The sequence below is a fragment of the Epilithonimonas zeae genome (assembly GCF_023278365.1).
Lineage (GTDB): Bacteria > Bacteroidota > Bacteroidia > Flavobacteriales > Weeksellaceae > Epilithonimonas > Epilithonimonas zeae_A.
Genome location: NZ_CP075338.1, coordinates 3,747,735 through 3,805,405 on the forward strand (window position 1 = coordinate 3,747,735; position 57,671 = coordinate 3,805,405).

Annotated in this window: 31 protein-coding genes, 2 tRNA genes and 3 rRNA genes (2 of these 36 cut by a window edge); 20 read left to right on the plus strand and 16 right to left on the minus strand. The window is 36.8% G+C overall.

Annotation, left to right across the window (positions count from 1 at the left end):
- Positions 1-428: the 3' portion of a phosphatase PAP2 family protein gene (locus KI430_RS17175; RefSeq protein ID WP_248876107.1), read on the plus strand. The gene continues 142 nt to the left of window position 1, outside the view; the window shows 428 of its 570 coding nt (coding positions 143-570); the start codon falls outside the window, past its left edge; the stop codon is at positions 426-428.
- A 70-nt stretch (positions 429-498) separates the two neighbouring features.
- Here KI430_RS17175 and rlmH read toward each other — a convergent pair whose 3' ends face one another.
- Positions 499-972, minus strand: coding sequence for a 23S rRNA (pseudouridine(1915)-N(3))-methyltransferase RlmH (rlmH, locus tag KI430_RS17180; RefSeq protein ID WP_248876108.1), 474 nt, complete (start codon positions 970-972; stop codon positions 499-501).
- A 30-nt stretch (positions 973-1,002) separates the two neighbouring features.
- Between rlmH and KI430_RS17185 the strand changes: the two genes are divergently transcribed.
- Positions 1,003-1,926: a YihY/virulence factor BrkB family protein gene (locus KI430_RS17185; protein ID WP_248876109.1), complete on the plus strand. Its 924-nt coding sequence runs from the start codon at positions 1,003-1,005 to the stop codon at positions 1,924-1,926.
- A gap of 202 nt (positions 1,927-2,128) precedes the next feature.
- Here the strand turns inward: KI430_RS17185 and nhaA are convergent, their stop codons facing one another.
- Positions 2,129-3,292: a Na+/H+ antiporter NhaA gene (gene nhaA, locus KI430_RS17190; RefSeq protein WP_248876110.1), complete on the minus strand. Its 1,164-nt coding sequence runs from the start codon at positions 3,290-3,292 to the stop codon at positions 2,129-2,131.
- A complete protein-coding gene (locus KI430_RS17195; RefSeq protein ID WP_248876111.1) occupies positions 3,292-5,493 on the minus strand; it encodes a RelA/SpoT family protein in 2,202 nt (733 codons plus the stop codon). The genes nhaA and KI430_RS17195 overlap by 1 nt, the downstream gene beginning before the upstream one ends.
- An 88-nt stretch (positions 5,494-5,581) precedes the next feature.
- On the opposite strand from KI430_RS17195, the gene KI430_RS17200 reads away from it, so the two are divergent.
- A complete protein-coding gene (locus KI430_RS17200) occupies positions 5,582-6,004 on the plus strand; it encodes a VanZ family protein (RefSeq protein WP_248876112.1) in 423 nt (140 codons plus the stop codon).
- A gap of 93 nt (positions 6,005-6,097) precedes the next feature.
- Here the strand turns inward: KI430_RS17200 and KI430_RS17205 are convergent, their stop codons facing one another.
- From KI430_RS17205 to KI430_RS17230, 6 genes are read right to left on the minus strand one after another with little or no spacing between them, the layout of a single operon-like run.
- Positions 6,098-6,529, minus strand: coding sequence for a GNAT family N-acetyltransferase (locus tag KI430_RS17205; RefSeq protein ID WP_248876113.1), 432 nt, complete (start codon positions 6,527-6,529; stop codon positions 6,098-6,100).
- Between the two features lie 2 nt (positions 6,530-6,531).
- Positions 6,532-7,335 carry a pyrroline-5-carboxylate reductase gene (gene proC, locus KI430_RS17210; protein WP_248876114.1) on the minus strand — a complete coding sequence of 268 codons (804 nt, stop codon included), beginning with the start codon at positions 7,333-7,335 and terminating at the stop codon, positions 6,532-6,534.
- Between the two features lie 20 nt (positions 7,336-7,355).
- Positions 7,356-8,051 (minus strand): DsbA family protein, encoded by a 696-nt coding sequence (locus KI430_RS17215; RefSeq protein WP_248876115.1) that lies wholly within the window; start codon positions 8,049-8,051, stop codon positions 7,356-7,358.
- Positions 8,052-8,061: 10 nt separating this feature from the next.
- Entirely contained in the window at positions 8,062-9,081 is a 1,020-nt protein-coding gene (gene murB, locus KI430_RS17220) for a UDP-N-acetylmuramate dehydrogenase (protein ID WP_248876116.1), read from the minus strand.
- Positions 9,081-9,524, minus strand: coding sequence for a hypothetical protein (locus KI430_RS17225; protein WP_248876117.1), 444 nt, complete (start codon positions 9,522-9,524; stop codon positions 9,081-9,083). The genes murB and KI430_RS17225 overlap by 1 nt, the downstream gene beginning before the upstream one ends.
- A 13-nt stretch (positions 9,525-9,537) precedes the next feature.
- Positions 9,538-10,740 (minus strand): pyridoxal phosphate-dependent aminotransferase, encoded by a 1,203-nt coding sequence (locus KI430_RS17230; RefSeq protein WP_248876118.1) that lies wholly within the window; start codon positions 10,738-10,740, stop codon positions 9,538-9,540.
- A 197-nt stretch (positions 10,741-10,937) separates the two neighbouring features.
- Here KI430_RS17230 and KI430_RS17235 point away from each other — a divergent pair, with 197 nt between their 5' ends.
- A complete protein-coding gene (locus KI430_RS17235; RefSeq protein ID WP_248876119.1) occupies positions 10,938-11,393 on the plus strand; it encodes a DUF1801 domain-containing protein in 456 nt (151 codons plus the stop codon).
- Complete coding sequence (locus KI430_RS17240) at positions 11,371-12,015, plus strand: YiiX/YebB-like N1pC/P60 family cysteine hydrolase (protein ID WP_248876120.1); 645 nt, start codon at positions 11,371-11,373, stop codon at positions 12,013-12,015. The genes KI430_RS17235 and KI430_RS17240 overlap by 23 nt, the downstream gene beginning before the upstream one ends.
- A gap of 5 nt (positions 12,016-12,020) precedes the next feature.
- On the opposite strand, the gene KI430_RS17245 is transcribed toward KI430_RS17240, so the two are convergent.
- On the minus strand, positions 12,021-15,272 hold the full coding sequence (locus KI430_RS17245; RefSeq protein ID WP_248876121.1) for an AsmA-like C-terminal region-containing protein: 3,252 nt from the start codon (positions 15,270-15,272) through the stop codon (positions 12,021-12,023).
- 244 nt (positions 15,273-15,516) lie between these two features.
- Here KI430_RS17245 and KI430_RS17250 point away from each other — a divergent pair, with 244 nt between their 5' ends.
- The 3 genes from KI430_RS17250 to KI430_RS17260 all read left to right on the plus strand — a co-directional run bounded on the left by KI430_RS17250 (position 15,517) and on the right by KI430_RS17260 (position 17,707).
- Complete coding sequence (locus tag KI430_RS17250; RefSeq protein ID WP_248876122.1) at positions 15,517-16,755, plus strand: aminotransferase class I/II-fold pyridoxal phosphate-dependent enzyme; 1,239 nt, start codon at positions 15,517-15,519, stop codon at positions 16,753-16,755.
- A gap of 187 nt (positions 16,756-16,942) precedes the next feature.
- The gene (locus KI430_RS17255) at positions 16,943-17,374 is read left to right on the plus strand and encodes a DUF4395 family protein (protein WP_248876123.1); all 432 of its coding nucleotides are present in this window, start codon (positions 16,943-16,945) and stop codon (positions 17,372-17,374) included.
- Between the two features lie 24 nt (positions 17,375-17,398).
- Complete coding sequence (locus KI430_RS17260; protein ID WP_074236542.1) at positions 17,399-17,707, plus strand: NIL domain-containing protein; 309 nt, start codon at positions 17,399-17,401, stop codon at positions 17,705-17,707.
- A gap of 62 nt (positions 17,708-17,769) precedes the next feature.
- Here KI430_RS17260 and murA read toward each other — a convergent pair whose 3' ends face one another.
- The 4 genes from murA to KI430_RS17280 form a co-directional block, all read right to left on the minus strand.
- Positions 17,770-19,077 (minus strand): UDP-N-acetylglucosamine 1-carboxyvinyltransferase, encoded by a 1,308-nt coding sequence (gene murA, locus KI430_RS17265; protein ID WP_248876124.1) that lies wholly within the window; start codon positions 19,075-19,077, stop codon positions 17,770-17,772.
- Entirely contained in the window at positions 19,078-19,749 is a 672-nt protein-coding gene (locus KI430_RS17270) for a DUF4290 domain-containing protein (protein WP_248876125.1), read from the minus strand.
- Positions 19,750-19,868: 119 nt separating this feature from the next.
- Positions 19,869-20,294, minus strand: coding sequence for a thiol-disulfide oxidoreductase DCC family protein (locus tag KI430_RS17275; RefSeq protein WP_248876126.1), 426 nt, complete (start codon positions 20,292-20,294; stop codon positions 19,869-19,871).
- Positions 20,291-20,749: a heme-binding domain-containing protein gene (locus tag KI430_RS17280; RefSeq protein ID WP_248876127.1), complete on the minus strand. Its 459-nt coding sequence runs from the start codon at positions 20,747-20,749 to the stop codon at positions 20,291-20,293. The genes KI430_RS17275 and KI430_RS17280 overlap by 4 nt, the downstream gene beginning before the upstream one ends.
- Before the next feature lie 384 nt (positions 20,750-21,133).
- Here KI430_RS17280 and der point away from each other — a divergent pair, with 384 nt between their 5' ends.
- Together der and upp are read left to right on the plus strand one after the other, a co-directional pair.
- Positions 21,134-22,441, plus strand: coding sequence for a ribosome biogenesis GTPase Der (gene der, locus KI430_RS17285; protein ID WP_248876128.1), 1,308 nt, complete (start codon positions 21,134-21,136; stop codon positions 22,439-22,441).
- 80 nt (positions 22,442-22,521) lie between these two features.
- On the plus strand, positions 22,522-23,172 hold the full coding sequence (gene upp / locus KI430_RS17290) for a uracil phosphoribosyltransferase (protein ID WP_074236535.1): 651 nt from the start codon (positions 22,522-22,524) through the stop codon (positions 23,170-23,172).
- 65 nt (positions 23,173-23,237) lie between these two features.
- On the opposite strand, the gene KI430_RS17295 is transcribed toward upp, so the two are convergent.
- Both KI430_RS17295 and glgP read right to left on the minus strand, forming a co-directional pair.
- On the minus strand, positions 23,238-23,759 hold the full coding sequence (locus KI430_RS17295; protein WP_248876129.1) for a ComF family protein: 522 nt from the start codon (positions 23,757-23,759) through the stop codon (positions 23,238-23,240).
- A 264-nt stretch (positions 23,760-24,023) separates the two neighbouring features.
- Positions 24,024-25,676, minus strand: a complete 1,653-nt coding sequence (gene glgP / locus KI430_RS17300) for an alpha-glucan family phosphorylase (protein WP_248876130.1) — start codon at positions 25,674-25,676, stop codon at positions 24,024-24,026.
- 286 nt (positions 25,677-25,962) lie between these two features.
- Here glgP and KI430_RS17305 point away from each other — a divergent pair, with 286 nt between their 5' ends.
- From KI430_RS17305 to KI430_RS17350, 10 genes are all read left to right on the plus strand, one after another.
- Positions 25,963-26,742, plus strand: coding sequence for a hypothetical protein (locus KI430_RS17305; protein WP_248876131.1), 780 nt, complete (start codon positions 25,963-25,965; stop codon positions 26,740-26,742).
- Positions 26,743-26,968: 226 nt separating this feature from the next.
- Positions 26,969-32,779: an InlB B-repeat-containing protein gene (locus KI430_RS17310; protein ID WP_248876132.1), complete on the plus strand. Its 5,811-nt coding sequence runs from the start codon at positions 26,969-26,971 to the stop codon at positions 32,777-32,779.
- 706 nt (positions 32,780-33,485) lie between these two features.
- Positions 33,486-35,002: ribosomal RNA gene (locus KI430_RS17315) — 16S ribosomal RNA — on the plus strand.
- 152 nt (positions 35,003-35,154) lie between these two features.
- A tRNA-Ile gene (locus KI430_RS17320) sits at positions 35,155-35,228 on the plus strand.
- Positions 35,229-35,308: 80 nt separating this feature from the next.
- Positions 35,309-35,382 (plus strand) — tRNA-Ala (locus tag KI430_RS17325).
- Positions 35,383-35,539: 157 nt separating this feature from the next.
- Positions 35,540-38,298: ribosomal RNA gene (locus KI430_RS17330) — 23S ribosomal RNA — on the plus strand.
- 159 nt (positions 38,299-38,457) lie between these two features.
- A 5S ribosomal RNA gene (gene rrf, locus KI430_RS17335) occupies positions 38,458-38,565 on the plus strand.
- Together the 16S, 23S and 5S rRNA genes with 2 tRNA genes alongside form the textbook arrangement of a ribosomal RNA operon.
- Before the next feature lie 954 nt (positions 38,566-39,519).
- Positions 39,520-44,352, plus strand: coding sequence for a glycine-rich protein (locus KI430_RS17340; RefSeq protein ID WP_248876133.1), 4,833 nt, complete (start codon positions 39,520-39,522; stop codon positions 44,350-44,352).
- 154 nt (positions 44,353-44,506) lie between these two features.
- Entirely contained in the window at positions 44,507-50,230 is a 5,724-nt protein-coding gene (locus KI430_RS17345; RefSeq protein ID WP_248876134.1) for a GEVED domain-containing protein, read from the plus strand.
- 212 nt (positions 50,231-50,442) lie between these two features.
- On the plus strand, positions 50,443-57,671 hold the 5' portion of the coding sequence (locus tag KI430_RS17350) for a T9SS type A sorting domain-containing protein (RefSeq protein WP_248876135.1). It continues 61 nt past the right edge of the window; the window shows 7,229 of its 7,290 coding nt (coding positions 1-7,229); its start codon is at positions 50,443-50,445; its stop codon lies beyond the right edge, outside the window.

A 57,671-nucleotide genomic window follows, 5' to 3' on the forward strand; every position in this document is an offset into this window, starting at 1 on the left:
ACAAAGCAGTTCCGCGCAAGAAATTGATTTTCGTATTGATTTTTATCGCTATTGGCGTTACTATTTCCGATCAATTGGCGAGTGTTTTCAAACACGGCGTCGAAAGATTACGACCTTGTCAAGATCCTATAGTTTTGGAAAAAATGAGGTTCGTGATTTGTGGTGGGAAATATGGTTTCTATTCTGCGCACGCATCCAGTGTGTTTTTCCTGTTTAGCTTTCTGTCTATTTTGATTGGCAAACAGTATAAATATCTGACCGTTATTTTACTGTTTTGGGCGATTTTGGTTTCTTACAGCAGGATTTACGTTGGTGTACATTACCCGATGGATGTAGCTTTTGGTGCGGTAGTCGGCTTTTTGCTCGGCGGTTTTTTAGCGAATCTTACGAAGAAGGTTATTAATAAGAAATTAGAAATTAGAAATTAGAAATTAATTTTGCTAACATCTAACATCTAACATCTAACATCTAACATCTAACATCTAACATCTCTAACCTCTAATCATTATGATAAGGTTTCCCTTGCAAAATCGTAGCTGCGCGATAAATCTGCTCCACAAAAAATAAGCGAATCATCTGATGTGTAAAAGTCATTTTGGATAACGAGATTTTCTCATTAGAACGCTGATAGATTTCCTCTGAAAAACCATAAGCACCGCCAATCAGGATATTCACTTTTTTCACGGAACTTCCCATCCAGAAATCAATCTTTTCAGAAAATTCCCGACTTGTGAATTGTTTCCCTTTTTCGTCCAGAAGAATGACCAAATCAGAAGAATCAATTTGGTTTTGGAACAATTTGGCTTCTTCTTTTTTCAGTTGATCAGGACTCAAGTTTTTAGCATTCTTCACATCCGGAATTTCCACTAATTCGAAGTTCCAATGTTTCGGGATTCTGGGCAGATAATATTTGATAAGAGACACAATTTCTTTATCATCCGTTTTCCCGATGCAGAGTAAATTAATACGCATTTAGTATATTTGTGGTGCAAAGATAAATGAATGGTTAAAAAATTACAGCGTTTTTTCCTCAAAATCAAGAACTTTTTCGATGGGATTCATATTCCGGTTTTAGGGATTTCTCTTTGGAAAATGTTGACAATTTACACAGATGCGATTTTCAAAAACCCTTTGGGAAGACAAGCTGCCAGCATTTCGTGGAATTTTTTCCTCAGTCTTTTCCCAATGATTCTCTTTTTTTTGTCTGTGCTGCCATTTATGCCACATTACGACAAGCTTCAGTTTTATATTTTTGAGGTTTTGATGCCACGGGTTTTCCCTTCTCATATGCAGAGTGATGTGACAGGTTACATTCAGGAGAACATCATCCCGAATATGAAATCCATTAGTAATTTGACGATTTTATTGTCTTTCGTTTTTGCTACGAACGGCTGTTTTACCTTGATTGGAGGATTCAATAGAAATACAGAATTGCAACGAGGTTTTGTAAAAGAATATGCTTTGGCGATGTTGGTTACGATTTGTTTTTTGACATTAGTCTGTCTTTCAATTTTCGGAATCTATTACAGCGAGGTTGTTCTGAAGCTTTATACACCTACTTATGATATTGGTTGGTTTACTAAAAACTTAACCAAGATTATAGGATTTATATCTTTTCCATTATTTTATTTTATTCTGCTCACACTCTTTTATTGGGTTGGATGTCTTAAAATTACAAGATTAAGAGAAGCTGTTCCTGGTGCTATTTTAACGACGATTCTTTTCGTATTATTGACTTATTTCTTCGCCATTTATGTATCGAATATTGCAAGATATAACGTCCTTTACGGTTCCATTGGTTCCATTATTTTGGTAATGGTTTGGGTGAATGTCAACGTGTTTCTTGTCTTGATGGGCAATGAGCTTAATCTAGCTATCAAAAAAGTTAAATTAGAAAAATTGGTTCGGGAAGAAATGTATTTGTAATCAGTTTATTGAATTGGATATTTAATTATATTTACAATAAGTAATTTACCAACACCAAAATACATAAACAATGGCAAAAGGTCAAGACGCTAAAAAAGCCGTAAAAAAAGAACCGCAGAAAACGGCAAAAGAAAAGAAGGAAGCTAAAAGAGAAAAGAAAAATGCTTCTAAAAAAGATTGAAAACTACAATCTCTCAATTAATCATTGAGAGATTTTTTTATTGAGTTTCAATATAAAATATCCCGTAATTCCAGACAAAACCGAAGCAATTAAAATACTGATTTTGGAAATATCCTGAATTTCGATTTCACTTGGGAATGCTAAAAGCGAGACAAAAATCGACATTGTAAAACCTATTCCGGCCAAAAATCCAACACCAATCATTTCTTTCCAGGCAGAAAAAGCAGGAAGTTCTGCCCATTTTAATTTGATAGCTATAAAGGAAAATAAATTAATTCCTAAAACCTTTCCGATAAACAATCCTCCAATAATTCCCAAACTCAAAGGATTGATGAAACCTTCAAATATTTCTTTCTGAAAAGTAATATTTGTGTTAGCCAAAGCAAACAATGGCATTATAACAAAACTTACAGGAATGTGAAGCTTTTGTTCCAATTTCTCTAATGGAGAAATCTCAGTTTCAGAAAGATTAGTCGGAATTGTAAATGCCAGGATAACACCTGCAATTGTTGCGTGAATCCCGGAATGGTGCATAAAGTACCAAAGAAATAACCCCGGAATGATGTAAAAGAAAAGTCTATTCACTCCACTTTTATTTAGAATAATCAGTAAGGCAGTAATGCCACCGCAAATTCCCAATGAAATCCAATCAATAGAATCTGTGTAAAATAAAGCAATTACGATAATTGCTCCCAAATCATCTACAATCGCCAATGCACTCAGAAAAATTTTCAGAGAATTGGGAACGCTTTTTCCAAGCAGAGAAATGATGGCTAAAGAAAACGCAATGTCTGTCGCCATCGGGATTGCCCAACCATTTTTGTAATCTGTATTATGATTAAAACCAAAATAAATAATTGCCGGAATCAACATTCCGCCAAGTGCAGCGAAAATGGGAAGACTTGCTTTTTTGATGTCAGATAATTCGCCTTCCAGCAACTCTCTTTTGATTTCCAAACCAACCAAAAGAAAGAAAATAGCCATCAAGCCATCATTAACCCAAACAGAAACCGAATAATCCAAATGAAATAATTCTGTTCCGATTTTACTGTCCAAAACATTCTGAAAATCTGCTGATAATGAACTATTAGCAATCAACAAAGAAATCAATACAAAAATAATCAGGACGATTCCCGAACTTTTGCTGTTGTGAAAAAACTGTTGAAAATATTTGGTTAAAATCATTAAACACGCTTCACTTTAGAGACACCTTTGATGCCTTTCAGTTGTTTGAAAGTCTCTTCCAATTGGCTTTTGTTCTTCACTTCCAGATTGATGTTTCCGGTAAAAATGCCGTCGTTGGACGAGATGCTCAAACTCTTCATATCCATATTCATCGAACCACTAATAACCGCTGTGATATCGTTGATCATTCCCATTCTGTCCAAACCTTCGATTTCGATTTTAATTCTGTTTTTGAAGCTTTCTGCATTCACCCATTTCGCTTGGAGAACACGATAATCGTAGTTGGCCCTCAGGTTAATGGCGTTTGGACAGTTTTCGCTGTGTACTTTGATTCCGTCTGAAATAGTAATGAATCCGAAAATCTTATCCCCAGGAATCACCGTACAACATTTGGCGAAAGAATAATTCAGTTTTTCTTCATCTTTCCCGAAGACAATCATATCCAGATTAGAATCAACTTTCTCTACAAATTGTTCTTTGTTGGAAGTCTTTCTGAAACGTTGGAATAGATTGCTTAGAATACTTTTTCCATCAGCATATTTCTTGATGTCGCCAATATCAAAAGTCCCATTTTGGAAGCCTAGGAATAAATCCTGAGACGTTTTAAGATTCAGATGTTTCTGTAAGCCGTTGATTTCTTCGTCATTGAAATTCAGTTTTGCGTGACGCATTTTTCTTTGAAGAATCTCTTTTCCTTCAGCCGTATGTTGATTTTTTTCAGAATTAAGAATGTTCTTAATCTTCGATTTGGCTTTAGAGGTTACAACAAATTCCAGCCAGTCTGCTTTCGGCTTTTGGTTTTGAGAAGAAAGAATATCTATCTGATCGCCGTTTTGAAGAACATAACTGATTGGAACTAATTTTCCATTGATCTTCGCACCAAGACATTTTGTTCCCAAATCCGAGTGCACAGAAAATGCGAAATCCAAAGCTGTTGCGCCAGTGGGAAGAATCTTAATTTCTCCTTTTGGCGTGAAAACGAAAACTTCTTTAGAATAGAGATTTAATTTAATATTATCAAGAAGCTCTGATGTAGAAAGATTTTGCTGTTGTTCCAAAACATCACGAATCTCAGAAACCCAATTTTCGAATCGTTGGTCATCTGTGTTTTTTCTGTAACCTTCTTTGTATTTGTAATGCGCAGCAACTCCTTTTTCAGCGATTTCGTTCATTCTTTCCGAACGGATTTGAACTTCGATCCATTTCTTATCCGGACCCATTACCGTAAGATGGAGACTTTCATAACCTGTTGATCTCGGTTGTGAAATCCAGTCACGCATTCGCGAAGGATTACTTTGGTAAAGGTCTGTTACGATAGAGTAGATTTTCCAAGCCAGAAATTTCTCATTTCTAGGATCGGATTTATAAATAATTCTGATGGCATAATTATCATAAACTTCCTCAAAAGTCACATTCTGCTTCTGCATTTTACGATAAATGGAGCTTATTGCTTTTGCGCGCCCTTTTATCGTGAAATTCAGGTTTTCTTCTTTCAGTTGTTCAGAAACTTCTTTGGTGAACTCTTCTACATATTTTTCACGGCCTTCCTTTGCCGTTTCCAATTTGGCAAGAATCTCATTGTAAACGTCTGGATTATTGTATTTTAAAGACAAGTCTTCCAACTCAGATTTGATGGAATAAAGCCCAAATCTGTGAGCCAAAGGCGCATAAATATAAGACGTTTCTGCAGCAATTTTTTTCTGTTTGATAGGATGCATACTTTCCAGCGTTCTCATATTGTGCAATCTATCTGCAATTTTGATGAGAATCACACGGAAATCTTCCGAAAGTGTCAATAATAATTTTCTGTAATTTTCTGATTGAACCGAGATATTCTGCTGATTCATTACAGAAATCTTAGTCAAACCATTTACGATGTCCGCAATAGTTTCTCCGAAGATTTTTTTCAAATCTTCATAAGTATATTCTGAATCCTCAATCACATCGTGAAGCAATGCACAGGCGATACTGGTTGCTCCTAAACCAACTTCATTAGCAACAATTTTCGCCACTTCTATCGGATGATAGATGTAAGGCTCACCTGTTTTTCTCCGCTGATCTTTGTGCGCATCCAAAGCGAGATCAAATGCTTTCCTGATAAGCTTGTTGTTTTCCTCATCCAACGTTCTGTAGGTGTTGGAAATGAGGTCTTTATATCGAGCAAGGATTTCCTTGTTTTCTTTCTCTAAGTCGTAGTTCATCATACAATGTTAACTATAACGAATATAAGAAAATTAATACAAATTATCAAGTTATCTTTGCTGTGGTTTTTTATAAAAGGTTGATTTTATGAAGGAAAAATATCAACAGATATTTATAACATTTTACAGATATTTGATTCCGTTTTATACTGTTTTTTTACTGTATCTGATGTTTTTCGGATTTGGAAGAAGTCAATATGACATTAATATTGTAAGATTGTTGCCAATGGTTTCGACCTTTAATTTTGTCAAAGAAACTATTATATGGAAAACGATTATCATCAATGTTTTTGGAAATATTTTGATGTTTGTTCCGTTTGGTTTTCTCGGAACTGTTTTTCCAAAACTTAATAATTTCCGACTATTAATTTTAGATTTCCTCTTTGTGATTATTCTTATAGAAAGTCTTCAATACTTCACAAGATTAGGTGTTTTTGATATTGATGATGTGATTCTCAATACAGTTGGTGTTGCAATCGGTTTTTGGATATATCAGTTGTTTTACAAATAATTTAATTCTCGCTGATTTTTTTTGATTTAACTGATTATAAAATTAAATCTGCTTTGTCTGAAAAATCTGCAGGAAAACTTATTAGCACAAAACTTATTGGTAAGGATTTTTAGTATGAACTTCCATCCATCTCGCTGGTTCTTTGATGTTATTCCAGCCAAATTTTTTATAAAGTTCGTGCGCATCGGCAGTTAAAAGCATCCACCTTCTCAAGCCTTGTAATTCCGGATGAGTCATAATGTTTTCCATTAATAATTTTGACAAACCCAACCCACGAAATTCATCCAAAATAAACACATCGCCCAAATAAGCAATCGTGGTAAAATCTGTAATCACTTTTGCAAATCCGACTTGTTTATCATTATAAAAAACACCAAAACAAAAAGAATTGGCAACAGATTTTTCAACAATCTCTTTGGGAATGCCTTTTGCCCAATAGGATTCTTCGGATAAATATTGGTGAATGGTTTCTATGTCCATTTTGGATTTATCAGTAGAAATATAGAAGTCTTGTTGGTTGTACATTGTTATGAATTTAATTCTTTAGCTCTATTTTCAGCAGCTAAAATTCCTTTTTGTAAGATGGATTTTAATTGGTTTTCTTCGAAAGTTTTAAGTGCAGCTTCCGTTGTTCCGCCTTTGGATGCGACATCTTTTATTAATTCTTCCAAAGATTTATCCGAATTGTTGATGAGATGATAAGCACCCAACATTGTTTGTTTTACAAATAATTTCGAAAGGTTTTCATCGATTCCCATTTCTGTTCCTGCTTTGATCATTGCATCAATAATGTAGTAGAAGTATGCTGGTCCACTCCCGGAAAGTGCCGTTACGCCATCCAAAAGTTTTTCATCTTCCAAATAAACAGAACGTCCGGTGGAATTCAATAATCGTTCGATATTCATCAATTCTGAGAAGGAAATTCCGTCTGCTGCTGTATAACCGGTAATTCCCATTCCGAGAAGAGTAGGAGAATTGGGCATTGCTCGAACCACGAATTTGTGATTCAAAAATTTCTGAATTTTCTCAATAGAAATTCCAGCCATTATTGATAACACCAAAGATTTTTCTGGAATTTTAAAAGCCAGATTTTCTGCAACGAAAGCAAAATCCTGTGGCTTTACAGCAATGATAATCAAGTCAGCTTCTAGGGTTTTAACTTCATCAAAAGATGAAATATCAGAATCTGGAAAAACCGATTTTATCTTCTCTTTTTTATTTTGACTTCTTGTTATGAGATGCAGATTTTGCGATTTTATCAATTCATATTTCAAAAATGATTTTGAAAATGACAAACCCATATTTCCTGCTCCTAAAACTGCAATTTTCATTTGGTGTTTAAATTAATTATTTAGCAATTATTTCCACCAACATCGCAGGAGTCGCCTTCACTGATAATGTTGATTTTAGAATCAGATTCAGAAAAGCTTTTTTCCAAAACTTCCGAGAACAGATGCGTTGGTTGTGCTCCGGAAATCGCATACTTTCTGTCAAAAACAAAGAACGGAACACTGTTGATTCCAAGTGATGCGGCTTCTTCAATATCGTTATTTACCAATTCGGTTAATTCTGGAGATTGAACAGCATTTTTAATTTCATTTTTTGTAAAACCTAACTTTTCTCCGATTTCTGAAAGGACTTCAACATCATCAATATTTTGTCCAAGGATAAAATAAGCTTCGAACAGAAGTTCTTCCATTTCGTTGGTTTTACCTTTTTCTTTTGCCAGTTGAACCAACATTTGACTTTTGAAAGAATTAGAAACTTTTACTTCATCAAAATTAAAATCAATTCCTGCATTTTTTCCTATCTGGATAAGATTTTCGTGCATTTTGATTGTCTCTTGTAAGGAGTGGCCTTTGATATCAGACAAATATTCATAATGATTTCTGCTAAGGTCGGTTTTCATTTTTGGATCCAATTGGAAAGAATGCCAATTAACCTCAATCTTATCATTTTGAGCAAAATTCTGAAGTGCTTTTTCAAAATTTTTCTTTCCAATAAAACAAAACGGACAACGTGTGTCGCTCCAAATATCTACTTTCATTTTTTTAATTTTATATTATATTGACTTCCCGTTCCAATTCAATTCCGAATTTCTCTTTTACTGAATCAATAATTATCGTCGAGAAATCAAAAATCTCTTTTCCGGTTGCATTTCCAGTGGCGTTGATGATGACCAAAGCCTGCAATTGGTTGGATGCTACATTGCCGATTTGTTTGCCTTTCCAGCCAGCTTGCTCTATTAACCAACCAGCGGGAACTTTAACAAAATCACCATTCGGATAGCCTGGGATATTTTCAAATTGTTGTTTTAAAGCTTCAAATTGTGAAAGCGAAATTGTTGGATTTTTGAAGAAACTCCCGGCATTTCCAATCACTTTTGGGTCTGGCAATTTGCTTTGTCTAATGTTGATGACAGCTTTCGAAACATCCTGGATGGTTGGATTAGTGATTCCTAATTTCTCCAATTCTGACTGAATTGCGCCATATTCGACATCGATTTTATGGTTGTGTCTTGTTAATCTGAAAGTCACTTCCAAAATCACATATCGACCTTTTCCTTCCTGCTTGAAAATCGAATCTCTGTAACCAAATTTACACTGATCTGAGTTCAAAGTTTCAATTTCAAAATTATCCAGATTCAGAACTTTGCAACTTCCGAAAACATCTTTTATTTCCGTTCCGTAAGCACCAATATTCTGCATTGGGGAAGTTCCGACGTTTCCGGGAATTAATGATAAATTTTCTAATCCGCCATAATTTTTCTCCAAACAAAACATCACAAACTGATGCCAGTTTTCACCCGCTTTTGCTGTAACAAGAATTTGATTGTCGTCGATAATTTCTTCGCAGATTCCCTTCAGATTTAACCGAATAGCTAATCCTTCAAAATCTTTCGTGAACAAAATATTGCTCCCACCGCCAAGGAAAAGGAGTGGGAGAGTTTTTGTGTTTGAGAGTTTGAGCGTTTCTATAAGTTCTTCTACAGAATTGACTTCTGCAAAATATCTGGCTGAAACATCGACTCCGAAAGTATTGAAAGACTTTAAGGAAACGTTTTCTTGAATTGACATTAATATTTTTTAAGAAGATTATCGAGATTATTTTTAAGCTTCTCAATTTGCTTATAACCTTCGGAATTTTCAGGAACATTAATCAATTCGTATTCTTTTTCAGTCGTCGTAATTCGGTAAATATGGTCTGGACCATCATAATATCCACGTGCTTTTCCACTTTGTGTTTTTTCCAAAAGAGAAATATTAATATCAGAAACTATTTTGTCCCAATCTTTCTTGTCTATTTTTTTCTTGAAAACCGGATAATCTTCAAACCTTCCGCCAGTTTTGTTGGATTCCAAAGAATCTTTCGTCGCGTTGATGAAAGTTCTGCCGCCTCTTCCAGCGGTATGTGTGTAAGAAACGGATGTGATAGTTGTATTCTGAGCCGCAGTTTTACAATTCAATAAGAAAAGTGAAAGCGCTGAAAGTATAAATCCAATTTTAATTATTTTCATCATTTCAAAATTTTAATTAAGCAAATTCTGTATTGTATTTTTCAATCGCATCTTTTAGAATCTCAACACTTCTTCTAAGGTCTTCTTGTTTCAAAACGTACGCAATTCTTACTTGTTTTTTTCCTAATTCCGGATTGCTGTAAAAACCGCCCATTGGCGCAACCATTACAGTCTCGTTGTTGTTAGAATAACTTTCCAAAAGCCATTGTGCAAATTTTTCTGTATCATCTACAGGCAATTCAACACCGCAATAGAACGCACCTTTTGGCTTTGGACAGATCACTCCAGGAATCTCATTCAATAATCTTACCAAAAGATCTCTTCTTTCTGTGTATTCTTCTCTGACTTTGGCGATATATTCTGCATCATTTTTATGAGCAGCAGTCGCCGCAATTTGACCCAAAAGAACTGGACTCAATCTTGCCTGAGCAAAAAGAATTGCTGCATCGTGAATTTTTTTGGAACGCGTAATCAAGCATCCAATTCTCGCACCGCACATTGAGTATCTTTTTGATTCTGAATCGATAACGATAACATTGTCTGCGACTTCCGGAAACTCAAACATAGAGATTTGTTTTTCTCCGTCGTAAACATATTCTCTGTAAACTTCGTCCGAAATAATAACAATATCGTGTTTTTTTGCAATCTCAGCCAGTTTCTGAAGTTCTTCTCTGGAATATAGATAACCTGTTGGATTTCCAGGATTACAAACAACAATAGCTCTGGTTTTATCGGTGATTTTTTTCTCAAATTCTTCAATTGAAGGTAACGCGAATCCAGTATCAATGGTTGATGGAACCGCTACTACATTGATATTGAATGTTCCGGCAAATCCATTATAATTGGCATAATAAGGCTCTGGAATAATAATTTCGTCGCCGTCATCACAAAGAGTAGAAATAGCGAAATTAAGAGCTTCAGAACCGCCGTTGGTAACGATAAAGTTATCTGTTGTAAGGTCATTGAATCCTAAAGAGTGATAATAATCTCTAAGCGCAATTCTGTAATCCAGATTACCTTCTGAAAGAGCATATTCCAAAACTTTTAAGTCAATATTTTTTACAGCATCCAAAGCCGTTTGTGGCGTTTCTATGTCTGGCTGACCAATGTTCAGGTGATATACTTTGATTCCTTTTTGTTTTGCTGCGGTTGCAAATGGAACTAATTTTCTAACAGGTGATGCAGGCATATGCTGCGCTCTTTGCGATATTTTCGGCATTATTTTTAAACTTTGAAGTACAAAAATAAGCTTTAATTTTTCAACAAAAAAATTAGTATTTTTGATTTAGAATAATTGGATTTTATATCATCGCAAAGGCACAAAAATTTATAAATGATTCTATATTTAAGTCGCTAATTTTTCCAATAATGTGAACATAATTTTAGCTTTGCGATAAACTTTAAATAAGTAATTGTATGCAGATTTTTGTTGATACCATAGAAGAGTATATTTCCCAGATTCCTGAGGAAAGAAGAGATGCTTTTAGAAAGCTTTTGGAAACCGTGGATAGCAATCTTCCGAAAGGTTTTCAGCAGACGATGCAATACGGAATGGTTACTTGGTGTGTGCCTTTGGAAACTTATCCTGCAGGTTATCATTGTGCAAAAAATACGCCTTTGCCCTTCATAAGTGTGGCTTCGCAAAAGAACTTTATCGCTTTTTACAATATGGGAATTTATGCTGACCAAAAGATTTTAGATTGGTTTGTGAATGAGTTTCCAAATCATTCTAAAAAGAAATTAGATATGGGCAAATCTTGCATTAGGTTCAAAAAAGTGGAAGATATTACTTATGATTTGCTAGGTGAACTTTGTCAGAAAATATCTGTGGATGATTGGATCGCGGTTTATGAGAAGAATTATAAAAAGTAATCAGGTTTATCTTATTTTTGCACTTCTTTTTTTAACAAGCTGCAAAACTTACAACACTTCTTTTTTGGAAAACGGCGATTTACTTTTCGTACCATCTGTGGATTCTGGATTGTCTGGAGCAATTAATAATGTGACTCAGACAGAGAAAAAAACTTCTTATGACCATATCGGAATTGTTAAAAAAGAAGATCATCATCTGTATGTTCTTCATGCTGCGCCAAAAGGTGGTTCTCAAAAACAAAAACTTCAATCTTTCCTAAAAGAGCAAACCAAAGCGGGACAAAAAATTGATGTTTACCGTTTGAAATCAGAATTCCATTCGTCGATTCCGAACTCTGTTTCCAAGGCTGAAACTTTGATCGGGAAACCTTATAACTTCAATTATATTTTGGATGAAAATTCTTACTACTGCTCAGATTTTGTAGAAAGGGCTTTCCGTGATCATCAGATTTTCCAATTAGAACCAATGACTTTCATTGACCCAAAGACTGGGAAAACTAATTCGTTTTGGGAAAAATTCTACCAAGACAAAAATATCAAAGTTCCGGAAGGTGAGCTTGGCTGTAACCCCAATGGATTAGCAAGTTCGGAGAAATTATTTAAAGTTGGTAATATCGATTAATGAATTTATTTCGAAGGATTTGAAATTGAATCCTTGATTGCTTTCGCTTTTTCCTCTTCTTCTGCTTTTTGTTTTTCATACAAATCTTTGTCTTCATCATCCAAAGAAGATTCGAAATCATCGTCTTTTTGTTGATTCTTCCCTGCTTTAATGATTGGATTATCCGAAGTTCCACTCACACTGATTGGTATCCCGAAAAGTCCAAATGGCGGTAGTCCCAATCTGATTTGCAGGTCTAATTTTCCATCCAGATTAACTTTTCCTTCGAATCTCGGTCGGAAGCCTGCAACTTTGGTTTTGGTTCTTGGAATAGTGATGACATTATTTTTTATAGAAGATTTTACTACAATTTTATTGACGCTTGTGTCCGTTAATTTGTCTTTATCTGTGTCTTTGGCAATTTGATTCAGGATTTTGAAGCCTTTGAATTTAATATCTTCTAAAGTCAGATTTCCGCCACCAATCAGTGAATTCATAATGGGTTCCATCCCTTGATTGAGCAATCCGCCTAATTGATAATCCAAAGAAATTGTTCCGTAAGCAGATTTTCCGGCGCTCATCATTTCTCGGAACAACGGGATTTCTTTATAAGCTCTTTGAATATCAAAATTATCTGCCTTTAATTGAATGTCAAAACCTGCACGTTTTGTATTGATTGGTTTGTAGTAGCCAACGACTTTAGCATCCATTCCCGCCAGATTAAAACCAGTGTTGTTGAGATAAGCTTTTCCATCTTTTAAATTGACATTACCTTTGAACTGGGTCAATAGCAAATCATTATATTTGATTTTGTCTGCTTTTGCGTTTAAACTAATGTCAATATTTTTAGGTAATTCTACAACGCCTGTCATAGCCGTAGGAGAAGCAGTTTGTGTACTGGAGCTGTTGGCCAATGCTGTAAAATCTCCAATATTCAGCATTGGACTGTTGATGGAAAAGTTTCCTTTTACCGTTTGATTTCCGGTGATGTACGAGATGATATTATCCAGATAACCGTTGGCAGAAAAATGATTCAGGCCATAATTAGCTTTAAAGTTGTCAAAAGAGAGTTTTTCCTTCTCAAAAATCATTTTACCTCGGTTAATTCGTACCAGTTTTGGAAGCAGATTATATTTGATGTTTATTTTCTGAATTTCTACATAACCTCTGTTTTTCAATCGGTTATATCTGCCGGAAACGGCATCTGACTGTAATCCTGCAATGTCAAAATTTGTGTAAACACTGCCATCTACATTCAGCCCGTCCAAAGCAAACAGTTCGTAAAAAGGAGCCAGTTCCAATTTCCCTTTAGACTGAACATGGTATTTGATATTATTAAAATTCTTTAAATCTGCTTTCAGATTAAATGGCTGACCTTTAACCGTAAAAGAAACAGGCAATAGTTTTACCACCAAATCCTGCAGAGATCCATTTTTACTTTGAACAAGAGCTTCAATGCGCATATTCTCAACAGGAACCGGCGAATTAGCCGTTTTCAAATAACCGTTCTTAAGATTGATGTGAGAGTTCACAACCGGAATAATTTTCTTTTCCAAGTTTAATTTTCCTTTTGTGTTGATGTCTGCATCCAATATGCCTTTGACCACAAGGTCTTTCATCGGATAAATCTTCTCGATCTCGGACAAATCAACAAACATTTTTGCATTAGCATCCAAATCGAAGGTCTTAATTCCCCTTAAATGGATATCGCCTTTGATATAATTCTTTAAAGATTTGATGTCAATTTGTTTCAGGCTTGTTTCGATATTTTTATAATTGCTGTCTCTGGATTCCGAAGTCAATTGAAACGAAGCATAATCTATAGCTTGTGGCAAATCTTTCAATTTAAGATAACCATTTTTCAAGTTACTGGTGATATGAAACACAGGGATAGATGTAATCTCAAATGTTTTACGGGCTTTATTGAATGGACTGTAAGTTTCTTTGGTGGAAAAAATACCATTGACATTCCCTTTCAGAGAGAAGTTTCCTTTCAAAACAGTTCCTTCTAATCCCAAAGTTTTTTGCAAATCTTCCAAAACCAGATTACAATCGGTGTCAGAAACTACTTTCATTGGGTTGAATCCTTCGATATGAGAAACCGATTTGAAGTAACCATTTCCTAATTTGAATTCTGCTTTTCGAACATCAGTAATTAATTTGGTGAAATCCAGATTTGGAAAATCCAGTTTAAACATTAGATTTAGGTTTTCCAGAGGAGCTTTAGAATGATTATAGTTCAAGTAGCCATCTTTTATTTTGAGTCCAAAAGAAAAGGTAGGCATCTCTTTTTTTTCTACTATATAATTGCCGGAAAGAGATGCAATGGCAGAAACATCTCCTTTTATTTCTGTGTTTTTCAGCCAATGTTCATAGGATTTTGGAACCAAAGACAAGGCATTAGCTAAAGTGCTTTTTGCTGTTTTTAGTTTGAAATCCATATTGTATCCATTAGTCAGGAAAGCCAGTTTACCTTCAAAAGAAACAGGTAACTCATTAATTTTCAAATCATTTTTCCTGAACTGAAACGCCAGATTATCTGTATTAATATTGGTAATAAGATTGGCGTGAACCTGCTTGTGGTCAACATAAGTTTCCCCTGCATAACTGAACGTCAAAGCTTTGATATCTGCTGTGGTTTCCAAATCAAAAACAGAATTTGCCAAATCTCCCTTTCCTGTATAATTGAGACTGTCTAAAGTAATCTTCATCGGGAGAGAAGCATCATTGTAAGATAAATCTACATTATCCAACTGAATCAGTTTTATTTTGACTTTAGAATTGCCATCGGATTGTTCTTTTTCCTCGCTGCTTTTATAAACATTGTAATTGGCTCTACCAAGGCTGTCAACTTCTATCGCAATTGCTCCATTTTTCAAATAAACACCTTCTATAACGGTTTCATCAGAAAATAGACTCAAAACATCGATACCTAAACTGAAACTTTCAGATTTTATAAGGCTTTGCTTTTGAAATGGTGAAGAACCTTTTAAATCAACTTTGTTCAAGGAAGCTGTAAGGTTGGGAAAATCTTTGAAAAAAGAAATATTTACAGATTGATAATTCAGTTTTCCATTGATGTTTTGATTGATGAGGTCTTTCACAGATTGATTAATCTGTTTTTTGAAAACCACAGGGATGAGAAAAAGAATTCCAATGAATAAAACCAGCAGAACTCCAATGATTTTACCGGCTTTTTTTAGGATAGATGTCAGAATATTTTTGTTGTCGGACTTTTCTATTGATGTTATAGATGCGTCCAAGTCATTTTTCGTCATTTGTGCAATTGGTTTTTAATCAATTTAATTTCTACAAAATTAAATAATAGTTTCACACTCTCCTAAAACAATCGATAAATACACGGATTTTATAGATGAAATCCCAAATTGATAAAACTTTTCTCTCAAAAATTCCTGCGATAGATGTAATGTTGATGAAGCCTTTAATTTAAAATAAAAATAAAATCATACTAATTTAGTATGATATCGAAAATTATTCTATTTTTGATTTATAAATTTTACAATGGATATATTTGATAGAATAGAGAATAACCCAGGTCCGCTTGGGGAATACGCAACTTATGCAGACGGAGAATATATTTTTCCTCAATTAGAAGGAGAGATTTCTACTAAAATGTTTTTCAAAGGGCAGGAAATGATAGTTTTCAGTCTCAACAATTATCTTGGTCTTGCCAATCACCCCGAAGTCCGAAAAGTAGATGCTGAAAGTGGACAATCTTACGGTTTGGCATATCCAATGGGATCCAGAGCTATGACGGGCCAAACAATTCATCATCAGCAATTAGAAAAAGAGTTGGCAGAATTTACTCAAAAAGAATCTTCGTTATTATTGAATTTCGGTTATCAGGGAATGTTTTCTTTGATTGATACTTTGTTGACAAGAAATGATGTAGTGGTTTATGATTCTGAAAGTCACGCTTGTGCCATCGACGGAATCAAACTGCACAGAGGAAAACGCTTTGTTTTTGCACATAATGATATGGGTAGTCTTGAGAAGTCACTTCAAAAAGCTTCAAAGATTATAGCAGAAACGGGCGGTGGAATCTTGGTCCTGACAGAAGGCGTTTTCAGTATGAATGGAGAACAAGGCAAGCTAAAAGAAATTGTTGAACTCAAAAAAAAATATCCTTTCCGATTGATTGTGGATGATGCGCACGGTCTTGGAGTGATGGGCAAAAATGGAGTAGGAACGGGCGAAGAGCAAGGCGTCCAGGATGATATTGACCTTTATTTTTCTACGTTTACAAAGTCATTTGCCGGATTCGGTGCTTTCGTTTCAGGAAAGGCGAGTGTCATCAAATATATCAAATACAATATTCGGTCACAGATTTTTGCCAAAGCTTTACCAATTGTAATGGTTATCGGAATCAGAAAAAGATTAGAATTAATAAAACAAAATCCTCAATTCCGAACGCTACTTTGGGACAATGTATTCAAAATTCAGAAAGGTTTAAGAGATTTGGGATTCGATATTGGAAAAACTAATACTTGCATTACACCGGTTTTCATCAAAGCTGATACTTTGGACGCGACCTTAATCGTCAAAGAATTGAGAGAAGTTCACGGGATTTTTACAAGTATAGTAGTTTACCCGGTTATTCCAAAAGGATTAGTAATGCTGAGAATTATACCAACAGCAGAACATTCTGACGAAGAAATCAATCAATTGCTATTAGCTTTTGAAAGTTTGAATAAAGGGAAAGAAAGTCAGCCAATATTAACAAATAATGAATTTGTGTAAATTTAATTCATACTTATTTGATGGGAATTAAATAATTTATATATTTGCAATGTAATTAAGAAATAATGAAACAGATTTTCTCACAGATGGCGATGATGTGTAATACGAACTGAAGAGTGCGGTGAGAAGACTATGACATAAAGCTTCATCTTACCGATGGAGCTTTTTTATTTTAAAAATTTCAAATATGGAACAAACAAAAAAATATTATACAGACGAAAATACCGTAAGACTCACCGCATTTTTTGTGATTGTTGTGGTTTCTGTATCCCTGTTTTTTGATTTGCCATATTTATTGTTGCTCTTAGTTTTTGATTTTATTATTAGGGCTTCTGGCTTATTATTTTCGCCTTTAGCCCTTTTTTCAAAATCGATTTTAAAAATATCAGGATTGAAACCTAAACCAATTTTTGCAGCTCCAAAGAGATTTGCTGCGACATTGGGTTCAATCTTTACACTGACAATTGTTGTATTGATGTTGACCGGATTCTACAATGTTGCTTTAGGATTTGGATTGATATTGATTCTTCTGGCTGCTTTGGAAAGTTTTTTCAAAATCTGTGTCGGGTGTTACATCTTCCAAGTCATTGTTGTTCCAATCCAAAATAAACTTAAATAATTCACCAAAAACCAAAATATTACTATGATTTACAAACAAGAAACTACAGGCAAAACTTTTTTCCCGAAATCGACGAAACAAATAATCCTTGAAATAGAACTGAACGGGAAAATCAGATTTGACATCCTACTTTACACGATTTACAATCATTACAATGTGAGTTACAAAATCGTAAATGCTAACATCGAATATCTGAACGGAAGCAATTTCGGAAATGTGAAACTGCTTTTGAACATTAGTCAAGACCAAATCGAAAAGATAGAAAACTATCTGAGAGAATATAAATTGCTGAGCAGCAGAATAGACGTTCTACAAAAAAAGGAAGCTTCTTAATGAGCTTCCTTTAATTTTTATATCATAAGTCTAGAATCTAAGTTCTAAAGCGAAAGTTCTAATTAGATTCTTCTGATATCTGCACCAATCGCTCTCAATCTCTCATCGATATTCTCGTAACCACGGTCGATTTGTTCGATATTTTGAATCACTGATTTTCCTTCTGCAGAAAGTGCTGCAATCAATAAGGCATTTCCAGCTCGGATGTCTGGCGAAACCATTGTTGTTCCGCGTAAAGGTGTTTCTTGGTTCATTCCAATAACTGTTGCTCTATGCGGGTCGCAAAGGATGATTTGCGCGCCCATATCGATAAGCTTATCTACGAAGAATAATCTGCTTTCGAACATTTTTTGATGAATCAAAACAGAACCTTTTGCCTGAGTTGCTACAACCAAAATAATGGATAACAAATCTGGCGTGAATCCTGGCCAAGGCGCATCTGAAACGGTTAAGATAGAACCATCGATGAATTTCTGAACTTTATAATTTTCCTGAGAAGGGATGTAGATATCATCACCTCTTTGTTCCAATTCGATTCCTAATTTTCTGAAAGTATTTGGAATAACTCCCAACTGATTCCAGTTCACATTTTTGATGGTAATCTCAGATTTTGTCATTGCTGCCAATCCAATCCAGGAACCTATTTCCACCATGTCCGGAAGCATTGTGTGTTCTGTTCCGCGCAGTTTGTCAACACCTTCGATTGTGATTAAGTTTGAACCAATCCCTGTGATGTTGGCGCCCATTCTGTTCAGCATTTTACACAATTGCTGAAGATAAGGTTCGCAAGCAGCGTTGTAGATTCTTGTTTTTCCTTTTGCCAAAACTGCTGCCATCACGATATTGGCCGTTCCGGTTACAGAAGCTTCTTCCAAGAGGATAAATTTCCCAGTCAATTCCTTGGCTCTCAAAGAGTAGAAAGCTTCTTCCTCATCGTAAGAAAATTCAGCACCCAATTCTACAAAACCTTGGAAGTGTGTGTCCAGACGTCTTCTTCCGATTTTGTCACCACCTGGCGTCGGCAAATAAGCTTCACCGAATCTCGCTAGCATAGGTCCCAAAATCATCACAGAGCCTCTTAATTTAGCACCGTCTTTTTTGAATTCTTTAGATTTTATATAATCGAAGTTAACTTCATCAGCTTTGAAGGTGTAATCGCCTTTGCCATTTTTTGTCACTTTGACGTTGAAGTCCTGAAGAATCTCAATCAACTTATTCACATCCTTGATGTCCGGGATGTTATCAATTCTTACCTCATCTTCCGTTAGCAAAACTGCACAAAGAATCTGCAAAGCTTCATTCTTTGCACCTTGAGGTGTGATTTCTCCGCTCAATCTCTTTCCTCCTCTTATTTCGAAAGCACCGTCCATTTATCTTCTTTTATTTTTATGATTTTGGAAATTATTTTTCCTGTTATTATTGTTATTGTGGTTTTGATTTCTGTTGTTGTTTCTATTATTATTGTTGTTGTTGTTGTTGTTCCTGTTGGTCGCATAATAGATTTTACTTTTGTCCAGAGAATCCAGTCCTGTAAGGTCTAATCTGTTTTTAGAAAGCTCCTTGAGATGACGGAAAATCACATCATCCTGAACGTGTTCTTTGTTGTACACGTTGTAGGACTTCTTCATATTGTTGGCGATTACCTGAATCAAAGCATCTTTCTCATCACCTTCTTCCAAAGCAATCGCAGTTTCTATCAGCTGAAGAATACTTTTTCCGTAGAATTTATAATCATTTTCCAAAGAAGGATAATCCATTTTCCTTGGTTTTGTGATCAGATCTTCTGCGCTTAAAATCGGGTAAGGAGAATCTACATCCAGATTATGATCTGCCAAGATGAAAAGATGATCCCAAAGTTTGTGCTTGTAATTTTCCTCGTCGCGAAGGTGTGGGTTTCTTTGTCCCATAAACTCGACAATTGCAAGCGCCATCTCATTTCTTTCTTCCTTGGTCTGCAGCGTTTTGCAATGCTCTACGAGTTGTTGTATGTTGCGCCCATATTCGGGCATTAGTAGTTGTGTTCTGTCGGTATTATATTCCATAATATTGCAAATATAAAACATTTCAAGTTCAAAGTTTGAAATTCAAAATTGAGTGATTGTTTTTTCTTTAATTTGTATTGTCAGGCTGAAGCTCTCAAAGCCTTTTCTGTATTAAAAATTTATTGAAAAATAAATTTTTTCCTTTGTTCAGCATTAGGTAAAAAACATTGGTTTTCGGCTAACTTCTTTCTGTTTCGGGAAACCAAATTATAAAATTGATTTCCGATAAAATCTGGCAGGATCTTCCCAATATTTGCCAAAGAATAAACGCCGCCCAATTCACTCGCAATTCTTAAAATCGCCTGATATTTGGACAGATAAAAACTCTCAGGTTTCCAAAGATAAAGCGTGTCAAAAACTTTGTTTGGAAGATTTCTTTCATTCAAAAATTTTTGTCCAAATTCAGATTGCAGAGAGGAGAACAGAAACTTGTCTTTTTTGTCCCGTTCCAAAATCCACTGCACCCAATGGTTGCAAAATCCACATTCACCATCATAAAAAACAATGAATTTATCTTTCAAATTAACTGAGATGTCTGTCGTCATAATGGGTTGGTTTCCGTTTCTTTCTCTATTTTCCTAAAATATTCTGCCAGTTCCTTTCTTTGCCTGTCAGTCAATTTGGCATTAGAATGACCAAGCAGATAACTTTCCAGAGGCATTTTGCTTTGCTCTACATACTCCGCTGCTTCTTCCATTTTGTGCGCTTGCCGCTTTGGTTCATATGTTGCAAAAGTAGAAAAATTAAGTTCTTTTCTACCCTCGTCGATATGATTTTTTAACAGCCACGCAACAGGTTGGATATTACTATAAAAAGGATATTTCGTTTCATTGGAATGGCAATCGTAACAAGAGTTTCGGATGGTGTTCGCAATAGGTTCAGGCGTGTTTTTGATTTTCAGAAAATCCATTCCTTGGTTAGTCGTGGGATTCGTCTTGTCAATTGGAAAAAACTGAATGATAATAAACACCATCAGTAAAATAATTAATACTTTTTTCATAGTTCAGATTTTCAGGTACAATTGCAAAAAGCTTTCCAATTTTTCATCTCGTTTTCAGGAGCTTAATCCCGCTATCCGCTATATCTTTTTCTTTTTTTGCTAAAAAAGAAAAAGGATGCCGCTACTATCGGGGCTAGTGAGCAATTCAACGTTGAAATTAGTTCCACTGTCAACAATCAACCAACAACTCTCAACCAAAAAATGTATATTTGCAAAAATTTTGGGCTTCGAAAGTCGAAGTAACCCATTCTTAATCAGAATTTAAAAATTCGGAGATTGAGAGATTTGAAAAATGTAAGTAGAAATTACAATAGAATTCTGCCATCATTTTATGAATCTCAAAATTCTTTAATCTCTTAATTTTTAAGAAAAAGAAACAAATTTATGTCAAACATTGTCGCTATCGTTGGGCGCCCCAACGTAGGAAAATCCACATTATTTAACCGATTATTAGAAAGGAGAGAAGCTATTGTAGATTCTACAGCCGGCGTTACACGTGACCGTCATTACGGAAAATCCGATTGGAACGGCGTAGACTTCACAGTAATCGATACAGGAGGTTATGATGTGGGAACAGAGGATGTCTTCGAGATGGAGATCCGTAAACAGGTTCAGTTGGCTGTGGACGAGGCTACATCAATCATCTTTATGGTGAATGTAGAAGAAGGTCTTACCGATACAGACCACGAAATCTTCGAATTACTAAGAAAAGCCAACAAGCCACTTTATTTGGTAGTAAACAAAGTAGATTCTTCAAAAGAAGAATTGCCGGCAACCGAATTCTACCAATTGGGTGTTGAAAAATATTTTACATTATCTTCTGCAACAGGTTCCGGAACAGGAGAATTGTTGGACCAAGTTGTCAGCGATTTCCCGACAACAGATTACAAAGACCCATTCGAAGGGTTGCCAAAAATCACCATCGCAGGCCGTCCAAATGTTGGAAAATCAACAATGACAAATGCCTTGTTAGATGTTGAAAGAAATATCGTAACAGATATCGCCGGAACAACTAGAGATAGTATTCAGACTTTATATAACAAATTCGGACACGAGTTTGTGTTGGTGGATACAGCTGGGATGAGAAGAAAATCTAAGGTAAACGAAGATTTGGAATTCTATTCCGTAATGCGTTCCATCCGTTCTATCGAATATTCTGATGTTGTGATTCTGATGGTTGACGCCACTTTAGGCTGGGAATCTCAGGATATGAACATTTTCGGTTTGGCTCAGAAAAACAGAAAAGGAATCGTTATTTTGGTGAACAAATGGGATCTTGTAGAAAAAGATACCAACACAATGAGGGATTTCGAGGCTGCGATTAAACATAAAATTGGACAGTTTACAGATATTCCGATTTTATTTGTTTCAGCTTTGACTAAGCAGAGAATTCTGAAAGCTGTTGAGGTTGCAATGGAGGTTTATAATAATAGAGCTAAAAAGATCAAAACTTCAAAACTGAATGAGGTGATGCTTCCTGTTTTTGAAGCGATGCCGCCACCAGCTATCAAAGGAAAATATGTGAAAATCAAATATTGTGTACAGTTGCCAACGCCATCGCCGCAATTTGTATTTTTCTGTAATCTTCCGCAATATGTGAAAGAGCCATACAAGCGTTTCACGGAAAATCAACTGAGAAAACACTTTGGCTTTACAGGTGTTCCAATCGAGATTTACTTCAGACAAAAATAAAATTCAACCCTTTCAGAATTTATTCTGAGAGGGTTTTTATTGCATTAATTTCTTAAATTTAAAATACTAATACAGCATAAATGTTAACAATATTATCAAATCAATTCTCTCTTGTCAATTCTTGGATTAATGATCTTCGAAACGTTGAGGTACAGCAAGACAGAATGAAATTCCGTAGGAATATGGAAAGAATCGGGGAAATTGCAGCTTTCGAAATCAGTAAAACTCTTGACCAGAAAGAAATTGAGATTACAACACCTCTTGATAAAATCACTGTAAAAGAAATCGAAACACAGCCTGTAATCACAACGATTTTGAGAGCTGGAGTTCCCTTGTTTCAAGGAATTTTGAATTATTTTGATAAAGCGGATTGTGGATTTGTAGCCGCTTATAGAAAACACGATGCCAACGATTATTTCTCTATCAAGCAAGATTATTTGACTTGTCCGAAATTAGATGGTCGACCGTTAATTGTTGCTGATCCAATGTTGGCAACTGGCGCATCTTTGATTGAAGCAATCAAAGATTTGTTGACTAATGGAAAACCGACTTCTATTCATATTGTTGCAGCAATCGCAAGCAGACAAGGAGTAGAAACAATAGAAAAAGCTTATCCTGATGCGAAAATTTGGATTGGTGCCTTGGATGAAAATTTAACTTCAAAAGGTTATATCACACCAGGTTTGGGCGATGCAGGCGATTTGTCTTACGGAGAAAAACTTCAAAGGTAATTATGAGTTACTAGTTATGAATTATGAATGATTCGAAAAACTCATAACTTGTAATTCATAACTGATCAAACGTCCATCGCCATTACCAAAATACTGATTTTTACATTCTTGGAATTATTGAGAATTTCCCACGCGATATTCGACATTGTGTTTCCGGTTGTGTAAACGTCATCAATCAAAAGAATATGCTTATCATTGATATTTTGTGTCAATTGATAAGCATTTTTTGTTTTCAGTCTTTCGTTTTGATTTTTCTTTGCCTGAGCTCGGGAGTGTTTGATTCTTTTTAATAAAGTATGATTAACTGGGATGTTGTAATGCTTTGATAACTCATTCCCGAAAAGATGAAGCTGATTATAACCGCGTTGTTTTAATTTCTTATAATGGAGTGGAACTGTTACGAGCAAATCAGGTTTGCTATTGCTGAAATCAATTCTCTCAGTAATCCATTTGGCTAAGACTTTTCCGATTTTTTCTCTGTGATTATATTTGAGTTGATGAATGATTCTTTGAGCCAGACTTTCTTTTTCATAATACAAAAGCGAGTAGGCATTTTCAACAGGAATCTGTAATGCTACTTTATCCATTAACGAATTGTTTTCAAAATAATTATGATTCGAGAAATTGATTTTATCCCGGCATAATTCGCAGACTATTTCACTTTTGTCAATCAGTTGATTGCAATCCAGACATCGGTTGGGAAACAAAAAATCGAAGATCATAGTTAATAAGTTTCTGAAAACTAAATTAAAAATTTTCTTCAAATAAAAAACCTCTTCATTTCGAAGAGGTTTTTTATATAATTAGTGACAAAAGAAAATCATTAATCACTCATAATTTATCATTGATAATTAATAAAGCAGTTTGTAATATTCATCCGCCATTCTATCACTTCCAAACTGGATTTTTACATCATCCATAGCATTATGAACGATTTTTCTCCATTGGTCTGGCTTCTCATAATAAGTTGGGATAATCTCATTTTCCAAAACATCATAAAGATTATTAAGGTCAAAGCTGTCTTGTTCTACTACAGGCCAGTTATCGTAATCTGCTTTTGGAACTACGAAAGAGTTTTCGCCGTGTTTTGCAAACTCCGGAATCCATCCGTCGTCTGTAGAAAGATTAACAGAACCGTTCATAGAAGCCGTCATTCCACTTGTTCCGGATGCTTCTCTAGGTACTCTAGGGTTGTTCAACCAAATATCAGAACCTTGTTTCAAAGCCTTACTCAAAGCTAATTCATAACCTGTAAGAACGGCCATGTTTTTATGATTCTTACTTTCCTCAACCAAATTGTTGAATGTAGAAATTGCACCATAATCCATTGGATAAGGTTTTCCTGCCCAGATGATTTGAACCGGATGCTCTTTGTTCTCCAACATTCTTCTGAAACGCTCCTTGTCTGCCAACAAAAGATCTGCTCTTTTATAACCTGCAAAACGTCTTGCCCAAACAATGGTCAGAACTTTGGTGTCAAACATATTGCCTGTCTGGTCTGCTACGATTCTGAAGGCTCTTTTCTTAAGATAAGCTTTTCTGATGTCGAACTCTGCAGCGTCATTATTTTCTTTGTGTTGATAAAGCGCCTTGTCGCCCCAGTAGCCGAACTCCTGAGCATTGGTAATAGACTTGATTTCACAAATCCCGTCATATTTGTTCCATATATCTCTGGAAACTACGCCGTGTAATTGAGAAACGCCATTCGCAATTCTTGACATTCTCAAAGCACAAAGCGAGTGGTTGAATCTGTCATCCTGCACACCTTCGATTCTCTTCACTTCATCGATGGTTAAACCACAGAAATAAGACATATCGTGGCAAAGGTGGATGTTGTGCTTTTCGTTTCCAGCTTCCTCCGGTGTATGGGTTGTGAAAACTAATTTTTCTTTCACTTTAGCCAGATTACCACCATATTTTCTCAAAAGATAGAATGCTGCAGGCAAACCGTGCGCCTCGTTCAAGTGGTAAACTTCTCTGTGGAAATTCATCTCGTCTAATAATTTTGCACCACCTTTTCCTAGAAGGATATATTGTGCAACCTTTGTAGATTCGTTGGCGTCGTATAATTTGTGGCAAATAGTCTTAGATAAATGATCGTTTTCCGGCACGTCTGTACTCAAGAAAAACATAGGACAGGTTTTAAATGTCTCTGGAGCCAGATACCAAACTTTTACCCAAACCGGAGCATTATGAATTTCGATTTGGAATTTGATGCCCGTATCTTCCAAGAAGCTGTACATTTTTTTTGTCCAGATTGGATTCAGGGTTTGATCCATATTTCTGCTTTGGTCATAATAACCATATTTCCAAAGTATCCCGATTCCTACAAAATCTTGCTTCAGGTTGTATGCACTCTTCATATGAGATCCTGCAAGGAAACCTAATCCGCCGCTGTAGATCTTCAGAGCCTGATCTATGGCAAACTCCATAGAGAAATAAGCCGTTTTTTTGGAATAATCTGGATTGATGCTGTAAGGCATCTTAAAGTTTTTAAAATCCATTAGTGTAGTAAATTTTTTTTAAGGTCGTCTATATGCCTGCAAATATAATAATTAGTTTTTTGTACCGTAGAGTATACACTTTATAATGTTCAAAAAATCAAAGTTGTAATAGTGCTATTGGGCTTCCATTGCTTGTTTATGAAGCTTTAAAAGAATTTTTAAATAGCTCAGTCTTGAATCTTATGTCTTGAGTCTTATTTCTTTTTTGTTAAATTTAATTCATATAAGTGTTTTGTAATCAATAATTTATTAAATTTAAAAAGGTTTAATTTCTAATAATACGAAGATGATTTATTGTGAAGACCTTAATAAGAATCTGGAGATTTGTGTCGCTTCCAAAAGTGAAAAATCTGATAATCTGGTAAAGTGGTATCATATCATTGGTAGCGCCAACCTGCATGAACGTGAGGAATATCAGAAAAAAACAGAATTGCTACTGCTTGATACGCTCTTCCAGCATTTTCCCGAAATGGAAATCGAAAATCTGACAGGCGAAAGCCCCGATTTTATCATCAATTATAAAGGAAAGCAGATTGGGATAGAAGTTTCGGAGATTATTAACCATTTTGAGCTCAAAAAAAAGGAGAGTTATATTAATCATATCTTTCGCACCGTAGAAAAGGTTTTGACAGAATATAAAAGTCTTTATGCAATCTATCATCTTAATATAGACTATACACAGGAAGATTTTTACCAGCAACCTGAGCAATTAATCAAAGAAATCTCATCTGCAATTACCAATAACAAAAAAACCAAATTAGTAAAACATATCAGAAGAACGCCTCATCAGAAAGGCGTTCTTTTGTTTTTGGAGTATCAGTTGTCTCTGTTTGATGAGCTGCATTCTGACAAAATTCTGGAAGTCATCGAAAAGAAGAATACCAAATATCCTCTATATAACAGCAAGACGAAGGAATGCTGGCTGGTGCTGGTTTCTAATATGCACAACATCGCTTCCCGATACAGCTACATCCACGCCAAAGAAGAACTGAAAAAAGTGAAAAGCCCTTTTACAAAAATTCTGCATTTGGAAAATCTCTATAGCCAGATGATGGTGATTAAGTAGTTTTCTAGTAATTAATTGATTAGATTCTTTCCTAAAGATATAAGCAGTTATAAACTAAAAGTTAAGTGTTTGTAAAATTTTAGAAAATGGAATTTTAACAAATAAGATTTATCCACAAAATTGGTGCGATTTTGACAGTATTTTTACATTTATATTAACATTTTAAAACTCAGGTGTTTGTTTTGGTTATGCGGTTATATTTGCTTGCTTAATGAAAACAAATGCTATGGATCAAAATTTATTCTCTCTGAGAACATATTTTTTCTGGAAGTCTGTTCAGGCTTTTTTACTTTTCTTTTTACTTTTAATAGGAGGGAAAGCTATCGCTCAATATTCTGGAACTGGTACGTTTACCAAAGTTACTGCTGCTACAGGTTTTACTGATGGCTATTATGTTGTTGCTTATGGTACAACTCAGGCAATGAATAATACTCATAACGGGACATTTTTTGCGAATACATCTATTTCTCCAACTTCAGGAACCACAATTACTAATCCTTCAAAGGCAATTGTTTGGAAAATAGAAACTAACGGAACAGGAAAGTCTATATATAATGAAGATGCCAATGTTTTTGCATCTTACACAGGTAGTAGTAATAATGTTCAAGCTGTATCTTCGGCAACTACTAATAATCAAAGATGGACTTTTACTTATTCTGGTGGAACATTCAGTGTTCAGAATCTCGGAGTTAGCGGTAGATCCTTACAATACAATACAAGTGCTCCTAGATTTGCTTGCTATACAGGCAGTCAGCAAGATATTACTTTATATAAGCTAACAGTTACTGCTGCTCCAACTCTTACACTTACGCCTACTTCTATAACGGGGTTAAACTACTCTCAAGGTTCAGGACCTTCAGCATCACAATCCTATAATATAAAAGGTACTAATTTAACAGCAGGGGTTACTGTGACAGCACCTGCTAATTTTGAAGTTTCAAAAACAGCAGCAGGTACTTACGCAGGTACTATCTCTTATACGGCTGCAGAAGGGAATGTTTCTGCAGGGCAAACAGTATATGTCAGATTACAAAGTGGATTAACTGCCGCGACTTATGGAGGTTCAACAACTTATGTAACCAATGCTAGTGCAGGGGCAACTACAGGAAATGTTTCTGTTACTGGTACAGTTGCTGCGCCTGTTACTTATACGCTTACTTATAATGGTAATGATAATACCAGTGATCCAAGTACCATTCCTGCAAACGATAGCTTTACAGGAGGGCAAAGTCCAGGTATTATATTAGCTAATCCTACAGCACTTATGAAGAGTGGTTATACACTTGCAAGCTGGTACAGTATTCCGAATGGCATTAGTGGAGGTGTCATCAATACACCGGGTTCTAGTTATGGACCTGCGCCGATGCCAAGTAGTAATATTACGATATATGCTCGCTGGAAATTTAATGTAGCTTACAATAATAATGGCGGGTCGGGAACAATTTCTAGTCAGGATGGTTACTATAACGGAACTACGGGTGTTAAATCGGGTACAATTGTTCTAAATAATGGTTCAGCTTTTACAAGAGCAGGATATACTTTTGGTGGCTGGAAAACAACCGCAGCAGGTATTGTAGCAGACTATACTGCAGGGTCGACTTATACACACTCAGGTTCTAATGAAACAGTAACTTTGTATGCCCATTGGATAAAAAATCCACCTAAATTTACAGTAACGCCAGCTTCTTTATCTGGTTTCAACTATGTGGAAAGCAATGGTCCTTCTGCTGCACAATCTTTTGTATTGAATGGTAGCGATTTGGAAAATACAGACACCGATCCTGTAGAATTGGTAACCATAGATGACCGATTTGAAATTGCGGAAAGTGCATCAGAACCTTATAGTCATGCAATAGCACTTCCTGCCAATTATACTGGCGCCTCTAAAACATTCTATGTCCGCTTGAAAGCAGGTTTAACAGCTAATGCTAATTATACTGATACGGTTCTTGTAAGTGGAGGAAGTGCTATAGAAGCCAATTATGCTGAGGTAGCATTGTCAGGAAGTGTAGCAGCTTGTCTAGCTCCTACTACACAGTCATCAGTTACATCATTTACTTCGGTTACTTCATCAGGTATGACTGTTAACATAACCGCAGGTAACGGTATTGGTAGAGTAGTTATGATTAATACAGTTAATAACTTTACAAATCCAGCCAGTTCTAATGCTTTGCCGATTGCTAACACAGTTTATGATGGTGGAGAGCAAGTCATCTATGTCGGCGCAGGAAATAGTGTCGCAATAACAGGTTTAGCACCATCTACAACATATTATGTCAGAGTATATGAATACAATATTTGCTCAAATAATTACATATACAATACAACTACAATTACTAATAATCCAAGAACAGTAACTACACCTTGTCAAATTCCTTTGACTCCGAATGGTGAGATTACACCTTTGGAAAACCCGGTGTGTATTACTGCGGTTCTTATTTATGAAATAGGAACTCAAGATGAAGCCAATATTGCAACTGGTGCAACTTTATATTGGCAGACTACAGCTACAGGAACGTCTACAGCTAATCAGGTAGTTTTTGTTAATGGTTCTTCGGCTTCTGAACCTTATTCTGTTACAGCCTCTGGTAATTATTATGTTCGTGCTTATAATGGTTTTTGTTGGAGCACGGGTTCTTATGTAACTCAAGAGCCTATCTCTATATTATCAGCACCAATTATCACGACTCAGCCAATCAATCAAAGTGTCGTAACTGGAGCTAATGCAAACTTTTCAGTAGCTGCTACTGGATCTGCTCCCTTCACTTACCAATGGCAAGAAAGCCCGACAGGAGCAGCCGGAACCTGGATGAATGTAGGAACAAGCAGTAACACCTTGATTCTTACAAATGTACCATTATCTAAAAACGGATATAAATATCACGTCATTGTAAGTAACGATTGTGGTAGCAAAACTTCTAATACAGTAACACTTTCTGTAATAACTGGACCTTGCTTTGAAGAGACTTTTAATGCAATTACGGCAGGTAATAGTACTAATACAAGTGGTTCAAGCTCTATTTGGTCCGGGAATACCAATTTTCCAACGACTTCTACTGTTTATCAGGCAGGCAGTGCAATTAGAATTGGAACGACAGCTAGCGGAACAATTACTTCAAGAAACTTAACAGAAGTGAGTGGTAATATTACCGTAGAACTAGATGTTAAAGGATGGACCACTGTTGAAGGCAGCTTTAATGTTACCATAAATGGTGTTACAAAAAATGTAACTTACAATAATAAAATGGCAGATGGTTTTGAAACTGTTACTGCTCAATTTGAAAATGTACCAGCTGGTTCTCAATTAACAATTTCAACGACAAGAAGAGGATTCTTAGATGCAGTAAGAGTATATTGTGCTAATAGTTGTACTCCGGCCACAATTACAGCATTCCCAACAAGTGGACCTGCCAATACAATCGTAACAATTACCGGAACTGATTTCACTGCTGCTTCAACAGTTAAGTTTGGATCCGCAAATGCAGTTGTTCACTATATCAGCGCTACACAAATCAGAGCAACGGTTCCGGTGACAGCTGATGGAGATATTATTGTTGATACAGCTTTAGATTGTGATTCCGGAACTGCTTTTACATTAATCAAAGAAGATGCTACGGGTTGTGAAGCGGTAACAGGATCAGGTTCTGGTACAATTGCAACAGATCTTATTATATATGAAGTGTATGACGAGAATGGCGGATCAGGAGGAACTGTTTCTATCTACAACGGAACTAATGCTGCTGTTGATTTAGCTGACTACAGTTTCTTTAGAGCTAATGATTATGGAGTATCTTACAGTAGTTATGGAACATTATCAGGAAGTCTTCCAGCTGGTGGATTAGCTGTAATTGGAGTAAGCGGATCGGCTTGTGGATACACACCAACTGGTAATGGAAATATTACAGGAGGCTTCAATGCAAATGACGGTTTGCAACTGAGAAAAGGTTCTGTTATAGTTGATGATTTCAAAGCACCTAATTATGTAGGTTATTATCTAAAAAGGAAGAACGGGTTTTTATCTCCTAAAGCAACTTTTGTAGAATCAGAATGGGCTGCTGAAGTTGTAGAAACGGGACGGTGTTTGGCTAATGTGGCATCTCAAACTCCGGTAATCAAAACACCTCCGGTAATTACATCTCAACCATCTTATGTTGTTAATTGTGATATTGCGAACGCTTCTTTAGCACTTACAGCAACAGAAGGTTATGTAGGAGGTAATACATTGGCTTACCAATGGTATGAATTGAAAAACACAGGTGATTGGACAGCCGTTGTTGATGGTGGTGTTTATTCAGGTGCGACTACTCGGACTTTAACTATAAGTGATGTTAATGGTCTTAACAATTATCAATATTACTGTCAGGTAAGAGAAAATACACAGACTTGTTATACAGCAACACAAGCGACTCAAATCAAAGAAGCTTCAAATACTTGGGCAAGCAATGTCTGGACTAATGGAACACCAGTTTTTGGAAGCAAAGTTATTATCGCAGGAAGTTATAATACTCAGACAAATGGAGCGTTGGATGTTTGTGATTTGACCATCAATACGGGAGGAACTTTGAGAGTAAGACCAAATTTTCCGGTTACCGTTAAAAAGAAAATTACGAATAATGGATCTGCGGCTAATTTCATTGTAGAAAGTGATGCCAATTTAATTCAAACCGATAATGTAATCAATGAAGGTGATATCCAGGTGCAGAGAAGTGTAACGGATATGAACAACAATGCAGCTGTTGCTATTGATTATGTTTATTGGAGTTCACCGGTTAATGGGCAGACTATTAAAGGAGCAAGCGGTTTCTCTCCGAACACGCCAACAAACGGTTATTTACAATATAACGAGTCGAATGATAAATTTACAGTGACCAACGAAGCAACATTCCAAATAGGAAAAGGTTATGCGATCCGTGCAGAAGCTGGAACTGATGGTTACAACAAAACATACAATTTCAATGGAATCCCAAATAATGGAAATCTTCAATATCAAAACCTGAAATGGACAGACGCTAATCACGGCTTCAATCTGGTAGGAAACCCTTATCCATCTAATATTGATTTTGATTTATTATATCAATTGAACTCGGCTAAAATGTATTCTACGGTTTGGTTCTGGACTAATAATAGCTATACTGCTGGACAAGTTGGATCCGGATATAATGGTAATAATTATGCAATTTATAATGGGACTGGAGGTTCACCGGCAACTTATAATCCAGAAAATCCTTACGATGGATCTATCGTGCCGAATGGAAAAATCAAAGTTGGACAAGCTTTCATTATCCAGGCAAAAGCAGGAGGTAAAGATCAGCCGTTAGATTTTAGTAATAATATCAGAGTGACGGATAATGGTAACTTCTACCAAAAATCAACTCCAAAAAATAGATTCTGGCTCACGATGACTTCTCCTTCTAATTTGGTTAATACAATTCTTGTAGGTTATATCGAAGGAGCAACCGATAATTATGAAACCGATTTTGACGGGGAATTATTTGCAGTGGGTTCAGATTCTTTCTATTCTATATTAGGTGCAAGAAAATTAGCTATTCAAGGTAAGGCTAATAGCTTCTCAACTGACGATATTATTACTTTAGGAAATGTATTTGCTGTCAATGGAACTTACAAAATTAAACTTCAAACTGCGGAAGGTATTTTTGAAACTAATCAAAAAGTCTATTTAAGAGACAGGGTGTTGAATCAATATTTTGATTTAAGTAGCAATGAAACTTATACTTTTACAGCAACTAAAGGAGCTAATAATAACCGTTTCGAAATTGTATATAAAGAAGGTACATTAGCTGTGGCTGATGACGAAAAATCTGAATTTCAGGTGTACAGAAGTGGGGACAATTTTGTAGTTCAATCCTCGGATAAGCTTGGAAATGTAGAATTATATGATGCTAGTGGAAAATTGATTCGTCAATTATATTCGAAAGAAAAACAGATTGTTATTGAGACTAATGCTTTACCGCACGGAATATATATCGTGAAAGCTGAAAATTCTGGAAGTTTAAGAACAAAAAAAGTGATTAAGTAAAATTCAATTAATTAATCTAATAGTAAATTTTAATTTGCCTATATCTAAGAGCCAGAAAGTATATTTTCTGGCTCTTATTTTTTTAATGTTAGAGTTGAAATGTGTAATTATTCCCGGGTTCATCTATCTTAAGAATATCTAAAGCTTAATCATAATACACTCTTTGATTAATGGTAAGTGATGTTTTTAAACAATTTAAAATATTCTTTAAAATTAAACTTCCTACAAGTCAGCGTTATAAGAAAAACTCACCTAAATAAGTTTGCTAATATTTGCGAGGTGAGCTAAGAAAGTCTATTTTTGCCACCGCTTTGAGAGATAAGCAGCGCAGGAGTTACAGGTTAATAGATATTGAGTATTTAATGAGAATAAAATTATTGAATATAAAATAATAAAAAGCTTGTAGGAATAAAAAGATTACTTATCTTTGCAATCCGAAATCGAGAGATCTAGGGGCGCAGGAGAGGGGTTAAGAACATACTAAAATAATTTTCGAGGTTACGAAAAAAAACTTCAAAAAAGTTTTGGTAGTTTGGGAAAAACTTTTTACTTTTGCACTCGCAAATCAGGGACAAGATGACAGATTAAGAATCCTGAGGAAGCGAAAAGAACAAAGTTCATTGACATAACATATAACAACCAAGTAAGGAAAAAAAACCAAAGCGTCAATTTAAAATTGAGTTTGAGTATAAGGACAAACAAACATACAATGGAGAGTTTGATCCTGGCTCAGGATGAACGCTAGCGGGAGGCCTAACACATGCAAGCCGAGCGGTATTGTTTCTTCGGAAATGAGAGAGCGGCGCACGGGTGCGGAACACGTGTGCAACCTGCCTTTATCTGGGGGATAGCCTTTCGAAAGGAAGATTAATACCCCATAATATAATTGATGGCATCATTGATTATTGAAAACTCCGGTGGATAGAGATGGGCACGCGCAAGATTAGATAGTTGGTAGGGTAACGGCCTACCAAGTCAGTGATCTTTAGGGGGCCTGAGAGGGTGATCCCCCACACTGGTACTGAGACACGGACCAGACTCCTACGGGAGGCAGCAGTGAGGAATATTGGACAATGGGTGAGAGCCTGATCCAGCCATCCCGCGTGAAGGACGACGGCCCTATGGGTTGTAAACTTCTTTTGTATAGGGATAAACCTTTCCACGTGTGGAAAGCTGAAGGTACTATACGAATAAGCACCGGCTAACTCCGTGCCAGCAGCCGCGGTAATACGGAGGGTGCAAGCGTTATCCGGATTTATTGGGTTTAAAGGGTCCGTAGGCGGATCTGTAAGTCAGTGGTGAAATCTCATAGCTTAACTATGAAACTGCCATTGATACTGCAGGTCTTGAGTGAGGTAGAAGTAGCTGGAATAAGTAGTGTAGCGGTGAAATGCATAGATATTACTTAGAACACCAATTGCGAAGGCAGGTTACTATGTCTTAACTGACGCTGATGGACGAAAGCGTGGGGAGCGAACAGGATTAGATACCCTGGTAGTCCACGCCGTAAACGATGCTAACTCGTTTTTGGGTTTTCGGATTCAGAGACTAAGCGAAAGTGATAAGTTAGCCACCTGGGGAGTACGTTCGCAAGAATGAAACTCAAAGGAATTGACGGGGGCCCGCACAAGCGGTGGATTATGTGGTTTAATTCGATGATACGCGAGGAACCTTACCAAGACTTAAATGGGAAATGACAGATTTAGAAATAGATCCTTCTTCGGACATTTTTCAAGGTGCTGCATGGTTGTCGTCAGCTCGTGCCGTGAGGTGTTAGGTTAAGTCCTGCAACGAGCGCAACCCCTGTCACTAGTTGCTACCATTCAGTTGAGGACTCTAGTGAGACTGCCTACGCAAGTAGAGAGGAAGGTGGGGATGACGTCAAATCATCACGGCCCTTACGTCTTGGGCCACACACGTAATACAATGGCCGGTACAGAGGGCAGCTACCAGGTGACTGGATGCAAATCTCGAAAGCCGGTCTCAGTTCGGATTGGAGTCTGCAACTCGACTCTATGAAGCTGGAATCGCTAGTAATCGCGCATCAGCCATGGCGCGGTGAATACGTTCCCGGGCCTTGTACACACCGCCCGTCAAGCCATGGAAGTCTGGGGTACCTGAAGTCGGTGACCGTAACAGGAGCTGCCTAGGGTAAAACAGGTAACTAGGGCTAAGTCGTAACAAGGTAGCCGTACCGGAAGGTGCGGCTGGAACATCTCATTTTAGAGACTATACGTCAAAAAATATTAAAGTGCTTTATACAAAAGCTTTGGTTTTTTTACTCGGTTGATTATATAAAAAATAAACCCACTAGAAATTAGTAAAGGGAATGAGATAATTATTAATTAATAATTGTTAATTATTAATTATTTAATAGTCTCGTAGCTCAGCTGGTTAGAGCGCTACACTGATAATGTAGAGGTCGGCAGTTCGAGCCTGCCCGAGACTACTAATTAAAGTTTAAGGTTTAGAGTTTAAAGTTGAGGGTTTTAACCCGAAACAAAAAACCTAAAACCCGAAGCACCTAGCGGGGAATTAGCTCAGCTGGCTAGAGCGCCTGCCTTGCACGCAGGAGGTCAAGGGTTCGACTCCCTTATTCTCCACAGTTTTAGGAGTTTGATTTAAAAGTTACGATTGGAGCCAACAACAACAATTGTTCATCAGACGAATAGAAAGCAAAAAGATCATTGACATTAACGGTAAAGACATCACAAAGAGAAAACCGAGCGCAAACAAGCGCTTGAGTAACCTAAAAATAGGAAAGAAATCGTTAAGGGCGTATGGCGGATGCCTAGGCTTTCAGAGGCGAAGAAGGACGTGGTAAGCTGCGAAAAGCTGCGGGGATCGGCACACACGAATTGATCCGCAGATGTCCGAATGGGGCAACCCAATACATTGAAGATGTATTACCCGCCGTAAGGCGAGGAGCAAACCCGGAGAACTGAAACATCTAAGTACCCGGAGGAAAAGAAATCGAAGAGATTCCGTAAGTAGTGGCGAGCGAAAGCGGATTAGCCCAAAAGTTTTTATATGTTTAAAAGAATGTTCTGGAAAGAACAGCCATAGAGGGTGATAGCCCCGTATTTGAAAGGCATATTTGGATGATAAATGAGTAGGGCGGGACACGTGAAATCCTGTCTGAATATGGGGGGACCATCCTCCAAGGCTAAATACTCCTGAAAGACCGATAGTGAACAAGTACTGTGAAGGAAAGGTGAAAAGCACTTCGAATAGAAGGGTGAAATAGAACCTGAAACCGTACGCCTACAAGCGGTCGGAGCACCTATATGGTGTGACGGCGTGCCTTTTGCATAATGAGCCTACGAGTTAATTTTACTAGCGAGGTTAAGGACTTCAGGTCCGGAGCCGGAGCGAAAGCGAGTCTGAATAGGGCGCATAGTTAGTAGGATTAGACGCGAAACCTTGTGATCTACCCATGGGCAGGTTGAAGCTTTGGTAACACAAAGTGGAGGACCGAACCGGTTGACGTTGAAAAGTCTTCGGATGACTTGTGGGTAGGGGTGAAAGGCCAATCAAACTGGGAGATAGCTCGTACTCCCCGAAATGCATTTAGGTGCAGCGTTGAGACAAGTTTATTAGAGGTAGAGCTACTGATTGGATGCGGGGGAGTCAAATCCTACCAATTCCTGACAAACTCCGAATGCTAATAAATGTTTCTCAGCAGTGAGGGCGCGGGTGCTAAGGTCCGTGTCCGAGAGGGAAAGAACCCAGACCAACAGCTAAGGTCCCTAAATATATGCTAAGTTGAAACAACGCGGTTGGACTGCATTGACAGCTAGGATGTTGGCTTGGAAGCAGCCATTCATTTAAAGAGTGCGTAACAGCTCACTAGTCGAGCGGTCCGGCATGGATAATAATCGGGCATAAGCATATTACCGAAGCTATGGATTTATAATTAATTATATCTGGTAGGGGAGCATTCTATTTGCGCCGAAGCAGTATCGTGAGGTATTGTGGAGCGGATAGAAAAGAAAATGTAGGCATAAGTAACGATAAAGGGGGCGAGAAACCCCCTCACCGAAAGACTAAGGTTTCCTCAGCCATGCTAATCAGCTGAGGGTTAGTCGGGACCTAACGCGAACCCGAAAGGGGTAGTGGATGGACAATGGGTTAATATTCCCATACTTGCTCACACTAAAAAGGGGACGGAGTGACGTAGCTACTGGAGACTGACGGAATAGTCAAGGCCTAGCCTTCGGGCGAAGCTGCTGTAGTGAACTCGCTTCCAAGAAAAGCCGAAGTGAAGCAACCCGTACCAAAACCGACACAGGTAGTCGAGGAGAGAATCCTAAGGTGCTCGAGTGAGTCGTGGCTAAGGAACTAGGCAAAATAGTCTCGTAACTTCGGAAGAAGAGACGCCATCAGCAATGGTGGCCGCAGTGAAGAGGCCCAGGCGACTGTTTATCAAAAACACAGGACTCTGCTAAATCGAAAGATGCTGTATAGGGTCTGACACCTGCCCGGTGCTGGAAGGTTAAGGAAGGGCGTTAGCGTAAGCGAAGCGTTTGACTGAAGCCCCAGTAAACGGCGGCCGTAACTATAACGGTCCTAAGGTAGCGAAATTCCTTGTCGGGTAAGTTCCGACCTGCACGAATGGTGTAACGATCTGGGCACTGTCTCAGCCACGAGCTCGGTGAAATTGTAGTATCGGTGAAGATGCCGATTACCCGCAATGGGACGAAAAGACCCTGTGAACCTTTACTATAACTTCGTATTGACTTTGAGTAAGTAATGTGTAGGATAGGTGGGAGACTATGAAGCGGGCACGCTAGTGTTCGTGGAGTCAACGTTGAAATACCACCCTTTACTTACTTGGAGCCTAACTTCTTTCAGAAGGACATTGCGTGGTGGGTAGTTTGACTGGGGTGGTCGCCTCCAAAAGAGTAACGGAGGCTTTCAAAGGTACCCTCAGCACGCTTGGTAACCGTGCGTAGAGTGTAATGGCATAAGGGTGCTTGACTGTGAGACCTACAAGTCGATCAGGTGCGAAAGCAGGACATAGTGATCCGGTGGTTCCGTATGGAAGGGCCATCGCTCATAGGATAAAAGGTACTCCGGGGATAACAGGCTAGTCTCCCCCAAGAGCTCATATCGACGGGGAGGTTCGGCACCTCGATGTCGGCTCGTCACATCCTGGGGCTGGAGAAGGTCCCAAGGGTTGGGCTGTTCGCCCATTAAAGTGGCACGCGAGCTGGGTTCAGAACGTCGTGAGACAGTTCGGTCTCTATCTATTGCGGGCGTTAGATGTTTGAGAGGGCTTGATTCTAGTACGAGAGGACCGAATTGAACAAACCTCTGGTGTATCAGTTGTACCGCCAGGTGCACCGCTGAGTAGCTACGTTTGGAAGAGATAAGCACTGAAAGCATATAAGTGCGAAACTCGCCTCAAGATGAGACATCTTTTAAGGGTCGTTGGAGATGACGACGTTGATAGGCTACAGGTGTAAAGACAGTAATGTCATAGCCGAGTAGTACTAATTACCCGTAGATTTATAGCCTATTGGTTACACTAACCCAGGCGTTTGTTGCGCAACAAAGGTTCTCTCTTTGTGAAAGTTTTTATCGATAAATATAATTTAACAATATAATAATTTAACGATGTATCAATTTAATTGTTACACTGTTACATAAGATAAATTGTTACATTAAACCATATTTAGGGTGGTTTTAGCAGAGGGGCTCACCTGTTCCCATTCCGAACACAGAAGTTAAGCCCTCTAGCGCCGATGGTACTGCGAAAGCGGGAGAGTAGGTCGCCGCCAGTTTTTTTTAAAAGCTCATCAATTTATTTTGATGAGCTTTTTTTATGACCATACCTCAAAGAAGAATCGATGCAAGGATACCTCTAATTATATATTGAAATCATTTTCAATACTAAAAACTAGACTGTATGTATTTTAATGAGATTTTTTCGTTTTGAAGTTTCAATCTATAGCATACTAAAGTAATGCAAATTAGTACTTATTAGTCACTGTCTTTACTGAAACCAAAAACTCTTGTTTTTTTCCTTTGTTAATAAAAATACCTACAACATATAAATTAATCTTTGTATTATGTAATAAATATCGTTTATGACTCTACTTCCTCAAGAACAAGAAATCAATCAATTATTCATTCAATCCTAATCAGAATCAATGTTATTTAAAATGATAACTAAGAATTATCGGAATGTATTAGAAAAATAAGTTGATAGAAATACAGTAAATCAAAGAAAAGAGAAGCGCTGTAAGCCGGATTCTGTTGAAGCTTGTTATTTATCTGCGTGATACATTGCTGCATCACTTTTGCTGCCTACCCCTCATCAATGGCCGGGCTAACCTTAAATGATGATATACTTGGCATTGCAAAGTATAATTTACTTCAGCTGTACTTTAGTAAGCCTCTTAATAAATAAAAACTTGTCTCATTTGTTTAGGCTTTTTTTTATTAATCCAATATTGAATTTTTTTCCGATAATCTATTTAACATAATATTTTATGTTTTATTAATTATATGCTTCGGTTACATATTATTGGTGTTTTTTATATTATAAAATGAATATTTATTTCTTTATAGTAGATAAAATTTTATTTTAGTTATCTTGTTGTTTTTAAATAATAATCTTTTTTTTTAACATTATATTAAATATTTTTTCAAATATGTATTTTTTTTCGCAAAAAAATTCAAAATAAGTTATACATTAGCTTCATCGTAATAATTAATTAACACAAAAGATTATGATGAAAAAATTTACCTCAGTTAAAGCATTCTACGCTTTTTCAGGAAAGCTTGTCTTTTCTATCTTGTTTGTTACTTTTCTATCATTAGTAAAAGGACAGGTCACTCAAACTTTTTCTTATACAGGTTCAGCACAATCATTTGTAGTTCCATCTGGCGTAACTACTGTAAGCGTCAAGATTTGGGGTGCAGGTGGAGCAGGGTCTGATGGCTCTGGAGGTTCCGGAGCATTTTTGAAAGGAACATTAGCTGTCACTTCTGGACAGACACTTACTATTGTTGTTGGGGGAGGAGGTAGTTTCAGCACTAGTGCAGTTTCTGCCGGTGGTTACGGAGGAGGCGGTGCATCAGGAGGGGCTTATGGTGGTTCAGGAGGAGGATATAGTGGTATCTTTAGCTCTGCCACACTTTCTCAAGCTAATGTTTTGGCTCTTGCTGCTGGAGGTGGAGGTGGAGGATATTATGGAGACTCATCTTATGGAGGATCTGGAGGAGCTACATCGGGAACAAATGGTGGTAATGCTGCTAGCACAGCATATACGAGCGGTAGAGGAGCAACAATAACAGCAGCTGGAACAGGCGGGCAATATAATGGAACTGATAACAGAAATGGTTATACAGGTGCAGCTTTACAAGGTGCAGCGGGTAACAGTTTTAGTGCTACTTATTCTTATTATGGCGGTGGCGGTGGCGGTGGCTACTATGGTGGTGGAAGCGGTTATAGTAGTGGATCAACAACTAATTTTTCTTCTGCCGGAGGAGGAGGGTCATCTTATATCAGTGGATCTTTGACAGCGACTACTAATACTGTTGGTACCACAAGTAATGCTGGAGCAGCGACCCAAGCACCTGGAAATGCCGAAACTGGCTATGTATCGGGAATTGGTAATGGAGGCGCTGGATCCATTTCTGCAACGGCAGGTAAAGGAGGCAATGGTTTAATTACTATTACTTATAATACAGTCGCTTGTACAACACCAGCAGCTCAACCAACAGCTTTGACTTTTGGAACTACATCTGCTACATCTATTGCAGGTTCATTTACTGCTCCTGGAACAGCACCTAGCGGTTATCTTATTTTAAGAAGTACAAGTTCCACAGCGCCAACACCAGTAAATGGAACTTCATATACTACGGGCAATACAGTGACTTTGGGTGGCAATTCTTATTATGTGCTTCAAGGAAGTGCAACAACAGCCAATGCAACGACATTTACAGATTCGGCTTTAACGAGCAATACAAGATATTATTATTACATCTATTCATATAATAATGCCTGTAACGGTGCACCTTATTATTTGACAACATCACCTCTTTCAGATAATAAAATAACTTGTGCTGCAGCTCCCACATCACTTTCTGTTGGAACAATTACTTCCACAGGAGCTACCTTCAGTTGGACATCTGCTGCAGGTGGAAATGCCGGAACCATCAGTTCAACACTTAATATCTATAGTAATAGTGGTTACACAACTTTAGTGACCTCGGTTCCTGGAGTTACTTCATCTTATGTTTTGTCTTCGGGATTAAATTCAAGTACAACTTATTATTATCAAATTGTCAATACTAATGTTGGAGGTTGTAGTTCTTCTACCAATGGCGGAAGTTTTACAACGCTTTGTGCAAGTGTAGGTATTCCTTATCTGGAAGATTTCAATAGTGTTACAACGCCAGCGATTCCAAGTTGTACTACAGTTATTAATGCAGGTTCTGGGAATTCTTGGGCAACCGCTGCTAATCCTGCAGCTAATGGTTTTTCTTCTCAAGTATTAAGATATGCTTGGAATACAAGTAATGCTGCTAATACCTGGTTTTTTACCAAAGGACTAAATTTAACATCTGGGGTATCATACAGATTGACATTTAAATATAATAACAATAGTTCCGCATTTGTAGAAAAGATGAAAGTGGCTTATGGTACAAATAATACTGTTGCAGCAATGACTAATACTTTAGCAGATTATTCTAACATTACTGGAGGTGCATCCACTGCAAATTCTGTTATAATAGATTTTGTACCTAGCTCTACAGGTGTTTTCTATATTGGTTTTCAAGCTTACTCTGCTGCGAATCAATATTATTTATATTTAGATGATATTGCTGTCAATGTTTCTCCGGATCCAATTGTTGTTACACCGGCAGCTCCAAGTTTTTGTGCCGGAGGCTCAACGACATTGACGGCTTCTAGTACTACTCCGTATACCTATAGCTGGTCACCAAGTACGGGACTTAGTTCTACTTCTGGCGCTACAGTTACGGCAAGTCCAACTACTACGACAACTTATACAGTTACTGGAACAAGTGGAAGTATAACCAATACAAAAACGGTGACGGTAACGGTAAATCCAGTTCCTACCAATGTATGGATTACAGAAACGCCATCTTCTGCGGTTGCGTGTGATATGGATTATGTTAAGCTGGATGCGAGTGGAGGAATAGGAAATGCTGTGGCATACAGTGAGGATTTCTCTGCAGGAGTTGGTAGTAATTGGGCATATGCTGGAACTAATACCAATATTATTGGGGTTTATTACAATTCCAACAATGCTGGAGGTACTGCTTATGAAGCCGGATTGAGTTGGAGTTCAGGTTCTAATACAACAGGAAATTGGGTGTTTTTACCATACAATGTATCTACTTCTCAAAATATTCCGATCGATATTTCAGCCTTTACAAGTCTTAATTTATCATTCAAATATATGTTTGATGCTGATATAAGTTCTAGCTATGTAAGGGGGATTTATGTTGATGTATCAACTGATAATAATTCTTGGACTAATGTATGGAGCAGAACAGCAATTACTGCAGATATTGCAGCAACACAAATTAGTAATGTCAGTCTAGCGCCTTATATTGGGAATAACCAACTCTACATAAGATTTAGATATACGGGAGAAAGCTATGGTTTGTTTGATTGGTATATAGATGATATTGTTTTGGACGGTAATAAAAAACTGGTTACATGGTCTCCTTCTATAGGTTTATATACAGATGTAGGACTTACGATTCCTTATAATGGTACAGATTATCTTTCAACAGTATATGCTGCTCCGGGTACGGCAACTGCATATACAGCTAAAGCAAGTTTAGGAACTTGTGATAAGACGGCGGTTACCTCATCTATTGTTAGAAGTAAAATGCAATATACAGGTACAGGAACCGATTGGAGCACTGGATCTAATTGGTTTCCAGCGGTAGTTCCTGATGTTACAAAATGTGTCAATATCCCTGCTGGTAAAACGGTGGAAATTAATGCAACGGCTGAAGCAAAAACAATAACTATTGCTAATACAGCTAAACTTACAGTTAAGGCTAATAATTCACTTAGAATTATCGATTATATTAATATTACTAATAATTCCAATAATGATAATTTAACAATTGAAAGTGATGCTGTATTGCTACAAGATAATGCTAATGCTGCGAATTCCGGAAAAATATTAGCACATCGCGATGTAAAAATGCGTAAAATGGATTACACTTACTGGAGTACGCCAGTAACAGGTCAAAAACTATTAAATGATACTACTTTGAATGATGGTTTTTCTGTAGGAACACCAAATAACAGAATTTTCTACTACAATGAGCCAAATGATACATTCAAAGCGATTCCTGCTACCGAAACCACATTTATTAATGCTAAAGGATATGCTATTAGAGGTAAAGATAGTTATGATCCAGCAGTACTGACTTCAGATAACACATTGAAATTTGTGGGTACTCCAAATAACGGATCATTTTCTACAAATATCCAAAGGTCGGCCAATACGGACACAGGTGGAACAGTTGAGCATGGTTATAACCTCATTGGAAATCCTTATCCGTCCAATATTGATTTTATTAAATTTTATAATCTTGGTAATAATAAAAATATCATGTATGGAAAAGCGTGGTTCTGGACAGATATAACCCCGGTTACAACGCAGCAAGGATCAAGTTATTTAGGAAACAATTATGCAACAATTACTTTGGCAGGAGGAACGCCGCCAACTTACAGTGATACTACAGTAACACCTTCGCCATCTTCTGGGGCGTATACACCAACAAAGAATATCAAACTGGGTCAAGGTTTCATTGTTCAAGCTAAAAATCTTGGAACAGGCCAGGTTATAAGTTTTGATAATACAATAAGAACAAATGAGTCTGGAGTATTTTACAATAACAAGGATACAGATCAAACCAATCGTTATTGGTTGAAGCTGATTTCTCCTCAAAATGTTATTAATACTATATTAATAGCGCATGTGGATGAGGCAACTAATAATTATGAAGGTGATTATGATGCGGACATTCTCGTTGTTGGTGATGATTCCTTCTATTCTAAAGTCGATTCACATAAACTTCAGATTCAGGCAAGAGGAAGTTTTGTTGATAGTGATGTAGTTACGGTATCAGCTAAATATTCTGCAAACGGCACTTATAAATTTAGTTTGGAAAATAATCAAGGGATTTTTGCACAGAATCAAAACGTATATCTGAAAGATAAATTACTGAATATTATAACAAACCTCAAAGAAAAAGATTACAGCTTTATAGCAAGTAAAGGAACGGATGAAACACGATTCGAAATAGTATATAAAGATGATACTATATTAGAATCTGATGTTATGACTAAATCCGAATTTGAGGTTTATAAATGGAATGGTAATTATATTGTAAAATCTTCTAAATCTTTAGGTAATGTTGAAGCTTATGATACATCTGGAAGATTAGTGTATTCTGTAAAAACAAAAGAAACAACTTTGGAAATTGATGCTTCTAAATTGGTTAATGGAGTTTACATTATAAAAGCAGAAAATTCTGGCGACTTAAAAACTAAGAAAATTATTAAATAATAAGTAAGAAAATATTGTTAACAAACCATCTCAAGTAGATGGTTTTGTTGATCTTAAAGCTTTGTAATTAAAAATTTATAATAGCTAAAATTCGATTAATTGAATTTTATATTTTAAATAAACTTATATTTGTCTCCTGCAAAACATAAATTCGATGAAAAAAAATCTATTCTCCGCTTGGAAGTTGATGGGCTTTTCTGGTCTACAAACATTTCTTTTTTCTTGCTTTTTTTTAATCAGTTTCCATAGTTGGGGACAAGTTCTTACTGAAAATTTTACAACAGGTTTGCCTTCTAGTTATACAACTGGAAATATAGTTTTGAATTCTGGTAATTGGAATGGTACAGATGTTATTAATGGCTCAGGTGTGGCAGGATTTAGCGGCAGCTATTGTCAGCTAAGAAGTGCAACTGGTGCACAGATTACCTCTCCGATTATTGCTACGGGAGGAATAAGTACAATTCAGTTTAAAGCAAGAGGTAGTGCTACTACTAATGGTATTCAGGTAAATTATAGAATTAACGGAGGAAGTTGGACGGCAGCTACAGGTTCTCCTTTTGCTCCTACTAATTCTGGTGTAACAACATATACTGCTACTATAAATAATACAAGTAATAATATAGAATTCCAGTTTTACAGAACGGCTGGAACTATATATATTGATGATGTTGTTGTTAATGCTCCTGTAGTTAGTACTCCAACTTTAACAGCTTCGGGAACACTAAATGAAGCAACGCTTAACGGAGCAACAGTTGGATTAACACTCGGCAACGATACATTTGCAGACGCAACATTGAATGTTTCAAATTTTACTTTAAACAATGCGCCTTCTGGAGTAACTATTCAAAATGTTGCATATAATTCTTCAACAACAGCAACGCTCACATTAGCTTATAACAATACAGATTTTGATACTAATGTGACTAATTTTAGTATTACCATTAACGGAAGTGAACTTGCTTCTGCTTCAAATTTAACATCCAATAGTTTAAATATCACAGCAGTTACAGAAACACTTACTGTTAATACAGGGACTTTAGCTTTTGGAACAGTCTGTAATGGCTCTTCTAAGGAGCTTTCGTTTACTCTCTCAGGAACAGGACTCAAAGCAGGAACAATTAGCTTAGGTTCATTAGCTGGATATTCTTACTCTGAAACATCGGGTGGTATTTCTGTGACAGGCTTTTCGCATTCTGGTGGGGATCTCGCTTCGAAAACCATTTATGTTACGCTGACTCCAACTGCAGCTAATCAAACTTATAATGGAAATATTGCAGTTTCTGGTGGTGCAGCTACGGCTGTTAATAAAGCTGTTACTGGTAATTCCACAAGTACGGCTCAAGCCATCACAACTAATACAATTACGACATTTGCCCAAACTACTGCAACATTACGAGCTACATCAATCACCCAAGGGACTTGTCCTGCTTCTACAATTCAAGGTTTTGTTTATTCGATAAAATCTACTAATCCAACTCCGACAGTTGGAGGAACTGGTGTTACTAATGTGACAGTTACACTTGGTAATACAACTTATGGTGCAACTTCATTGTTAGAAGCAACTACTTATGCTGTTCAGGCTTATTTATATAATGGTACAACTTACACTTATGGAGGCGTACAGGAATTTACAACGACTTTTACAGGAACTCTTAATAATGTAACTAGTGCAACCGCTTGTTTAACAGACGATGGAGGAACGATTTTTTGGACTGCCCCTGTATCGGGAGTTGCTCCAACAGGTTATATGGTTTTTGCAGTTACAGGAGCAACAACACCTTCAGGAACGCCTACTACAACATTAGCAGATTATAGTTATGCGAACAGTAATTTTTTTGTCGCTACTAATAATGCAACACCCACAACGTTAGGCAAATTACTTTACAAAGGCACAGCTACATCTGTAGATATTTCCGGATTGACAGAGAATGGTATTTATTCATTCATGATTCTTGCCTACCAAGATGGTGCTTCTGTTAGAAGGTTTTCAAGTGGATCCGCAGGTTCGAGAGCTTTGAATCTTCTTGCTCAGGATGATGTGAAAACTTTCACAGGGACTCCATCAAATAATCAAGTGACTCTTGAATGGACACATAACACGGCAACTTGTTTTGACGAAGTTATGATTGTAGCCAATCAAGGCGCTGTAACTTATATTCCATCTGGAGACGGAAGCAGTATCATTGCTGATGATTCTTGGAATAATGCCGGCAATCAGGTGGTGTATAAAGGAACAGCTCTCAGTAAAGCAATAACTAATTTTACCAATGGAACAGAATATTGCTTCAAAATTTGGCTAAGAAAAGGAACAACTTGGAGCGATGGAACTAATGTCTGCGTTACACCAGAGATTACATACTGTGCTTCTTCAGGGAATACAGATTATAATACAGGAATCAGATATGTAAAATTTAATACAATTGAAAATACAACTGCTGCAACTAAAACTGTAGGATATACCAATTTTACAACACCAACGACAACAGTTGTAAAAGGAGAAACTTATCCATTAACGGTTCGTGTTAATACAGCTGGGGATTATATTGTATATAGTAAAGTTTGGTTTGACTGGAATCACGATGGCGATTTTGCTGACTCCGGAGAAGAATTTGATTTGGGAACAGCGACTAATGTAACAGATGGAGCGACATCTCTTTCGCCTCTTAGTATTGCAGTTCCAACAACTGCAGCATTAGGTGATATAAAAATGAGAGTGAGTGCAAAATATTTATCTGCTTCAACTTCTTGTGAAACGGGATTTGATGGGGAAGTAGAAGATTATATAGTTACAATTATTCAACCAACAAATCAGGAAATCAATATCAAAGGGAATAATATCAGTATTCCAAATAATTTTGATGAGCCTTATGGTCTTAATAATACACTATTCGCTGCGACTAATTTAGGAACCGATTCTGTGGAGAAAGAATTTGTGATTGAAAATTTAGGTTTAGCCAATCTTAATCTTACAGGAACACCAATTGTGAATATCACGGGACTTAATCCTTCCGATTTTATTGTTACACAACAAGCAGTTTCACCTGTAGTGAATGGAATTACTACATCATTTAAAATTAAATTTCATCCAACTGTTGCCGGACTCAGAGAAGCGAATGTAAGTATTGCGAATAATGATGCTGATGAAAATCCCTATGTCTTTAAAATTCAGGGAACGGGAACTTGTACCACTTCGCCTTCGATTACGGCATTTCCAGTAAGTGGGCCTGCCAATACTAAAGTTACATTTACAACTTCAGTTAATGATTTGACTGGTGCTGCTGTTACTTATAATGGAGCGAGTGTACCATTTGATCTCATATCATCAGGAAAGATCGAAACATTAATTCCCACAGGTGCAACTGATGCTAATTTTGTGGTAACGTTAGCAAGTGGATGCTCTTTCACTCAGGCTTTTGATGTGATTGATAATTTAGTTACAGATTGCGAAAGTGCTGGCGGAAGTGGAGGTTCTGTAACGCCGGCTTCTGATATTATTATTTACGAACTTTATGATGAGAACGGAGGTTCTGGTGGTATTGTTACACTTTATAACAGAACAGGTGCTACGGTTAACTTGAGTACTTATTCAATCCAGAGAGCCGGAGATTATGGTGGAACGTATACAACTTACGCTAATCTTACCGGAACTGTTGCATCTGGTGCTGTTGCAGTGATTGGAGTGAGTTCTTCTGTGTGTGGGTATGCGCCTACAGGTAACGGAAGTTTTGGTTCTACAGGATTTAATGCGAATGATGGATTTAGATTAATGAAAGGTTCCACGATTATAGATGATGTCCACGCACCCAATACAGTCGGCTATTATCTCAGAAGAAAAAATGAATATCTGTCTCCAAAAACTGTTTTTGATGCTAACGAGTGGACATCCCAGGTTTTATCCAGTGGACAATGTTTATCTTCTAGCGACGTAGCACAGCCGCCTGTGGCTAAAAATCCGCCGGTTGTCAATACGCAACCAACCTATTCTCTTTCTTGTGATGTTGTCGGTACGTCTTTAGCAATTACTGCAACGGAAGGTTTTGCCGGAGGAAATGGATTGGCTTATCAATGGTACGAGTTAGGAAATACCGGAAGTTGGACTGCTGTTTCAAACGGCGGTGTTTATTCTGGCGCAACATCGCCAACGTTGAATATTTCTGATGTCAATGGATTGGATAATTATCAATATTATTGTCAGGTAAGAGAAAATACACAGACTTGTTATACGGCAACCAAAGCTGTACAAATCAGGCCAGCATCTAATACTTGGGCAAGTAATGTCTGGTCAAACGGAACACCGGTTTTAGGGAGCAAGGTAATCATTGCAGGAAGTTATAATTCTCAAACTAATGGTGCTTTGGATGTTTGTGAGCTCACAGTGAGTTCTACAGGAATAATGCTTGTAAAACCAAATTATCCTATTAAAGTCAAAAAGAAAATTACCAATCAGAATTCTACGGTCAATAGTTTTGTAGTAGAAAGCGATGCTAATTTGATTCAGACGGATAATATAGCTAATGAAGGAACTATCAAGGTTGAGAGACAGGTTTCTGATATGAATAATGTAACCGGACATATCGATTATGTTTATTGGAGTTCACCGGTTGCTGGACAAACGATCAAAGGAACGAGTGGTTTCTCTCCGAATACACCTTCAAACGGTTATCTTCAGTATAACGAATCGACGGATAAATTTACGGTGACTTCTGATGCTACTTTCCAAACGGGGAAAGGTTATGCAATCCGAGCAGAAAATTCTTTGCCTGATGGATATGGCAAAACTTATAGCTTTACAGGAGTCCCAAACAATGGAAATCTTCAGTTCTCCAGTTTGCAAAAATCAGCAGGAGCAGACAAAGGCTATAATCTTGTCGGCAATCCTTATCCGTCTAATATCAGTTTCGATTTGCTTTACAGTTTGAATAGTTCCAAAATCTATAACACAGCCTGGTTCTGGACTAATATAGATTATACTGCTACGCAAATGGGCTCGGGATATACAGGAAACAACTATGCTGTCTTCAATGGTTCAGGAGGTGTGCCGCCGGCCTATGATTGGGCAGATTATGATCCTGAAAATCCAAGTGGTATCACACCAAATGGAAATATAAAAGTAGGACAGGCTTTTATTGTACAGGCGAAAACTGCTGGTGCATTAGATTTTAATAATGGAATAAGAATTACTGATAACGGGACTTTCTATCAAAAAGGTGTAACGAAAAATAGATTTTGGTTAACAATGAGATCTCCAAAAAATATGGTTAACACAATTTTGATTGGTTATATCCCAGGTGCAACCAATAATTACGAAACAGATTTTGATGGTGAATTATTTGTTGTAGGATCTGATTCTTTCTATTCAGTTTTAGGCGCTAAAAAATTAGCAATCCAAGGTAAAGAGGATAATTTTTCTAATGAAGATGTAGTAACTCTGGGGAATGTTTTTTCAGCTGACGGAAGTTATGTCATCAGTCTGCAAACACCAGAAGGTATTTTTGAGGGTAACCAAACTGTTTATTTAAAAGATAAATTGTTAAATAAATATATCAATCTAAGTACTGATACAAATTATACATTCACAGCAGTTAAAGGGACGGATGCAAGTAGGTTTGAGATTGTATATAAGGAAGATGCAGTTTTGAATACTGGAGCTAATTCCAAATCTGATTTTATCGTTTATAAAGATGGCAATAGTCAGGTTATCAAATCATCCAAAAAATTAGGCAAGATTGATATTTTTGATGCATCCGGAAAATTAATTAAAACAATTATTATAAATCATACCGAAGCCAAGGTTGATGTTAGTAACTTTTCAAACGGAGTTTATATCATGAAAATCGAAAACTCTGGAGATATAAAATCTAAAAAATTCATCAAATAGAATTTTATTTTCTAATATTAAAGGCACTTTTTAGTGCCTTTTCTTGTTTTTGTATCTGTCAAAAAAATCAAACACTTATTTGAATATTCGTATTTAATTTCTAGAATTGATAATTAATTAAAAATAAATTAACTTTTTTTATATGAGTATATAAAAATTAATTAATTTAGCGCCCTCATTTCTACTTTTTTAAAATAGAACCTTATATATCGATGAAGAAAAATTTATTTAATCAACAAAACACAAAAACTTTTTACCATCAATTTTTATTACTATTAATATTATTCCTTTACAGTAATGCTTGGGGGCAAGGTACTGAGTCATTTGTTAATATTACAACAGGACAAACAGGTTATGCTTCAAGAACATGGAATGGGGATAATGGGCAATCATGGACTGCAAGTGATGCTAGGACTGATCAAAGTATTAATACTGCAGCTGTAACTGTTAGAAATGGAGCTTTGACATTTGGTTTAACAACTGCACAAAAAAATGCTGGTATTGGTACATTGACGCTTAATGCTGCTGCAAAAGTAACTCCATCAGATAATGGTAGTTTAGAGCTAGTTATTAATGGTGTAACTGTAGGAACAAATAAAACTGTTACAGGAAGTACAACCACATCAGTTTCTTGGACTGGTATTAATGTAGCAACAATCACAAGTATTGTAATTAATCAAAAAACGTCAGGTGCAAGAATTACAATTGATGATATAAGTTGGACATCATATTCCGCAACACCCTGCTCTGGAACACCTGCGCCAGGAAATACTTTAGCTTCAGTTAATCCGGTTGTTTCTGGAAATACTACCGTTCTCTCGTTACAAAACTCAACAACAGGTTCTGGTGTGACATATCAATGGCAGAGTTCTGCTGATGGGGTTTCTTATAATAATATTTCAGGGGCAAATGCAAGTACATATACTGCTACGGTTAGTGCAAAAACTTGGTATCAATGTATTGTTACTTGTAGTGGTAGTTCCGGAACATCCAGTCCTGTAACAGTTAATATTGATTATTGTACACCAACTTATTCTTCTGGAGGTGCAAATGATATAATTACCAAGGTACAATTAAATACACTTAATGATACAACTATTCCCATTACTACACCATATTATTATGACAGAAGAAGTGCACAGAATGCAATCCCTGATTTACAGAGAGGGTCTACTAATACTGTTTTGGTTACGGTTGGTAATGATACTAATCAATATGGCCGCATTTGGATTGATTTTAATCAAAATGGCGTATTTGAGTCAGGAGAATCTTTTGCTACAGCCACTAATTGGGGGAACAATGGTACGGGAAGTATAAGTATAGTTGTTCCAACGGATGCTGTACTAGGTAATACAAGAATGCGTATCCGTGCAGGTGATGATAATTTGCCTTCAAGTTCTCAGGCATGTGGAGCTTCGGGATCCAACTACGGAAGAGCAGTAGATTATACTGTTAATATAACTGTATCTAGTGCCTCTACAACTGTAACTCCAACATCGTTAACAGGATTTAATGCAACAACAGCATCTGATTCTACACAACAAAGCTTTACAGTTTCTGGTGCAACTTTAGGGAGTAACACTATCACAATAACACCACCAACGGGTTATCAAATTTCTACAACCTCTGGTTCAGGGTATTCTTCCACACCTATTGTTTTAACACCAACTTCCGGAACAGTTGCGAGTACAACTATTTATGTTGTGCTTAAAAAAAGTTCTACAACAGGAGCTGCAAACGGTTCAATCACTGTAAGTTCTCCTGCGGTAACGCCAGATAAAACAATTAGTTTAACAGGTACAATTAGCAAGGCGACTTTCACGTCTGTGAATTCGGGGACTTGGGAAGCTGCTGCTAGCTGGGATCTTAACGCTGTTCCGGGTGCGGATGATAATGTGGTGATATTAGCAGCGCATACTATCACTGCTACAACTGCACAAACAAGAAATTCCGGAACTACAACTACAGTTTCCGGTGTGTTAGCGACCAATGATTCTTATCTTAATAACGGAACCACAACCATTAATGGAACGTTCCAGATCAATGCTAATGGCTGGGGCGGAGGTTCTAACGATTTTGTTTATGCATCATCTGGTAATTTGATTTTCGCTCATAATAATGGCTCCGAATACGGATCAATAGATGCAACTCATAGATATTGGCCGGCAACATCCGGTCCGGTCAATGTTACAATCAATTCCAATAGTCCCATTAACTTGGGAGTTGCAAGAACAGTGACTGGTATTTTACAAGTAGCAGCAGGATTTAGAAATCTTGGAAATATTACTGTCGGTACTAACGGTACATTAAGATTGAATTCTGGCTACAGCTGGCTTAATACCAATAGTAGTCCTATTTATGGAACATCATCCAAATTAATTTATAATTCTGGCGGTTCTCCGGGTAGAAGTAATGAATGGACGGCTAGCGCAGGAACAGTCGGAACAACAGCGGGTCTTCCTCAAGACGTGCAGGTCAGCAATAATACAGCCATTAATTTTCCGAATGGAAATACTGCAACAGGTGCTGGTACAGTTGTGGCGATGGCAGGAGGTATTGTCACAGTAGACAGTGGTTCTGCTATTTATCTGGATTATGGTACGAACGGAAATTCGGCGCTGATTGTTACTAAAGATTTATTATTAAACGGAAGTTTGTCATTAGGTAATGCTGAAGGTGGTAATATCACTGTTGGTGGAAACTGGACACAAGCAACAGCAGCAACTTTTTCTCCAAAAGGAAGAAGAGTAATATTTAACGGATCAGCAACGCAAACTATTACAAAAACAGGAGGAGGAACTTTGGATTTTGACAGAGTGGAAATACAGAAAACCAATGCTACAAATGTTTCTTTAAGCAGTTCAGCAGGAAATCTTACCAGCTTAAACCTGAATGGAACCTATCTTAATGCACTTGCTATTATAGGTTCTGGAACCGGTGGTCTGAATCTGAATGCTAATACTTTGACATTTAACAATGATGGAGGTGATATCTATGTAGATGCAGCAAAAACAATTGTGGCTTCTTCGGGTGCTGTTATTAATTTCAATGCAAATAAAAAAGTTTCTAATAACTCAGGAACAGGCAGTCTGACTTTTGCAGCTAATGCAATAATTAATATTAATAACAATGCGACAGTTGATTTCGGAAAATCCTCCGGTACTAATATTTCTACAGTAAATGGTGTTCTTAATATCGTTGGGAATGGATCTTCAGTTACTCCAAATGGTCCGATCTATGCAACAGGTTCCAAATTAGTTTATAAAACTGCAGGAATATATGCGAGAAAAGCAGAATGGAATGCGACTTCCGGTGCAGGTTATCCATATGATGTACAGGTTACAGCCAACACAACTTTGAATTATCCAAACACAGGATCCGGTGCTTTCTCCACAGCTTTAGGAATTGCCAGAGACTTAACTATCGACAGCGGTTCCTCACTTTATATGGATTATGGTAATGGTGGAAACAAAAGCGGATCGCTTACTGTTGGCAGAAATATTGTTAATAGTGGAAGCTTATCTTTAGGAGATTTTGCAGGTGGAGATTTATCTTTAGGAGGTAGCTGGGCAAGTTCTGGTACATTTATACCGAACAACAGAGCTGTTACATTTAGTGGAAGTGATGGTAATGATCAAACTATCAATAGCGCAACAACCTTTGATTATCTTACTGTCAACAAAACAAGCACCGGAAGTGTTGTTTTGGCTGCAAGTATTATCGTTAATAAAGATTTAACTTTAACTAATAAAAGTATTGTTCTCGGAACTAATAATTTAACACTTCCAAACAATACCTCTATAATAAGTTCAAATGCTAATTCTTATATCCAAGCCATAGGAACAGGTAAATTAATACGTCAGAGTGTAGATGGAACTAAAGATTGGACATTTCCAATGGGCGTGGCTGCAGCAGGAAGATATGCACCGATTACTATTAAGAATTTATCAGGAACTACAGATTTATCAGTGAATGTAAGTACATCAATTACTCCTACTGTTTCTGATGTAACCAGGGTATTAAGTACAAAGTGGTTTGTTACAACAACAAATAATGTTACTGCCAATATATACACAGAATGGCAGGGTGTTGCTGCTGAGACTAATAGTATGACAATACCAGCAACAGGAAGTTTAGCAACGACTGTTGCTGGAGCACCATATACTTTTTACAATGTAAATCTGGTTGCAAACAACACCACTGCTACAGCTGTTAGTCTATCCAATACCGCAGCGAACGGAATTGTAATCGGTAATGACAATGCAATCGCATTAGCGAATGACGATTGTTCTGGAGCAAATAATATTGTTATAAATGCAGCAGCTGTTACAGGGACAGTTGTTGGAGCTACTCAAAGTTTAGCTCCTACTTGTGGAGGTTCTGTGGCTTCAGATGTATGGTATAAATTTACGACTACAGATGCAGCTTATTATAAAATAGATGTTCAAGGTGCTATTTCTGGCTTTGATGCTGTTTTGGATTTACGCTCAGGTGCTTGTAATGGTACGTCAATTGCTTGTGCTGATGCTACAGGCGGAGGAGCAATAGAAACTATTACTCAATTATTAGATGCTAATACAACTTATTATTACCGTGTTTACAGATACTCAAACTCAACAATAGCAAATTATAGTTTTACTACATCAGTTACTTCATTGTCTACTATTATTGCTACACCTACAACATTAGCTTTTGGTAATGTTAGCTTTGATACTAATTCTGATAAAACATTTGCAGTTAAGGGCAGTTCTTTGAGTCCTGCAAATGGTAATATTTCAATTGCTGCTTTGTCAGGGTATAGCTATTCTTTAGATGGTATAACTTATTCATCTACAATCGATGTTCCTTATACTGGTGGCAATCTTTCAGAGAAAACAATACATGTAAGATTTCATCCTACATTGACTTGTACAGATTATAATGGCAATATTGTTTTATCAGGAGGAGGAGCAACTTCGGTTAATGTTTCTGTAATAGGGAAAGGAGTTGTTTCTGCAACTGTAGCTACGGATATAACAGCAAGTACATTTACAGCTAATTGGAATGCAGTGGCTGGAGCTGTAGGGTATGAACTGGATGTTTATAAAAAGGTTGTCAATCCAAATGCTACAGAGTTATTTATTTCGGAATATGTTGAAGGATCAAGCAATAATAGATATATTGAAATATTTAATGGTACAGGTAATACAGTTGATTTAAGTGATTACCAGTTAAGATTGTATGCAAATGGAAGTAGTACGCCAACTAGTTTGACACTCTCTGGGAATTTAGAAAACAACTCTACGATTGTTTATAAGAATAATTTAGCAACCATTTATACAGGAATAGCGACTGTTGCTGCAACTGTGATTAATTACAATGGAAATGATGCTGTAGCTTTGTATAAGGTTTCTACTGCATCTAATGTTGATATTTTTGGAAAGATTGGTAATGACCCAGGAACAGCGTGGACTGGAGCAGGAGGTTATTCCACTTTAGATAAAACATTAAGAAGAAAATCTTCCATATTAAATGGAGTTACTGTTAACCCAGCAGGAACAGGATCATCAGCTTTTACAACTCTTACCACAGAATGGGACGTATATAATATTGATAATATTTCTGGTTTAGGTTCTCATGATTTTGATGGAGGTACAAAATATACATACATTGTTCAGGACGAAAATGTAGGTAACGTAACTTCACATACAATTACAGGGCTTGATGCAAACACTGAATATTATTATGTGGTAAGAGCAATCACTGCAACTTGCGAGTCATCTAATTCTAATGAAATTAAAGTAACAACAACCAATACTATTATCTGGAACAATAATGCTTGGACCAATACAACAGGGCCAAATACAACTTTAGATGCAATTATCAGAACGCCTTATTATGTGAAAGCTAATTCAGATGAATTTGCAGTACACAATTTAACAATAGAAAATACAGGTTTGTTGAAAATTAAATCCGGACACGGAATTACTGTAAGTGGCGACATTACAACACCTGATAATAAAATAATTATTGAAAGTGATGCAAGTCTTACTCAGACGAAAATTGCTAACGGAAACAGTAATAATAAAGCTATCGCGAAAAGAAATGTAAAAATGAAAACTCTTGATTATACTTATTGGAGTTCTCCTTTACAAGATCAGATATTGCTCAACACAACTAACGTGAATGCTGCAAACAGTAGTGGTGGTTTCTCTGCAGGAACTCCAAATAATAGAACTTATGAATATAATGAGGTAACAGATAATTTCAAAGCTACAACCAATGCAACATTTGTTCCTGCAAAAGGTTATGCAATTAGAGGTAAATCAACCTATGGGACTGTACTTGCAGTGGATTCTTTAACTTTTAATGGAAATCTTCATAATGGTGATTATTCCATCCAAATTCAAAAATCTAAGAATACAACAGGTGCCGGAGGTGCAATTTATGAACACGGTTATAATTTGATTGGTAATCCTTATCCATCTAATATTAACTTCATAAAGTTGTATAATTTAGATCAAGGAAATGGCAGTAAAAATAATGATGTAATTTATGGTAAGGCTTGGTTCTGGACCAACTTCTCTGCAAGTGGAACACAGGCAGGTTCATCTTATGCAGGTAACAATTATGCAACTATTACGCTTGCCGGTGGAACATCTCCTACCAGTGTAGATTCTGCTGAAGGAAATCCAATTCCTAATGAGTTTATAAAAGTAGCACAAGGTTTCATTGTGCAAATGAGAGGGACGCCTCCAACAGGAACTACACCTAATCTTGGAACAGTGAAATTTGATAATTCAATCAGAACCAATAATAACACAGGGCATTTCTACAACAATAATAAAAATGCTGATGAAGAAATCAATCGTTACTGGGTTAAGATAGTTTCTCCTTATAATATTGCGAATACAATTTTGATAGCCCATATGGATGGTGCAACAAACAACTATGATGCTGATTATGATGCTGATTTGTTAGCAGTAGGTGATGATTCATTCTACTCAAAGGTTAACGCTCAAAAGTTACAAATCCAAGCGAGAAATAATCCATTGAATAACGAAGATGTTATTGCATTGGGAACTAAACATGCAATGAGTGGACTTTATAAAATAAGTTTGGGTAATAGAGAGGGTATTTTTGCTGGTAGTCAAAAAATCTATTTGAGAGATAAGCTAACAGAAACATATACAGATCTTACTATTCAGGATTATTCGTTCAATGCAAATCAAGGAATAGATGATAACAGATTTGAAATCGTGTACAAAAATAAAGAGGTTTTGGGAAGTGAAAGTATCGGAAAATCTGATTTCCTGGTATATAGAGACGGAAATAATTTTGTTGTAAAATCATCCAATAATTTGGGTAAGGTTGAGCTGTATGATGTAACTGGAAAATTGGTACAATCGAGATATTCTTCGGACAAAGAAGTTAAATTCGACAGTTCTGTACTTATTTCAGG

Excerpts from the sequence above, each read along its gene's own strand:
- rlmH (WP_248876108.1), bottom strand. The coding sequence starts at position 972 with ATGCGTATTAATTTACTCTGCATCGGGAAAACGGATGATAAAGAAATT.
- KI430_RS17185 (WP_248876109.1), top strand. The coding sequence starts at position 1,003 with ATGGTTAAAAAATTACAGCGTTTTTTCCTCAAAATCAAGAACTTTTTC.
- nhaA (WP_248876110.1), bottom strand. The coding sequence starts at position 3,292 with ATGATTTTAACCAAATATTTTCAACAGTTTTTTCACAACAGCAAAAGT.
- KI430_RS17195 (WP_248876111.1), bottom strand. The coding sequence starts at position 5,493 with ATGAACTACGACTTAGAGAAAGAAAACAAGGAAATCCTTGCTCGATAT.
- KI430_RS17200 (WP_248876112.1), top strand. The coding sequence starts at position 5,582 with ATGAAGGAAAAATATCAACAGATATTTATAACATTTTACAGATATTTG.
- KI430_RS17205 (WP_248876113.1), bottom strand. The coding sequence starts at position 6,529 with ATGTACAACCAACAAGACTTCTATATTTCTACTGATAAATCCAAAATG.
- proC (WP_248876114.1), bottom strand. The coding sequence starts at position 7,335 with ATGAAAATTGCAGTTTTAGGAGCAGGAAATATGGGTTTGTCATTTTCA.
- KI430_RS17215 (WP_248876115.1), bottom strand. The coding sequence starts at position 8,051 with ATGAAAGTAGATATTTGGAGCGACACACGTTGTCCGTTTTGTTTTATT.
- murB (WP_248876116.1), bottom strand. The coding sequence starts at position 9,081 with ATGTCAATTCAAGAAAACGTTTCCTTAAAGTCTTTCAATACTTTCGGA.
- KI430_RS17225 (WP_248876117.1), bottom strand. The coding sequence starts at position 9,524 with ATGATGAAAATAATTAAAATTGGATTTATACTTTCAGCGCTTTCACTT.
- KI430_RS17230 (WP_248876118.1), bottom strand. The coding sequence starts at position 10,740 with ATGCCGAAAATATCGCAAAGAGCGCAGCATATGCCTGCATCACCTGTT.
- KI430_RS17235 (WP_248876119.1), top strand. The coding sequence starts at position 10,938 with ATGCAGATTTTTGTTGATACCATAGAAGAGTATATTTCCCAGATTCCT.
- KI430_RS17240 (WP_248876120.1), top strand. The coding sequence starts at position 11,371 with ATGAGAAGAATTATAAAAAGTAATCAGGTTTATCTTATTTTTGCACTT.
- KI430_RS17245 (WP_248876121.1), bottom strand. The coding sequence starts at position 15,272 with ATGACGAAAAATGACTTGGACGCATCTATAACATCAATAGAAAAGTCC.
- KI430_RS17250 (WP_248876122.1), top strand. The coding sequence starts at position 15,517 with ATGGATATATTTGATAGAATAGAGAATAACCCAGGTCCGCTTGGGGAA.
- KI430_RS17255 (WP_248876123.1), top strand. The coding sequence starts at position 16,943 with ATGGAACAAACAAAAAAATATTATACAGACGAAAATACCGTAAGACTC.
- KI430_RS17260 (WP_074236542.1), top strand. The coding sequence starts at position 17,399 with ATGATTTACAAACAAGAAACTACAGGCAAAACTTTTTTCCCGAAATCG.
- murA (WP_248876124.1), bottom strand. The coding sequence starts at position 19,077 with ATGGACGGTGCTTTCGAAATAAGAGGAGGAAAGAGATTGAGCGGAGAA.
- KI430_RS17270 (WP_248876125.1), bottom strand. The coding sequence starts at position 19,749 with ATGGAATATAATACCGACAGAACACAACTACTAATGCCCGAATATGGG.
- KI430_RS17275 (WP_248876126.1), bottom strand. The coding sequence starts at position 20,294 with ATGACGACAGACATCTCAGTTAATTTGAAAGATAAATTCATTGTTTTT.
- KI430_RS17280 (WP_248876127.1), bottom strand. The coding sequence starts at position 20,749 with ATGAAAAAAGTATTAATTATTTTACTGATGGTGTTTATTATCATTCAG.
- der (WP_248876128.1), top strand. The coding sequence starts at position 21,134 with ATGTCAAACATTGTCGCTATCGTTGGGCGCCCCAACGTAGGAAAATCC.
- upp (WP_074236535.1), top strand. The coding sequence starts at position 22,522 with ATGTTAACAATATTATCAAATCAATTCTCTCTTGTCAATTCTTGGATT.
- KI430_RS17295 (WP_248876129.1), bottom strand. The coding sequence starts at position 23,759 with ATGGATAAAGTAGCATTACAGATTCCTGTTGAAAATGCCTACTCGCTT.
- glgP (WP_248876130.1), bottom strand. The coding sequence starts at position 25,676 with ATGGATTTTAAAAACTTTAAGATGCCTTACAGCATCAATCCAGATTAT.
- KI430_RS17305 (WP_248876131.1), top strand. The coding sequence starts at position 25,963 with ATGATTTATTGTGAAGACCTTAATAAGAATCTGGAGATTTGTGTCGCT.
- KI430_RS17310 (WP_248876132.1), top strand. The coding sequence starts at position 26,969 with ATGGATCAAAATTTATTCTCTCTGAGAACATATTTTTTCTGGAAGTCT.
- KI430_RS17340 (WP_248876133.1), top strand. The coding sequence starts at position 39,520 with ATGAAAAAATTTACCTCAGTTAAAGCATTCTACGCTTTTTCAGGAAAG.
- KI430_RS17345 (WP_248876134.1), top strand. The coding sequence starts at position 44,507 with ATGAAAAAAAATCTATTCTCCGCTTGGAAGTTGATGGGCTTTTCTGGT.